Origin of the sequence: Nitratireductor aquibiodomus NL21 = JCM 21793 (genome assembly GCF_000615975.1) — a bacterium.
In the GTDB taxonomy this organism is placed as follows: Bacteria; Pseudomonadota; Alphaproteobacteria; order Rhizobiales; family Rhizobiaceae; genus Nitratireductor; species Nitratireductor aquibiodomus.
Genome location: NZ_BAMP01000025.1, coordinates 1 through 47,811 on the forward strand (window position 1 = coordinate 1; position 47,811 = coordinate 47,811).

Annotated in this window: 39 protein-coding genes and 9 pseudogenes; 33 read left to right on the top strand and 15 right to left on the bottom strand. The window is 60.9% G+C overall.

The genetic code is table 11. The features are described from left to right. Positions 1 to 103: 103 nt before the first annotated feature. Positions 104 to 2,204: pseudogene (locus JCM21793_RS25015) on the bottom strand (molybdopterin-containing oxidoreductase family protein). Between the two features lie 84 nt (positions 2,205 to 2,288). Here JCM21793_RS25015 and JCM21793_RS25020 point away from each other — a divergent pair. From JCM21793_RS25020 to JCM21793_RS09210, 3 genes and pseudogenes are all read left to right on the top strand, one after another. Then, a pseudogene (locus JCM21793_RS25020) lies at positions 2,289 to 3,136 on the top strand (23S rRNA (adenine(2030)-N(6))-methyltransferase RlmJ). A 79-nt stretch (positions 3,137 to 3,215) separates the two neighbouring features. Then, a complete protein-coding gene (locus tag JCM21793_RS09205) occupies positions 3,216 to 3,641 on the top strand; it encodes a hypothetical protein (protein ID WP_025030183.1) in 426 nt (141 codons plus the stop codon). A gap of 23 nt (positions 3,642 to 3,664) precedes the next feature. Next, the gene (locus JCM21793_RS09210) at positions 3,665 to 4,333 is read left to right on the top strand and encodes a ribonuclease T2 family protein (RefSeq protein WP_025030184.1); all 669 of its coding nucleotides are present in this window, start codon (positions 3,665 to 3,667) and stop codon (positions 4,331 to 4,333) included. A gap of 52 nt (positions 4,334 to 4,385) precedes the next feature. On the opposite strand, the pseudogene JCM21793_RS25025 reads toward JCM21793_RS09210, so the two are convergent. After that, a pseudogene (locus JCM21793_RS25025) lies at positions 4,386 to 5,056 on the bottom strand (outer membrane protein). A 302-nt stretch (positions 5,057 to 5,358) separates the two neighbouring features. Between JCM21793_RS25025 and JCM21793_RS09220 the strand changes: the two are divergent. The 7 genes from JCM21793_RS09220 to JCM21793_RS09250 all read left to right on the top strand — a co-directional run bounded on the left by JCM21793_RS09220 (position 5,359) and on the right by JCM21793_RS09250 (position 13,054). Continuing rightward, positions 5,359 to 6,300 (top strand): calcium/sodium antiporter, encoded by a 942-nt coding sequence (locus JCM21793_RS09220; protein WP_025030185.1) that lies wholly within the window; start codon positions 5,359 to 5,361, stop codon positions 6,298 to 6,300. A gap of 166 nt (positions 6,301 to 6,466) precedes the next feature. Further along, on the top strand, positions 6,467 to 7,231 hold the full coding sequence (locus tag JCM21793_RS09225) for an SDR family oxidoreductase (RefSeq protein ID WP_025030186.1): 765 nt from the start codon (positions 6,467 to 6,469) through the stop codon (positions 7,229 to 7,231). 14 nt (positions 7,232 to 7,245) lie between these two features. Further along, the gene (uvrC, locus tag JCM21793_RS09230) at positions 7,246 to 9,195 is read left to right on the top strand and encodes an excinuclease ABC subunit UvrC (protein ID WP_370671636.1); all 1,950 of its coding nucleotides are present in this window, start codon (positions 7,246 to 7,248) and stop codon (positions 9,193 to 9,195) included. Between the two features lie 169 nt (positions 9,196 to 9,364). After that, on the top strand, positions 9,365 to 9,964 hold the full coding sequence (gene pgsA, locus JCM21793_RS09235) for a CDP-diacylglycerol--glycerol-3-phosphate 3-phosphatidyltransferase (RefSeq protein ID WP_007007669.1): 600 nt from the start codon (positions 9,365 to 9,367) through the stop codon (positions 9,962 to 9,964). Next, complete coding sequence (gene moaD, locus JCM21793_RS09240) at positions 9,961 to 10,218, top strand: molybdopterin converting factor subunit 1 (protein ID WP_036540019.1); 258 nt, start codon at positions 9,961 to 9,963, stop codon at positions 10,216 to 10,218. The genes pgsA and moaD overlap by 4 nt, the downstream gene beginning before the upstream one ends. Positions 10,219 to 10,220: 2 nt before the next feature. Then, on the top strand, positions 10,221 to 10,691 hold the full coding sequence (locus JCM21793_RS09245; protein WP_025030189.1) for a molybdenum cofactor biosynthesis protein MoaE: 471 nt from the start codon (positions 10,221 to 10,223) through the stop codon (positions 10,689 to 10,691). Between the two features lie 113 nt (positions 10,692 to 10,804). After that, positions 10,805 to 13,054, top strand: a complete 2,250-nt coding sequence (locus tag JCM21793_RS09250) for a putative bifunctional diguanylate cyclase/phosphodiesterase (protein ID WP_025030190.1) — start codon at positions 10,805 to 10,807, stop codon at positions 13,052 to 13,054. A gap of 57 nt (positions 13,055 to 13,111) precedes the next feature. On the opposite strand, the gene ndk is transcribed toward JCM21793_RS09250, so the two are convergent. Together ndk and JCM21793_RS09260 are read right to left on the bottom strand one after the other, a co-directional pair. Beyond that, positions 13,112 to 13,534 carry a nucleoside-diphosphate kinase gene (gene ndk, locus JCM21793_RS09255; RefSeq protein WP_025030191.1) on the bottom strand — a complete coding sequence of 141 codons (423 nt, stop codon included), beginning with the start codon at positions 13,532 to 13,534 and terminating at the stop codon, positions 13,112 to 13,114. Positions 13,535 to 13,632: 98 nt separating this feature from the next. Continuing rightward, positions 13,633 to 14,325, bottom strand: a complete 693-nt coding sequence (locus JCM21793_RS09260) for a glutathione S-transferase family protein (protein WP_025030192.1) — start codon at positions 14,323 to 14,325, stop codon at positions 13,633 to 13,635. A 116-nt stretch (positions 14,326 to 14,441) separates the two neighbouring features. Between JCM21793_RS09260 and JCM21793_RS09265 the strand changes: the two genes are divergently transcribed. The 5 genes from JCM21793_RS09265 to JCM21793_RS09285 all read left to right on the top strand — a co-directional run bounded on the left by JCM21793_RS09265 (position 14,442) and on the right by JCM21793_RS09285 (position 19,749). Beyond that, positions 14,442 to 14,954, top strand: a complete 513-nt coding sequence (locus JCM21793_RS09265; protein ID WP_025030193.1) for a DinB family protein — start codon at positions 14,442 to 14,444, stop codon at positions 14,952 to 14,954. A 175-nt stretch (positions 14,955 to 15,129) separates the two neighbouring features. Then, on the top strand, positions 15,130 to 15,819 hold the full coding sequence (locus JCM21793_RS09270; protein ID WP_036540032.1) for a hypothetical protein: 690 nt from the start codon (positions 15,130 to 15,132) through the stop codon (positions 15,817 to 15,819). Between the two features lie 470 nt (positions 15,820 to 16,289). Then, on the top strand, positions 16,290 to 17,030 hold the full coding sequence (locus JCM21793_RS09275; RefSeq protein WP_244439706.1) for a hypothetical protein: 741 nt from the start codon (positions 16,290 to 16,292) through the stop codon (positions 17,028 to 17,030). 146 nt (positions 17,031 to 17,176) lie between these two features. Then, entirely contained in the window at positions 17,177 to 19,051 is a 1,875-nt protein-coding gene (locus JCM21793_RS09280) for an ABC-F family ATP-binding cassette domain-containing protein (protein WP_025030196.1), read from the top strand. Then, positions 19,051 to 19,749 carry an HAD family hydrolase gene (locus tag JCM21793_RS09285; protein ID WP_036540025.1) on the top strand — a complete coding sequence of 233 codons (699 nt, stop codon included), beginning with the start codon at positions 19,051 to 19,053 and terminating at the stop codon, positions 19,747 to 19,749. Before JCM21793_RS09280 ends, JCM21793_RS09285 begins: the two co-directional genes overlap by 1 nt. Before the next feature lie 106 nt (positions 19,750 to 19,855). Here JCM21793_RS09285 and JCM21793_RS09290 read toward each other — a convergent pair whose 3' ends face one another. After that, complete coding sequence (locus JCM21793_RS09290; protein WP_007007679.1) at positions 19,856 to 20,302, bottom strand: DNA polymerase III subunit chi; 447 nt, start codon at positions 20,300 to 20,302, stop codon at positions 19,856 to 19,858. Positions 20,303 to 20,306: 4 nt separating this feature from the next. Continuing rightward, positions 20,307 to 21,797, bottom strand: a complete 1,491-nt coding sequence (locus tag JCM21793_RS09295; protein WP_025030198.1) for a leucyl aminopeptidase — start codon at positions 21,795 to 21,797, stop codon at positions 20,307 to 20,309. A 328-nt stretch (positions 21,798 to 22,125) separates the two neighbouring features. On the opposite strand from JCM21793_RS09295, the pseudogene JCM21793_RS09300 reads away from it, so the two are divergent. The 6 genes and pseudogenes from JCM21793_RS09300 to rsmA all read left to right on the top strand — a co-directional run bounded on the left by JCM21793_RS09300 (position 22,126) and on the right by rsmA (position 29,829). Continuing rightward, positions 22,126 to 23,330 (top strand): annotated as a pseudogene (locus JCM21793_RS09300) (LptF/LptG family permease). Next, positions 23,327 to 24,412: an LPS export ABC transporter permease LptG gene (gene lptG / locus JCM21793_RS09305; RefSeq protein ID WP_025030200.1), complete on the top strand. Its 1,086-nt coding sequence runs from the start codon at positions 23,327 to 23,329 to the stop codon at positions 24,410 to 24,412. Before JCM21793_RS09300 ends, lptG begins: the two are co-directional and overlap by 4 nt. A gap of 26 nt (positions 24,413 to 24,438) precedes the next feature. Next, positions 24,439 to 26,799 carry an LPS-assembly protein LptD gene (locus JCM21793_RS09310; RefSeq protein ID WP_244439707.1) on the top strand — a complete coding sequence of 787 codons (2,361 nt, stop codon included), beginning with the start codon at positions 24,439 to 24,441 and terminating at the stop codon, positions 26,797 to 26,799. A gap of 188 nt (positions 26,800 to 26,987) precedes the next feature. Further along, positions 26,988 to 27,923 (top strand): peptidylprolyl isomerase, encoded by a 936-nt coding sequence (locus tag JCM21793_RS09315; RefSeq protein ID WP_007007684.1) that lies wholly within the window; start codon positions 26,988 to 26,990, stop codon positions 27,921 to 27,923. A gap of 69 nt (positions 27,924 to 27,992) precedes the next feature. Beyond that, positions 27,993 to 29,002 (top strand): annotated as a pseudogene (pdxA, locus tag JCM21793_RS25030) (4-hydroxythreonine-4-phosphate dehydrogenase PdxA). Then, positions 28,999 to 29,829: a 16S rRNA (adenine(1518)-N(6)/adenine(1519)-N(6))-dimethyltransferase RsmA gene (rsmA, locus tag JCM21793_RS09325; protein ID WP_025030202.1), complete on the top strand. Its 831-nt coding sequence runs from the start codon at positions 28,999 to 29,001 to the stop codon at positions 29,827 to 29,829. The pseudogene pdxA and the gene rsmA overlap by 4 nt, the downstream one beginning before the upstream one ends. A 3-nt stretch (positions 29,830 to 29,832) precedes the next feature. Here the strand turns inward: rsmA and gmk are convergent, their stop codons facing one another. The 8 genes and pseudogenes from gmk to fabD form a co-directional block, all read right to left on the bottom strand. Next, positions 29,833 to 30,498, bottom strand: coding sequence for a guanylate kinase (gene gmk, locus JCM21793_RS09330; protein WP_025030203.1), 666 nt, complete (start codon positions 30,496 to 30,498; stop codon positions 29,833 to 29,835). Positions 30,499 to 30,501: 3 nt separating this feature from the next. Next, positions 30,502 to 31,392 (bottom strand): YicC/YloC family endoribonuclease, encoded by an 891-nt coding sequence (locus JCM21793_RS09335; RefSeq protein ID WP_025030204.1) that lies wholly within the window; start codon positions 31,390 to 31,392, stop codon positions 30,502 to 30,504. A 40-nt stretch (positions 31,393 to 31,432) separates the two neighbouring features. After that, positions 31,433 to 32,598: pseudogene (gene mltG, locus JCM21793_RS25035) on the bottom strand (endolytic transglycosylase MltG). A gap of 188 nt (positions 32,599 to 32,786) precedes the next feature. After that, a pseudogene (fabF, locus tag JCM21793_RS25040) lies at positions 32,787 to 34,041 on the bottom strand (beta-ketoacyl-ACP synthase II). Positions 34,042 to 34,092: 51 nt separating this feature from the next. Then, on the bottom strand, positions 34,093 to 34,329 hold the full coding sequence (locus JCM21793_RS09350; RefSeq protein ID WP_007007691.1) for an acyl carrier protein: 237 nt from the start codon (positions 34,327 to 34,329) through the stop codon (positions 34,093 to 34,095). Between the two features lie 233 nt (positions 34,330 to 34,562). After that, positions 34,563 to 35,117, bottom strand: a complete 555-nt coding sequence (locus JCM21793_RS09355) for a GNAT family N-acetyltransferase (protein ID WP_025030205.1) — start codon at positions 35,115 to 35,117, stop codon at positions 34,563 to 34,565. Between the two features lie 23 nt (positions 35,118 to 35,140). Further along, positions 35,141 to 35,878: a 3-oxoacyl-[acyl-carrier-protein] reductase gene (gene fabG / locus JCM21793_RS09360; protein ID WP_007007693.1), complete on the bottom strand. Its 738-nt coding sequence runs from the start codon at positions 35,876 to 35,878 to the stop codon at positions 35,141 to 35,143. A 49-nt stretch (positions 35,879 to 35,927) separates the two neighbouring features. Beyond that, a complete protein-coding gene (fabD, locus tag JCM21793_RS09365; RefSeq protein WP_025030206.1) occupies positions 35,928 to 36,869 on the bottom strand; it encodes an ACP S-malonyltransferase in 942 nt (313 codons plus the stop codon). 179 nt (positions 36,870 to 37,048) lie between these two features. Here fabD and JCM21793_RS09370 point away from each other — a divergent pair, with 179 nt between their 5' ends. From JCM21793_RS09370 to JCM21793_RS09380, 3 genes are all read left to right on the top strand, one after another. Continuing rightward, positions 37,049 to 37,327 carry a hypothetical protein gene (locus JCM21793_RS09370; RefSeq protein WP_025030207.1) on the top strand — a complete coding sequence of 93 codons (279 nt, stop codon included), beginning with the start codon at positions 37,049 to 37,051 and terminating at the stop codon, positions 37,325 to 37,327. A gap of 133 nt (positions 37,328 to 37,460) precedes the next feature. Further along, positions 37,461 to 38,390, top strand: a complete 930-nt coding sequence (locus tag JCM21793_RS09375; RefSeq protein ID WP_025030208.1) for an ABC transporter ATP-binding protein — start codon at positions 37,461 to 37,463, stop codon at positions 38,388 to 38,390. Then, on the top strand, positions 38,387 to 39,148 hold the full coding sequence (locus JCM21793_RS09380) for an ABC transporter permease (RefSeq protein WP_025030209.1): 762 nt from the start codon (positions 38,387 to 38,389) through the stop codon (positions 39,146 to 39,148). The genes JCM21793_RS09375 and JCM21793_RS09380 overlap by 4 nt, the downstream gene beginning before the upstream one ends. Positions 39,149 to 39,255: 107 nt before the next feature. Here the strand turns inward: JCM21793_RS09380 and JCM21793_RS09385 are convergent, their stop codons facing one another. Further along, positions 39,256 to 39,924: a helix-turn-helix transcriptional regulator gene (locus JCM21793_RS09385; RefSeq protein ID WP_025030210.1), complete on the bottom strand. Its 669-nt coding sequence runs from the start codon at positions 39,922 to 39,924 to the stop codon at positions 39,256 to 39,258. A 106-nt stretch (positions 39,925 to 40,030) separates the two neighbouring features. Between JCM21793_RS09385 and JCM21793_RS09390 the strand changes: the two genes are divergently transcribed. From JCM21793_RS09390 to JCM21793_RS25050, 9 genes and pseudogenes are all read left to right on the top strand, one after another. Further along, positions 40,031 to 40,669 carry a hypothetical protein gene (locus JCM21793_RS09390; RefSeq protein WP_025030211.1) on the top strand — a complete coding sequence of 213 codons (639 nt, stop codon included), beginning with the start codon at positions 40,031 to 40,033 and terminating at the stop codon, positions 40,667 to 40,669. Positions 40,670 to 40,804: 135 nt separating this feature from the next. Then, positions 40,805 to 41,278, top strand: coding sequence for a hypothetical protein (locus JCM21793_RS29180; RefSeq protein ID WP_155983406.1), 474 nt, complete (start codon positions 40,805 to 40,807; stop codon positions 41,276 to 41,278). Between the two features lie 246 nt (positions 41,279 to 41,524). Continuing rightward, the gene (rpsF, locus tag JCM21793_RS09400; protein WP_025030213.1) at positions 41,525 to 41,956 is read left to right on the top strand and encodes a 30S ribosomal protein S6; all 432 of its coding nucleotides are present in this window, start codon (positions 41,525 to 41,527) and stop codon (positions 41,954 to 41,956) included. Continuing rightward, positions 41,956 to 42,204 carry a 30S ribosomal protein S18 gene (rpsR, locus tag JCM21793_RS09405; protein ID WP_002963610.1) on the top strand — a complete coding sequence of 83 codons (249 nt, stop codon included), beginning with the start codon at positions 41,956 to 41,958 and terminating at the stop codon, positions 42,202 to 42,204. The genes rpsF and rpsR overlap by 1 nt, the downstream gene beginning before the upstream one ends. A 203-nt stretch (positions 42,205 to 42,407) precedes the next feature. Next, positions 42,408 to 43,026, top strand: a pseudogene (gene rplI / locus JCM21793_RS25045) (50S ribosomal protein L9). Positions 43,027 to 43,400: 374 nt separating this feature from the next. Then, entirely contained in the window at positions 43,401 to 44,660 is a 1,260-nt protein-coding gene (locus tag JCM21793_RS09415) for a cyclopropane fatty acid synthase (protein WP_007007703.1), read from the top strand. A gap of 232 nt (positions 44,661 to 44,892) precedes the next feature. Continuing rightward, positions 44,893 to 46,386 (top strand): replicative DNA helicase, encoded by a 1,494-nt coding sequence (locus tag JCM21793_RS09420; RefSeq protein WP_007007704.1) that lies wholly within the window; start codon positions 44,893 to 44,895, stop codon positions 46,384 to 46,386. A 27-nt stretch (positions 46,387 to 46,413) separates the two neighbouring features. Then, positions 46,414 to 47,589: an alanine racemase gene (gene alr / locus JCM21793_RS09425; protein WP_025030214.1), complete on the top strand. Its 1,176-nt coding sequence runs from the start codon at positions 46,414 to 46,416 to the stop codon at positions 47,587 to 47,589. Next, positions 47,589 to 47,811: pseudogene (locus tag JCM21793_RS25050) on the top strand (DNA repair protein RadA); the annotation flags it as partial. The gene alr and the pseudogene JCM21793_RS25050, both read left to right, overlap by 1 nt.

Consider the following 47,811-nt stretch of genomic DNA (forward strand, 5'->3'; position numbering starts at 1 on the left):
CCGCGCGGCAACGAAGGTGCCTGTCTTGCAATGCCCCGTCATCCCGGAAGCCGCAGGCTATTCGGAACCCATTAGCAGAATGCGCGAGCGCACGGCCTGGTCCTCACACAGCCCGCACCCACACCTTCGTGTCGTGGAACGCCGCGCCGCCATATGGCGCGATGGAATCTGCACCGGTCAATACATTGATGCCCTCACCGCGCTCATGCGCGCTGTTCGGCCAGATGCCCTCGCAATCACCACGCCGCGCCGCACACCGTCAAAAAGCTTGACGTGCAGCACCACTGCGCCACGCTGATTGCCGATCTCCACGCGATCGCCGGCCTGAAGCCCAAGCTCTGCCGCATCGTCTGGATGCAGCATCAGCTCCGGTCGCCCTTCCCGTTTCACCGAGCCCGGCGTTTCCGTAAAACTCGAATTCAGGAAGGTGCGCGCCGGCGAGGTCGCCAGCCGGTAGGGATGCTCCGGATCCGCCACTTCGATGAAATCCATATGGTCGGGAAACTCCGGCATGCGCGCGTGCGGCCCCTGCAGGCCGATAGAGGCCGGCGGGCGGTTGGGCGCAGGCGTTCCCGTCCAGTCAGGCCGGAACCGATACTTGCCGTCAGGGTGACCGAAACCGTCGACGAAATGCGCAGTGTCGAAATCCGGCTGCACATCGGCCCAGCGATCGGCCTTGAAGCTTTCGAACGTACCAAGCCCGCGCTTCTCCAGCATGAATTCGACATGCTCGCGCGCCGTCAGACCAAAACCGCCCTTGTCGGCAACGCCGAGACGCTCCGCAAGCTCCTCGATCACGAACAGGTTTTCCCGTGCCTCGCCGGGGGCATCCACGAGCTTGGGGCCGAGAATGATGTGCTGGTGGCCGCCACCGCGATAGATGTCGTCATGTTCCAAAAACATCGTCGCCGGCAGAACCACATCGGCAAGCTTCGCCGTGTCGGTCATGAACTGCTCGTGCACGCAGGTGAAAAGGTCCTCGCGCAGAAAACCCTTTTTCACCAGCCGCTGTTCCGGAGCGATGTTGGCCGGATTGGTGTTCTGGATCAGAAGTGCGGTGACGGGTGGCCCCCCATGCAGTGCCTCAGCATCATTGGTCAGAATGCGCCCGATCTGCGCCTGATCCAGCGATCGGATGGACGGATCGCACAGCGCACTGCCCTCGATCTGCGACTTGTCGAGGCGGAAGATGCCGGAATTGGAATGAAACGCCCCTCCGCCCTCATACTGCCAGCAGCCGGTGACGGCCGCGATGGAAAGGGCGGCATGCATGTTCACAACGCCATTGCGATTGCGCGTAAATCCATAGCCCAACCGGAAGAAGGTGCGTTTCGTCTCGCCCACCAGCCTGGCAAAGGTCTCGATTTCGTCAACCGAAAGGCCGGTAATGGCAGACGCCCATTCGGGCGTGCGCGTCTTCAGATGCGCTTCGAGCCCCTGGGATCGTCGGTGTATTTGTCGAGAAATGCCCAGTCAGCCAGACCATCGCGGAAAAGGACATGCATGACCGCGCAGGCAAGGGCAGCATCCGTGCCCGGCTTCAGAACGAGGCCGAGATCGGCCTGTTTCATGGTCGCATTGTCGTAGACGTCGATGACAATGATCTTCGCACCGCGCTCCTTGCGCGCCTTGATCGCATGCGTCATCACATTGACCTGGGTCGCAACGGCGTTGGTGCCCCAGATCACCACGCAGTCGGACTTGGCCATTTCGCGTGGATCGGGCCCGCGCAGATCGCCAGTTCCCATGACAAAGCCGGTCCAGGCCGCATTGGTGCAGACCGTGCCAAAAAAGCCGGAATAGCGTTTGGCGTGTCGCAGGCGGTCTATGGAATCGCGCTGCACCAACCCCATCGTCCCGGCATAGTAATATGGCCAGGCGGTCTCGGTCCCGTATTTTTCCTCCGCCTTCAGGAAGGCTTCGGCCACACGGTCGAGCGCGGCCTCCCAGCTCGCCTCCTTCCACTGCCCCTCGCCCTTGGCGCCGGAACGAACCAGCGGCTTCAGCAGGCGGTCGGGGTGGTGGATGCGTTCGGCATAGCGGGCAACCTTGGCGCAGATCACGCCGGCGGTGTAACTGTTGTCCTTGGCGCCATGGACGCGACCGATGCGCCCGTCCTTCACCTCGACATCGAGCGCACAGGTCGACGGGCAGTCATGCGGACAGGCCGAATGGCCGATATGGATGTTTGCGTGTGTGTTCATGGCGGGAACACTAGCGATTTTCTGTACGGACGCGTAGAGCCAGTGAACAGAAAATCACGTGCAGGCCTCACTGAAGCTGGAAACATGAACTATCGCCACGCCTATCATGCCGGAAACTTCGCCGATGTGGTCAAGCACGCCATTCTGGCGCGCATCGTCGAATATCTGAAGCGCAAGGACAAGGCTTTCCGCGTGATCGACACGCATGCGGGTATCGGCCTCTACGACCTGAGTTCGGAAGAGGCGCAGAAAACCGGCGAATGGCGCGACGGGATCGGCCGACTGGTCGAGGCTTCCCTCGATGAGAAAACATCGAACCTTTTGAATCCCTTGCTGGAAGCGGTTCATAAGGAGAATCAGGGTGCGGGGATCCAGCACTATCCCGCTCGCCGCGCCTCGTGCGCCATCTTCTGCGCAAGCAGGATCGTCTGACCGCCATCGAACTGCACCCACAGGACGCCGCGCGGCTGAAGGAAGTTTTTGCAGGCGATTTCCAGACACGGGTCATCGAACTCGATGGCTGGCTGGCGCTGGGCGCGCATCTGCCGCCGAAGGAAAAGCGCGGACTGGTGCTGATCGACCCGCCCTTCGAGGAAGAAGACGAGTTCGGGCGCATCGTCATGAAACTTGAAAAGGCGCACCGGCGCTGGCCGGGCGGCATCTATGCGGTCTGGTACCCGATCAAGAACCATGACGCGGTTCAGGCTTTCCGCAGACACCTTACCGAAAGCGGCATTGCCGATGTGATCGACATCCGTCTCGAATTGCGCGCGCCCTCCGATGAACCGCGCCTCGACGGGACGGGCATGATCGTGGTCAACCCGCCTTTCGTGCTGCGCGAGGAGATGGAAACGCTGCTTCCTGTTCTTGCCGGCATTCTTGGCGAAGAGGGCAAGGGCCGCTGGGCACTCGAAAGGCTTACGGCAGAATAGCGTGACCATGCTTGACCCAAACCGCTCACTGGCGCAAAACTTCAATCCACCGCACCGCAACAATCCGGGAGACAGACCTATGGCGCGCTTTTTGGCTCTTGCAGCCGGCCTCACCGCATCATTCCTTTCGATGCAGGCGATGGCAGCCGATCCGGTCGGCATTTATGGCGCGGTGGACGATGTCTGCGCGGATGCGCGCGTTCATTCGACCATTCAGAAGCGTTTCCGATATCAGGTCACCCATGTGCCGAACCTGCCCGACGTCGACATCGTCGATTTCTACGGGTCCTACCAGACACGCTACAGCCCGTCCTCCTATGACAGCCCGATCGAGCGGCGCTATTGCCGCGCCACGGCGCGCCTCTCCGATGGGCGCGACCGGACGATCTGGTATCTGATCGAATATGGCCAGGGCTTTGCCGGACTCGGCAACAATGTCGAGTTCTGCGTTTCCGGCTTCGACCGCTGGAACGTCTATGACGGCCACTGCCGCGTGCTGCGATAGACTAGGCGGGCTCGGGGCAAATTATGGGTCTGGCATCGCGGCTTTCCGCCGCTTTTCTGGCATATCTTGCAGCCTCCACGACCCCGGCCATAGCAGGCGAGCGCGGTGCGCCGGCGGGTGAGTTCGATTTCTATGTGCTGTCGCTAAGCTGGTCGCCCAGCTACTGCGCCGCCGAAGGTGCGGAGGCCAACCGGCAGCAATGCGGACGCGAGCGGCCCTATGCCTTCGTGGTCCACGGGCTCTGGCCGCAATATGAGAAAAGTTACCCCGAGTACTGCCGTTCGAAGCGGCCGCAGCGTGTGCCCAATGCGCTGGTTGATCAGTATCGAGACATCATGCCCTCGGCAGGCCTGATGGGCCATCAATGGCGCAAGCACGGCATGTGTACCGGGTTTGCGCAGGAGAACTATTTCGCCCTCTCCCGCAAAGCGCGGGAGCGTGTGGAAACGCCCCCCGAGTTCCGCCGGCTGGCGAAGCCGGAGATGGTTTCGCCGAAACGTGTGGAAGAGGCCTTCCTTGAAGCCAATCCCGGCCTGAAGAAAGACGCCATCGCCGTCACCTGCGACAATCGCTATCTGCGCGAAGTGCGCATTTGCATGACCAGGGATCTGGAGTTCCGGTCCTGCGAGGCCGTGGACCGAAAGGACTGCCGGCGCGAGCGAGTCCTGATGCCGCCGGCGCGGGGCGGATAAAGAAAAAGCCGGGCACAGGGCCCGGCTTTTCCATTTCAGTCTGTCGCTTCGATCAGAACTGCATACCAAGGCCGAACATGACCTTGTTGGAGCTGTCGCTGACTTCCTGCGCACCGCTGCCGGTGTTGAACGCTTCGTCACCGAACTTGGTGTAACGGTATTCGACGCGACCGAAGACCTTGTCGGTCAGCTTGGCATCGACGCCGGCACCGGCCGTCCAGCCGAGCATGGTGTTGGTGTCGGAACCGGCCGCATCGGTGATCTTCAGACGCTGCGCAGCGCCACCGGCCGTGCCGTAGATCAGGATGTTGTCGGTCGCGGCAACGCCGAGACGGGCGCGCAGCGTGCCGTCGACGCCGTGCTTGGATTCGACACCGGCATTGGTGCCCTTCATACCGTTGTAACCGACATCGCTTCAACACCGTAGACAAAGCTGCCCGACTGGAAGTTCCAGCCGGCGAAGCCGTTGCCGACAAAGCCATCGGTATCAATGTCATTGCCTGCGACCGGCTGATTAGCTGCGGTCTCACCGGAGAAGCCATAGCCAAGCGCGATACCGGCATAGCCACCTTCCCAATCGTTGATCGGGGTGGAGATCACCGGCGCGGCAGGCGGTGCGGGTGGCTGCTCCATGACTGCGTCAGCAGCCTGTGCGGCACCAGCCACTGCAACAAAACCGACGGCTGCGGCCGCGGAAAGAATGACGTTCTTATGGGCTTTCATGGTCCATACTCCTTAAGCCACTAGCATTTTCAAAGCTGTGGGCGCCCCTCTTGGCATCATGCCCGTTCAAACGCACCACGCTGGCGAGACCGGTCATCCTGGGAGGAAGCGGGCCGATCTCGCATGAGACCTATCTGGGCGCGAAATGAGGCTGAACGTGCCCGAAAAATAGGTCTTTCAGGGGCGCCAATAAGGCGGAAAATTGACGTTGCAAAAGAGCAACATGCCGGGGCGGACACCTTGGGGGCCAGCATTCGAGCACCTATATTCCGGCGGCTGTTCCGATTCTCACGAGGTTCCTCATGCTTTTCAGCCTGCTCATACTTGCAGCCGGTGTCATCCTTCTGGTGCTGGCCGGTGACATATTCGTCAAGGGCGCTGTGGGACTGGCGGAAAACCTCGGCATTTCTCCACTGATCATCGGTCTGACAGTGGTGGCCTTCGGAACGTCTGCACCCGAACTCTTCACCTCCATCCAGGCGGCCCTTTCGGGAGCGCCCGGTCTGGCGGTCGGCAATGTGGTCGGCTCCAACATCGCCAACATCCTGCTGGTGCTTGGTCTGCCGGCGATCATCTATCCGATCGTATCGGACGGCAAAGGGCTGCGGCGCAATCTGGTGGCCATGCTCGTCTCGACCGTCATATTCATGTGGATGCTCACGGGTGGCATCATCACCCGGATCGAAGGCGCAGTGCTTTTCGCGGGTCTCTGCGCCTTCATCGCGTGGCAGGCGCGCGATGCGGTGAACGGCAAGGCACCGGCCGACCACGACTTCCATGAAGAGATCGGCGAGGCCCCACACGACCGCAAACGGATCTCCACCTACCTGATCGCCGGCGTGATCGGATTGCCAGTCGCAGCCCAGCTGACCGTGGCCGGTGCCGTCAGGATCGCCGAGAGTTTTGGCGTGAGCGATGCCGTCATCGGTCTGACGATCGTTGCCATCGGCACCTCGCTTCCCGAGCTCGCCACGAGCCTGGCGGCTGCATTGAAGCGCCATTCCACCGTTGCGCTGGGCAATATCGTGGGATCGAACATCTTTAACATCGCCTGCATCATGGGCCTGACAGCGTTGATTACGCCAATCGCCGTGGATCCGCGCATTGTCTCCATCGACATGTGGGTGATGCTCGCCGCCGCCTGTGTGCTCGCACTTCTCGGCTTCCTGCGCATTGCGTCAGGCAAGCTCATGGGTAGCGCGATGCTTGCCGGCTTTGCGGGTTACATTGCCACGGTCTTTTGATCCTGCGCGAAAACCCGGTAGCGGAGAAAGCGTGCACCTGTCAGCAGTGAACGGTCGAACGCTCTGCAGGCTTGGACGTCATGGGCATTGGGCTTAAACAAAGTTGTAGAATGCGCTGGCGCATGGCGTCAGGATTCGCAGCTGAGTTGAACAAGATGGGAAAGACATGGCTCAATCGAGGGCAACGGCACTGGTAACCGGAGGTGCGAGGCGCATCGGCGCGGCCATTGCGCGCGATCTGGCAGAGCACGGGTTCGCCGTTGCCATTCACTGCAGCCGTTCCCGCGAGGCAGCCGAAAAGCTTGCCGATGAGATCGTCAGGGATGGTGGTGAAGCCGAAGTGGTGCAGGCCGATCTGCAGGATGGCGCGGCAACCCGCGACCTGATCGAGCAGACCCGCCGCGCGCTCGGCGTGCCATCCATTCTCGTCAACAACGCCTCCGTGTTCGAGGATGACGGCATTGCCGATTTCACGGATGAAAGCTGGGATGCGCATTTCGACCTGCATGTGAAAGCACCGGCTTTGATCGCACAGGCGCTGGTGCACGCGCTTCCGGGCGGGCAGGACGCGCTGATCGTCAACATGATCGACCAGCGCGTGTGGCGCCTCAATCCACGCTTCTTCAGCTACACGCTTTCGAAGTCGGCCCTCTGGACAGCCACGCGAACCATGGCGCAGGCGCTCGGACCGAACATACGCGTCAACGCGATTGGCCCCGGCCCCACCCTGCCGAACCAGCGCCAGCAGCAGGCGGATTTCGACAGGCAGACGGACGCCCTTATTCTGGAGCGTGGCCCCGATCTGGCGGATTTCGGTCGCACCATCCGGTATCTGTGGGAAACACGTTCAATTACCGGTCAGATGATCGCGCTCGACGGCGGACAGCATCTGGCATGGGAAACGCCGGACGTGGCAGGAGTGCCCGAGTGAGCGCCAAAATCACATTGAAAGAGCCGGCGAACCTGGCGCTGGAGTGGGACAGCGGCGAGACGACGGGCGGTGTTGTCGGCATTGAGGTCATCCAGTCGGCCGTCAAGCGCCTGCCAAACGCTCCCGGCGTCTACCGCATGATGAATGCCGAAGGCGATGTCCTTTATGTGGGCAAGGCGCGCAGCCTCAAGAAGCGCGTGACCAACTACGCGCAGGGTCGCGGCCATACAAACCGTATCGGCCGCATGGTGCGCGAGACGGCGTCCATGGAATTCGTGGTTACGCGAACGGAAACCGAAGCGCTGCTTCTGGAAGCGAACCTCATCAAGCGGCTGCGGCCACGCTTCAATGTCCTTTTGCGCGACGACAAGTCGTTCCCCTATATCCTTCTGACCGGCGACCATCCGGCGCCCGGCATCTTCAAGCATCGCGGCGCACGCTCGAAGAAGGGCGATTATTTCGGCCCGTTCGCCTCGGCGGGGGCCGTCGGGCGCACAATCAATTCCCTGCAGCGCGCCTTTCTCCTGCGTACCTGCACCGATTCGGTGTTTGAAAGCCGCACGCGCCCCTGCCTCCTTTTCCAGATCAAGCGCTGTTCCGGGCCCTGCACGGGCGAAATCAGCGAGGACGACTATGCCGAGCTGGTTTCGGAGGCCAAAGCCTTTCTTTCGGGCCGTTCCAGCAAGGTGAAAGCCGAAATCGCCCAGTCGATGCAGGAAGCCTCCGAGGCGCTCGATTTCGAACGCGCCGCGATCTACCGCGACCGGCTTTCCGCCCTGAGCCATGTGCAAAGCCATCAGGGCATCAACCCGCAGGGTGTCGAAGAGGCCGATGTGTTCGCGATCCATCAGGAGGGCGGGCAGAACTGCATACAGGTCTTCTTCTTCCGCACCGGACAGAACTGGGGCAATCGGGCCTATTTTCCGAAGGCCGATCCGAGCCTTGAAGCGCAGGAAGTGCTTGGTGCCTTTCTCGCCCAGTTCTACGACGACAAGCCCTGCCCCCGCATGGTGCTCCTGTCGCACGAGATCGAGGAGCAGGACCTTCTGGCCGATGCACTCGCCACACGGGCCGGCCGGAAGGTGCAGGTCTCCTGCCCGCAGCGCGGCGAAAAGAAGGACCTGACCGACCATGCCCTGCAGAACGCCCGCGAGGCGCTGGGGCGGCGACTGGCCGAGACCTCCTCGCAGGCGCGGCTGATGGAAGGGTTTGCCGAAACATTCGGCCTGGATGGCGCGCCGCGCCGTATCGAGGTCTACGACAACTCGCACATCATGGGGACAAATGCGGTGGGCGGCATGATCGTTGCCGGTGCGGAGGGTTTTGCGAAGAACCAGTACAGGAAGTTCAACATCCGTTCGACCGACATTACACCCGGCGACGACTACGGCATGATGCGCGAAGTGATGCAGCGACGCTTCTCACGGCTGATCAAGGAGAACGGGTTGCCGGGCTCCGCGGATGCACCTGACATCGATACGCAGGAAACGGATGCGGCGGAGATGCCTGCCTGGCCCGATGTCCTTCTCATCGACGGCGGACAGGGGCAACTGGCGGCGGTCACGCAGGTTCTGGAGGAACTTGGAATTGCCGGTCTGGTGACGGCCATCGGTGTCGCCAAGGGTGTTGATCGCGATGCCGGGCGCGAGCGCTTTTTCATGGCAGGCAGAAACCCGTTCAGCCTGCCCGTGCGCGATCCGGTTCTCTATTTCATTCAGCGGCTGCGCGATGAAGCGCACCGGTTTGCCATCGGTTCGCACCGTGCCCGACGCAAGAAGGAGATGGTGAAAAACCCGCTCGACGAGATCGGCGGCATCGGCCCCGGCCGCAAGCGCGCGCTTCTGCACCATTTCGGCACCGCCAAAGCGGTGAGCCGCGCCGGCATCGAAGACCTTACCGCGGTGGATGGCATTTCGGAGGCCATCGCACGCCAGATCTATAACCACTTTCACGAAAACGGCTGAGGCGGCGTTGTTTCGTCGCGCCCGGCATGGTTGGCGCTTGCCGTAGGCGCCGGGTTCTGATTTGACAGGAAGTGATTGGCAGGCGGCCGGTTCAAGCTGGCAGCGTCGAATTCAACAGACTGGGGCGCCTGCGGGTGCTCCGCGGCAGACCGGAGCAGGATTGCGCTTCATGGCCAGACGTAGCACACCGGCATTCAACATTCCGAACCTCCTGACCTATGGCAGAATTCTCGCGGTGCCGGCGATTGTCCTGTGCTTTTTTCTGGAAGGCAGGCTTCAATCAAGCGATTTCGCCCGCTGGTCGGCACTGGCGCTGTTTATCGCCGCCAGCATCACAGACTATCTGGACGGCTATCTGGCCCGCATCTGGGAGCAGACATCGAACATCGGCAAGATGCTCGACCCCATCGCTGACAAGCTGCTCGTTTCCACCTGCCTTCTGCTGCTTGCAGCCGACACGGACCGCACCATCGCCGGGTGGACGCTGTGGGCAGCGATCATCATCCTTTGCCGTGAAATTCTCGTTTCGGGTCTGCGCGAGTATCTTGCTGCCCTCAAGGTCAGCGTTCCCGTCACGCAGCTCGCGAAATGGAAGACCACGATCCAGATGGTGGCGATCGGCTTCCTGCTCGCGGGGCCTGCCGGTGACAAGGTCCTGCCCTACACCACGCAGCTCGGTATCGTGCTGCTCTGGATTTCCGCCATCGTCACGCTTTATACGGGCTATGACTATTTCCGCGCCGGGCTGAAGCACATCGTGGAGGAATGACGATGAAGCTGATTTACTTTGCATGGGTGCGCGAACGCATCGGGCTGCCTGAAGAGACGGTGGACCTGCCTGCCGACGTCAAGACGGTGGCAGACCTGCTCAACTGGCTGAAAGAACGCGGCGAAAACTACGAGACCGCGCTGGAGCGCCCGGAAGTCATTCGCGTCGCCATCAACCAGGAACATGCGGACCATGCGGCCCCTCTCCCCGCCAATGGTGAGATTGCGCTCTTCCCGCCGATGACCGGGGGGTGACCATGACATCCGTCTGCGAACCGCTGGTGCGCGTTCAGGCCGGTGATTTCGACCTTGCCACGGAAGCCCGGCGGCTGAGCGACGGACGGCGCGACGTGGGCGCGATCGTGAGTTTCACCGGGCTCTGCCGCGATGAGGACGGCCGGCTGGAAGCGCTTGAGCTGGAACATTATCCCGGTATGGCCGAGGCGGAGATTGGCCGCATCGCCGACGAGGCGGCGCAGCGCTGGCCGCTTAGCGGTCTGACGGTTATCCACCGTTTCGGCAGGATCGCACCTGGCGAAAACATCGTTCTCGTGGTCGCGGCCTCCGCCCACAGGCGCGCGGCCTTCGAGGCCGCAGACTTCCTCATGGACTATCTTAAATCCCGCGCACCCTTCTGGAAGAAGGAACATGCCGCGGGCGAAACCGGGGCCGGCTGGGTGGAAGCCAAAGACCGTGACCAGGAAGACATGAAGCGCTGGGAGCGCTGAGGCCGGCGGCCTTTACGCCTTGCTAACGATAGCGATCATTTCTCTCAAGACTAGACGTTTCGACAAACCATTCAGGGTTATAGCTTCCTCAAGGTAACGCCGGTGGGAGAGCAATGTCGGAACCTTTCCAGACAATGCTGGTTGCGGGAGCACATCCCGCCTGGTTGATCGCAGCAGCAGGCATTCTGGGATGCCTGGGGCTTGGTTTTCAGTTGTTTCGCGTAAGCCGGCGCTATCGGGGCGCGCGCGACGAGCAGAAGAATCACCAGGAGCTGATCGAGCACCTCTCCGAAGGCATCTACCGGTCAACGCCGGACGGGCGCCAGCTGAGCGCGAACCCGGCGCTTGTGCGCCTGAACGGCTACGGAAGCGAGGCCGAACTCCTTGCCGGCGTCAAGGACATCGCCAAGGAATGGTATGTAGACCCCACCCGACGTGAGGCGTTCAGGGCCGAGCTTGAGACCAAGGGGAAAGTCGAAAACTTCATTTCGGAAGTCTATCGCCACAAGACGCGGGAGCGCATCTGGATCAGCGAATCAGCACGCCTCGTGCGCGACCGGCGCACCGGCAAGGCGCTCTACTATGAAGGCTCCGTGCGCGAAATCACGGAGACGATGAAGCGCCTGAAACTGCAGGACATGTTCGAGAAGCTGACATCGCAGCTGCCAGGCGGGCTTTTCCAGTTGCTGCGGCGGACCGACGGGGAGTTTTCCGTTCTCTATGTGTCAAAAGGCTTCCGCCACCTGCTCGGATACGACGACCGAACCGTGCCAGAAAACCCGAACACCGTTCTTCACATGGTCCACAACGATGACCGTGCGCACTATCTGGAAACGTTGAGGGAATCAGGCACCCGGCTCACACCCTGGGAGTGCGAATTCCGCATCCATGCGGCGGACGGAGCGGAGAAATGGCTGCGCGTCGCGGCCATGCCCGAGACCACCAAGGAAGGCATAGTCTGGCACGGCTATCTTGCCGACGTCTCCCTGCGCAAGAAGAATGAAATGGAGATCGAGCGCCTGGCATTCTACGATCCGCTGACCCGACTTCCCAACCGGCGACGGCTCTTCGACCAGGTGGGCCGGCAGATGACGACGTGCCGCAGGGCCGGTCATCGAGGGGCGATCCTCTTCATCGACCTCGACAACTTCAAAACCCTCAACGACACAATGGGGCACGATGTCGGCGATACCTTTCTCAAACAGGTTGCCAACCGCCTGCAGGCTGCCATCGGGCCTCAGGATACCGTCGGGCGGATCGGCGGGGACGAGTTCGTCATTGTCCTGTCCCTGAGCGACACGACCGCTGCAAGCGCGACCCGCAATGCGATCGTGGCGGCCAACCGGGTGCTTGCGGCGCTGCGGCAGGAATTCGTGCTCGGGCAGATGATCCATCACACTTCGGCTAGTGTCGGCGTGCTCGTTTTCGACGGCCGCGAAAAGGGGCCCGAAGTCCTGATGAAAAATGCCGACATGGCGATGTATCAGGCCAAGAGCCTCGGGCGAAACAATGTCGCCCTGTTCGACCCGAAGGTGCTGCAGAAGGAACGCCAGCGCTTTCGCCTGCTGAACGACATGCGCAGCGCGCTGGTGGACAACAATCTGGAACTGCACTACCAGCCGCAGGTGAATGCAGCCGGCCATGTGGTTGGCGCCGAGGCGCTGCTGCGCTGGAACCACGCTGAACATGGCGCGCTTTCGCCAAGCGATTTCGTGGGGCTGGCCGAACAGCACGGGCTTGCGGAACTGCTCGGACGCGGGGTGATCGAGACCAGCGTGCGCACGCTCTCCCTATGGAACCAGAACCCGCGCCTTGCGGACCTGCGAATGGCGGTCAACATCAGCCTAAAGTCGCTGCGCGACCCCGATTTTCTCGATTTCCTGCACGACCGACTCAACGCGCATGGCCTCGACCCGCAGCGCCTTACGCTGGAGATGACGGAACGGGTGCTGACCAGCGACCAGATGCAGATCACACGGCGGATGAACGAGTTGAAGGCGCTCGGCGTGAGGCTTTCGCTTGACGATTTCGGGACGGGCTACTCGTCCATCGCCTATCTGAAGAAACTGCCATTTGACGAACTCAAGATCGACGGCAGCTTCATCACCGACATCGAAGGCAGCGAAAGCAACCGCGCGCTTGTTCAGACCATGCTTGACATGGCCTCGACACTCGGCCTCTCGGCGGTGGCGGAGCATGTGCAGACACCGCAGCAGGAAGCGCTTCTGAAATCGTCAGGCTGCGCGTATTTTCAGGGCTGGCTCTATGGCCGCGCCATGACGGGCGCAGACTTTTCCAAATTTGTCCTTGAGCGCAATCCCGCCTCGATACTCAAGTTTCCGAACTCGCGGCAGGGTGCATGAAAAAACCGGGGCCGAAGCCCCGGTTCCAAAAAAGCAGCGTTCGATAAACGTTTGCCCTCAGCCGACGATTTCCGTGTCGGAGAACCAGTAGCGGATCTCCTCGGCTGCCGTCTCGGGCGCATCGGAACCGTGAACGGAGTTCTCGCCGATCGAGGTGGCAAACTCCTTACGGATCGTGCCTTCGGCGGCTTCGGCCGGGTTGGTGGCGCCCATGACTTCACGGTTCTTCAGGATGGCGTTCTCGCCCTCGAGAACCTGAACGATGGTCGGGCCGGAGGACATGAACTCGCACAGCTCATCGAAGAACGGACGCTCCTTGTGCACGGCATAGAAACCCTCGGCCTGACGGCGGCTCATCCACACGCGCTTCGATGCCACGACACGCAGGCCGGCATCCTCGAGCTTCTTGGTGATGGCACCGGTCAGATTGCGCTTCGTGGCATCCGGCTTGATCATGGAAAATGTGCGTTCGATCGCCATGGTCTGTCCTTCGATTGTCTGGATTGAGAGCGTGATCTCATTCGTGGAGATGGCGCGCTCTATAGCGGTCCGGAACGCACATGGGAAGGCCCTTCCCTTCAGGCGGCGGCGGGCACAGCCCGGCCGAGACCATCGTGAAGGTCCAAACAGCGCTCGAACCACGCGGCAACCGGATCATCCGGGGCCAGAAGCGGGAATGGCGAGATGACGCGGGCCCACTGAAAAATGCCGGCCACGATATAGTCGGCGAAGAGGGGTCCCTGCCCGCCAATGAACTGCTGATCGGAGAGCATCAGGCGTAGCGGCGCCAGGCTCGCCCGAAATCCCTCAAGGCGTTCCTCGCGGCCCTTCGCCGTTTCCTCCAGAGTGCGCCCGAAACGTTTTTCACGGCTTTCTCGGAAATAGGCCTGATCGGCAGGCTCAAGTGCTGCATGAATTTCGAGAAGCAGGGAGGGGCCGATATAACCGACAAGCGTGGTCTGCGCCCATTTTTCGATGAAACGCGAAAGAGACCTGCCGCCTTCGCCGGCGAAGAGCGAGGGCCGCTCTGGATAGGTTTCCTCCAGATAGAGTGCGATCTGGAAGGAATCGACAAACGCCCGCTCTCCATCCCGGATGACCGGAACGGTCCTGAACTCTCCGGCCTCGATGCCCGCGATCTGGGTGAAGCGCACGGGAACCGACCTGAAATCGAGCCCCTTGTGGGCCAGCGCAAAGGCAGCTTTCCAGCAATGCGGACTGAACGGACGCGTTTCGTCCGCGCCCACGAGATCGTACAATGCAATCGTCACGCTTGGTCCTTTCGGTTACGGATGAGACCTGACAGGGTGCGTACGATTGCACATTCGGCTCGCGTGACAATGCGCCAAATGCAGGATTTCCTGCTCCAGATTCCGGACAAAAAACGATGAAACAGCATTTTGAAATGTTCGCTTCCTACAATTTCTGGGCCAATGCCAGAATCTACGAAGCCGCACAGACCCTCTACGCGGAGGCGCTCAACCGCGACGTGGGTGTCTACTTCAAATCGCTTATGGGGACGCTGAACCACATCCTCGTGGCCGATCCTATCTGGATGAAACGTTTCACAGGCGAAGGGGCAGCCCCCGGCCGTCTCGACACGATCCTGCATTCAGCGCTGCCGGCCCTGCGCATTGCCCGGGAAAGTGAAGACCAGCGGATCATAAACTGGGTCGAAAGCCTTGAAGAAGAAGCTTTTTCCGGCCGCTTCACCTATGTGACCGTTACCGATGTCAGAACCGTTTCCCAACGCCTTGCACCGGCACTGAGCCACTTCTTCAATCATCAAACGCACCATCGGGGGCACGCCCACGCCGCGCTCTCTATCCTGGGAGCGGAAGCACCCTCGATCGACCTGATCTATTTTCAGAGAACAAAAACAGGTTCCCGCTTTGGTTGATATATATCATACATATTTCCAAATATTACATTTTTAAAATATTTTTGTTTTATTATAATTATACCTCTTTTGTTTTCTTACATAAACTCTATTACAAATGTTGGAATTTAATATTTGTGATGCGCCCTACAATAATCATTGTCGAAACCACTCCAGATGAATCAGGAGGACAATGATGAACCTTGTACACAGGAGAATACTTACTGGAACGACGTCCGCAGCCCTTGCACTCAGTCTGGCGCTGCCCGCTGCAGCAATTGACCTTGGCGGTGTGAGCGTCGGCGGTAATGACAATGGTGGCGTCAGCGTTGGCGTAGGCGGCGTCTCCGCTTCAGTCGGCACGAACAATGGTGTGTCGGCCGACGTCAATGCCGATCTGGGATCGACATCAGCCAATGTCGGCGCTTCCGTCGGAGGCGGCAGCATTGCCGGCGTCGATGCAAACGCGAATGTGGGAGGCGCTGCAAGCGCGAGAAGCAGCACCACTGTTGGCGGAGGCGGTGGCAGCCTCTTTGGCTCAAGCACAACAGCATCCATTGGCGGCAGCAACGGGCTGAATGCCGGCGTGGAAGCAAACGTGGGAAGCGGAGGCATCGGGGCTGGCATTAATCTTGGCCTGGGCGCTCGCAACCGCCCTGGACCTGGGACGCCTGGACCCGGAACGCCAGGCACCGGCACCCCCGGTGTGAACGTCCCCGGCAATGGCAATAGTGGAAATCTTGGACGCCGCGCCATTAGCGGCCTCAGCGAGCAGCAGCTCGCCATCTACCGCAAACGCTGCGTGAACATTCTGCGCAGCCCGAGCAGCTGGGATTATGACCTCGTGCAACTGTGCAAGCTTTTGCGCCAGGCAGCTGCCCGGTAAAATGCGCGTATAATCGGTGTGGCCCATCTTGCCTGGGCCACACCTGACCGTGTTCGGCAACACCCAGCCAGCATCCGTGGTCGCGTCGAGTCGACCCTGAAGACCGGGCCCGCAGCGCGGCGGTAGTCCGTCACGCGCCATGTTGACGATTTGAGACCCAGCCACGCCCATAGCAAGTCCGCCCTCCCCAATCGAACAGACGTTACCCCCGGCTGAAACAGGATCCGCCCTGTCGACCGTATCAGCATTGCCTGGACAGCGCTTTTTTCGTGCGCCCTTCGAGGGCCTGCGCCGGATCCAAATGCTCGATCATGTAAACAGAAATAATTAATATAAAAAATCAACACACTTTGTATATTAATTCTAATATTCATTCAATAAACCATACAGACAATAAAACTATTACACACATACAACAAACAATAGCATCCTCCTCGCTTTAAATATTTCGATCCGAAAGGAGGATGAAAATGAATATTATACGAAAGAATATGCTCATCATCATGGCGAGCGGGGCGATTGCACTCGCGATGGCGCTGCCGGCTGCGGCAATCGACATTGGCGGCGTCAGCGTTGGCGGGAATGACAATGGCGGGGTCAGCGCCAGTGTCGGTGGGGTCTCCGCATCGGTTGGAACCAGCGACGGCGTATCGGCCAACGTAGGTGCAGACCTCGGATCGACCTCGACCAGTGTCGGCGCTTCAGTCGGCGGAGGCGGCAGCCTGGCTGACGTCAACGCAGATGCAAATGTCGGAGGTGCTGTCAGCGCCACGAGCAACACAACGGTCGGCGGCGCTGGCGGCCTCCTCGGCTCAAGCACCTCCGCATCCATTAATGGCGGCAGCGGTCTGAATGCCAATGTCGGCGCAAACATTGGAAGCGGCGGCGTGAATGCTGGCGTTGGTGCGAATGTCGGAACCGGCAGCCTTGGCGCGCTTTTCCGGTTCGGTCTCGGCAGGCGCAACAACTCCGACGACAAGGGTTCGGATGCAGGCAATCCTGGAGGACACAACCCGGGCAATGGCGGCGGCATCTCTACAGGCGGCAATCGCGGCAGCAAGAACTTTGGACGCCGCTCCCTCAGCGGCCTCAGCGATCAGCAGATCGCCGTCTACCGCAAACGCTGTGTGAACATTCTGCGCAATCCGAACGCGTGGGACTACGATCTCGTGCAGTTGTGCAAGTTCCTGCGCCAGGCAGCAGCCCGGTGAGGAGCGCGAACAACAGCGGTGTGGCCCATTTTGACTGGGCCACACCTGTCTGCTTTCGGCAACACCAGGCATTTTCCGACACGGCCCGGCATCAGCTTTGACGGTCACGGCTTGCCAGGCTGGCGGCGAGCCGTCAAAACGCCGTCATGTTGACGATTTCAAACCTATCGCTGCGCATCGCCGGACGACTTCTGATCGATCAGGCATCGCTTACCCTCCCCGCTGGAACCAAGGCTGGCCTTGTGGGCCGCAACGGCACCGGCAAGACCACGCTTTTTCGCGCCATCACCGGGGACCTCGTCTCAGAGACCGGTACCGTCAGCGTGCCGAAAGGAACCCGAATAGGCCAGGTCGCACAGGAAGCACCGGGCACGGACGAACCGCTCATCGACATCGTGCTGCGGGCGGACACCGAACGCGAAGCGCTGCTGAATGAAGCCAAGACGGCAACAGACGCTCACAGAATTGCGGAAATCCAGACGCGATTAACCGATATCGACGCCCATTCGGCAGAGGCCCGGGCAGCATCCATCCTGTCCGGCCTTGGTTTCGACGCGGACGCGCAGAAGCGCCCCGCTTCTTCGTTTTCCGGTGGCTGGCGCATGCGCGTGGCGCTGGCAGCGGTGCTCTTTACCCAGCCCGACCTCTTGCTGCTCGACGAACCGACGAACTATCTGGATCTCGAAGGTACGCTCTGGCTCGAGAACTATCTGTCGCGCTATCCGCACACGGTTCTTCTCATCAGCCACGATCGCGATCTTCTCAACCGGGCCGTTTCGTCCATCGTGCATCTGGAGCGCAAGAAACTGACCTTCTGGCGCGGCGGGTACGACCAGTTCGCCCGGCAATATGCCGAGAAGGCGGAGCTTCAGGAAAAGATGCGCGTGAAACAGGACGCGCAGCGCAAGCACATGCAGTCCTTTGTCGACCGCTTTCGCTACAAGGCGTCCAAGGCTCGCCAGGCGCAGTCACGCCTGAAGGCGCTGGAACGCATGTCGCCCATGGCCGCGGTGGTGAACGAGACGGTGCTGCCGTTCCGCTTTCCAAACCCGGAAAAGGCGGTCGCCTCCCCGATCATCGCGCTCGATGGCGGCGCCGTCGGCTATACGCCCGGCAAGCCCGTTCTGCGCGGGCTTTCGCTGCGCATCGACAATGACGACCGGATCGCGCTTCTTGGCGCGAACGGCAACGGCAAGTCGACATTCGCAAAGCTGATTGCCGACCGGCTGACGCTGGAAAAGGGCTCGAAGACCGTTGCACCCGGACTGAAAGTCTCGATCTTCGCCCAGCATCAGCTTGACGACCTGCGCCCGGACGAGGACGCCTACCAGCACCTGAGACGGCTGATGCCCGACGCGCCAGAAGCGAAAGTGCGGGCACGGGTGGCGCAGTTCGGCCTGACCACCGAAAAGATGTCGACGCCTGCCCGCGACCTGTCAGGCGGCGAGAAGGCACGCCTTCTGATGGGGCTCGCCACATTCGAGGCCCCGCATCTGCTCATCCTTGACGAGCCGACGAACCACCTCGACATCGACAGCCGCGAGGCGCTTGTCGAGGCGCTGAACATGTTCGACGGGGCGGTGATCCTCATCAGCCACGACCGCCACCTGATCGAGGCGACCGCGGACCGGCTGTGGATCGTCGGTGACGGGACCGTCTCGTCCTATGAAGGTGATATGGACGATTACCGCGCCCGTATGACGGGCGGCGCCAGCCGCAACCGGGAGAAGCGGGAAACGGACAAGGCCTCCAAGGCGGACAAGCGCAAGGAGGCAGCCCGCAAGCGCGCAGCCCTCGAGCCGCTTGCCAAGGAAATCAAGGCAACCGAGGGGTTGATCGATCGGACACGCAAGCGGATCGATGCCATCGAGGCGCGGCTTGCCGATACGAGCCTTTACGACAAGGAGCCGAAAAAGGTTTCGGAACTGGCCAAGGAGCGCTCCGATCTTGCCACCATGCTGGCAAGGCACGAAGATCGGTGGCTGACGCTTTCCAGCGAGTATGAGGAAGGAATGGCCTGATGGCACCGCCGCTCACCATCGGCTTCGACGCGGACGACACGCTCTGGCACAATGAGCGCTTCTACCGCCTGACCGAGGCCCGTTTTGCCGAGCTTCTCGCCGATTTCGCCGACGCCGGGCATCTGACCGAGCGGCTTCTTCAGGCCGAGAAGCGCAATCTCGGCAAATACGGCTTTGGCATCAAGGGGTTTACCCTCTCCATGATCGAGACCGCTGTCGAGGTGACGGACGGGCGTGTGCCCGCCGCGACGATCCGCGACATTCTCGACGCAGGCCGCGAAATGCTCGATCATCCCGTCGAGACGCTGCCTCATGCAAAGGAAGCGCTGGAAGCGCTTTCCGGGCGCCATCGGCTGGTGCTGATCACCAAGGGCGACCTTTTCGATCAGGAACGCAAGCTGGCGGCTTCGGGTCTTGGCGATTACTTCGACGCCGTCGAGATCGTCAGCGACAAGTCGCGCGGGACCTATCAGCGGATTTTCGCGGCGCATGGCGACGGGCCGGACCATGCGATGATGATCGGCAACTCCCTCAAATCCGATGTGATCCCGGCAATCGAGGCAGGCGCCTGGGGGGTGTTCGTGCCGCACGACCTGACCTGGTCGCACGAGCACGCGGACGAACCGGACGCCGCACCCCGCTTCCGAAAGATCGTACATCTGGGTGAAATCGAAGCAGTTCTGGCGGAAATCGGTTAGCGATTTCGGTGGATTGGTGGTGCCGGGCGCCCTCGCCCTCCGACAAGCTCAGAGTGAGGGCTTTTGCAAGGCAGCGCGCGCCACGGGCCGAAAGCGAATCGGCCGCCTACGCCTTCTTCTGCCAGCGTCTGTCCGGCCCCTGCTGCCAATAGGTGACCGCGTGACCGGCTGATTTGAGCGATTTCCAGTGTCCGCGCGCTGCATCGAGCTGGGCCGCATCGTGGCCGTCGAACATCACGACGGCACGTTCATATCCGTCCACACCGGTCGGATCGGCTCCGTCAACGAAAAAGCGAATCTGCGCGCCATTCGGATTGGATGCGGCATCGGTCAAAAGCACCGGCTGATGCCCGGGATGCGCGTCACGGTCCGTGCCATGGGCGAGGAAAGCTTCCTCGCGCCATGTCCACAGCCAGTTATCGAGCGCGTCGCAACGCTCGCGAGTGCCTGTCTGGACCACCACCCTCCACCCCCGCTCGAGGCTTTTCTCCACCAGAGGTGGCAGCGCCTCCTCCAGGGTCGATTCGGTCAGGTGGTAGAAGAGAACATCCATCGGCCTATTCGTAGCTGTCGGCCACCAGGCGATCGAGAAGGCGCACGCCGAAGCCCGAACCCCAGGACCGGTTGATCTCATCGAGCGGCGCGCCCATGGCCGTGCCGGCGACATCCAGATGCGCCCAGGCACCGTCCTTGACAAAGCGCTTCAGAAACTGGGCCGCGGTGATCGACCCGGCCATGCGACCAGCGGAGTTTTTCATGTCCGCATTCTTCGAATCGATCTGCTTGTCATAGTCCTCGCCAAGCGGCAGGCGCCAGACCTTCTCGCCCGTTGCCTCGCCGGCAGAGAAAAGCCGCTCGGCAAGCGTGTCGTCGTTGGAAAACAGACCCGCCCGATGATGACCAAGCGCCACCATGACCGCGCCGGTGAGTGTGGCGAGATCGACCATGAACTGCGGCTTGTAGCGGTCGTTGCAGTACCAGAGCACATCAGCCAGGACGAGGCGCCCCTCCGCATCGGTGTTGATGACCTCAATGGTCTGGCCGGACATGGACGTGACGATGTCGCCGGGGCGCTGGGCATTGCCATCAGGCATGTTTTCGACAAGGCCGATCAAGCCGACGGCATTGACCTTTGCCTTGCGGGCGGTGAGCGCGTGCATGACGCCGACGACGGCGGCGGCACCGCCCATGTCGCCCTTCATGTCTTCCATACCGCCAGCCGGCTTGATGGAAATGCCGCCCGTGTCGAAGACAACGCCCTTGCCAACGAAGGCGACCGGTTTTTCCCTGGCCTTGCCGCCGTTCCACTCAATGATCGCCAGACGCGGGGGGCGCACCGAGCCCTGGGCAACACCCAGAAGCGCGCCCATGCCGAGCTTCTTCATCTCCTTCTCGGTCAGGATCTCGACCTTTGCGCCTAGCTTTTCCAGTTCCTTCGCCTTCGCGGCGAACTCGACCGGGCCCAGAACATTGGCTGGTTCGTTAACGAGGTCACGCGCAAGCACGACGCCATTTGCGACAGCCTCGGCGCGTGCAAAAGCCTTTTTCGCCGCCGATGGATCGGCGCACTGGATGGAAATCTTCAGCTTCTTGGCCGGCTTGTCGTTGCCATTGTCGCGGTTCGTGGTCTTGTATTTGTCGAAGCTGTAGGCGCGCAGAAGCATGCCGAGCGCGATGCCGGCTGCTGCCCCGGCGTCGATTTCGGCGCCGTCAACATCCGCCACGACGGTGACCTCGGAAGCGGACTTGCCGGCGGCCAGCGCCGCACCGCCGATTTTCAAAAGCGCCTCTTCCGCAAGCTCATCGGGCTTGCCGACGCCAATGGCCGTCAGCCGGTCGAGCTGCGAACCGGAGGGCGCCAGAACTTCAACGCTCTTTGCAAGTTTGCCCGAAAATCCCGACACCTCGAAGGCCCTGGCGAGCACGCCCTCCGGATCGCAGGCCTTCGCGTTTTTTCCCAGACCGCCGCCTTCGGACGCCAGAACGATGACGGTGCCCTTGCCGGGCATTGCGAATTTGGCGAAGGAGACGCTCGGTCTGTCGGTCATGATATTTCCCAGATTTCCGTGATTGGTCGATAGAAGGCGCCGGCGATCTTGGAGGTTTTATGCGAATTGGCAAGGCCCGCACGCGGGGGCTTTCGGATTTTTCACCGGTGCGTGCACCCTGCACGGCTCGATTATTGTTCCATAAGCAAGCTGTTAACCGCGTTTGTTTCGCATTTTCTAACCAATCCCACCCACAGTCTCGCAAGGGATAAGAAATGGTGGGCCGCCCTTCAAAGCCGGCAGTTGCGCATTGTGCGCGCGCGTCAGGACCGTTAGGTTCGCGCGCGCCATTAAAGGGCTGTTCCAACGAAACGGATTGTCGATATCCATGCGGGTGATCGAACTTTACATCATGCGTCGCACCTTCGCGCTTTTCGCGGCGGCGTTGCTGTGGGTGCTCGCATTGGTGTGGACGACGCAGGTCCTGAACCGGATCGACCTCGTGACCGACAGTGGCCAGTCCGCCGGCACGTTCTTTTTCGTTGCCGCCCTGGTTCTGCCGTCCGTGATCCCCATCGTGATTCCCTTTGCACTCGGGATCGCCATCGCCCAGACGCTGGCGACGATGAATTCCGATTCCGAGCTGGTGGTCATCAACGCGTCGGGCGCGCCGCGCGCCACCATCATTCGCCCGATCCTCATCATCGCCATCGGTGCCAGCGTTGCCTCCTTCCTGATCAACAACACGCTTGAGCCAGCCTCGCGCCAGGCGTTCCGTTCGGTGCTCGCCAACGCGCGTGCAGATCTCATCACCACTGTGCTGCAGGAGGGGTCTTTCCAGAAGGTGGATGACGGGCTTTTCGTGCAGGTTTCGGAGCGCCTGCCGAACGGGCTGCTCGGCGGCATTTTCGTGGCCGATTCTCGCGATGAGAACACCAAACTCGTCTATCACGCACGAACCGGCGCTGCCGTGGAGCGCGAAGGCGGTTCCATTCTCGTGATGCAGGACGGCATGGTGCAGAGGCAGTCGGCCAATGGTGACGTGTCGACTATCCGTTTCGATTCTTACGCGTTCGATCTTTCGCAGTTCTCAAGCGGGGGTGGTGGAGAACCCACCCTGCATCCCAAGGACCGATCCCTCGCGTTCCTGATGAACCCGGATGTGAACGACAGTTTCTACAAGAAGTCGCCGCAGATCATCCGCGCAGAACTGCATATGCGCCTTTCCGAATGGCTCTACCCGCTCGTTTTCGCCATGGTGGCGCTGGCGGTCGCGGGCGATGCGCGGTCGTTCCGTGAAGCGCGGCTGCACCCGATCGTCACCACGATGGCGATTGCGCTGATCGTGCGATGGATCGGCTTCTACTCGGGCACGGAAGCGGAAAGCTCTCCACTGTTCTCCTTCGTGCTTTATGCCGCTCCCCTTTTGATGATTGGACTATGCGCAGTGTTCATCGCCACCAATCGCGTGATGGAACTGCCAACGCACTGGTCGAGAAGCTGAACGCGCGCATGCAACGACTGACCGACGGCATGACGCACTGGCGCGTCCGGCTCGCAAACAGGCGGACACCGGCCGGGAGGCGTGGATGATCGGCCTGACCCTTGGCGGCTATTTCTTCCGCCGCTACGCATCCATTGCGGCCTGGAATTTCTTCGGTATCGGCCTGTTGATCTTCATCGTGACGTTCGCAGAAGTGTCGAGCCGTTCGGCCGGATTGCCCGGCTATACGGCACAATGGGCTTTTTCACTCGCCGCGCTGCAGACCCCGATCATCCTGCTCCAGGCGATTCCCTTTATCGGGCTCATCGCGGCAATGGCGACGCTGATCAGCCTGAACCGCAAATACGAACTGGTGGTGGCCCGGGCCGCCGGCGTTTCGGCCTGGCAATTCCTGACGCCGATCGCGTTCGGGTCCTTCCTGTTCGGCGTCCTTGCCGTGGCAGCGCTCAACCCGCTGGCGGCCAATGGCTTCGCACAGGCACAGAGCGTCGAAGCCGAAGTGCGCGGGGCCAAGAGCAGCACCAATTCCGAAGCTGAGCAGTGGCTCAAACAGCGCTCGGGCGACGAGGAAACCATTATTGGATCGAGTGCCGTTCTGAACGGCGGCCAGGTGCTGGTGCGCCCGACTTTCTTCCGAATCGATGCCGAGGGCCGGATATTCGAGCGTCTCGACGCCGAGCGGGCCTTCCTGCGCGACGGATACTGGGACCTGCAGGCCGTGGCACGTCGACGCGGTACCGCTGCGGCAGAAAAAATCGAGAGCATCCAGATCGAGACCAACCTGCAGCCGGAGTTCGTCGGCGAGCAACTCGCCCGGCCGGAAGCGACATCGATTTACGCACTGCCCGGGAAGATTGAAGTTGCCCGCTCCTTCGGGCTTAAAGCGAACGCGTTTGCCACGCATTTTCATTCACTTGTGGTGTTGCCCCTGCTCTTGGTCGCCATGACCCTGATTGCCGCTACGGTATCGATGAGATTTACCAGAATGGGACAGTCAGCAACGGTGATTCTGGGTGGAATCCTCGCCGGGTTTCTGCTTTATGTGGTTTCGGTCCTGGTCAAGGCGTTCGGCAGCGCCGGAGTTGTTCCTCCGGTTGTGGCTGCTTGGACGCCTGTGGTCGTGGCGATGTTCTACGGGGTGACTTTCCTATTGTACAAGGAGGACGGTTAGTGGGGGTTGCGGCAAACAGAGCCGGCATGTCCGCACGGTTAGCGCATTTGATGGGCGCGACCGCGCTGGCAACCTTGTGCACCTATACATTGCTCCCGCAGGCCCCTGCCCTGGCGCAGACGGGCGGTCTGGACGTTGCCGACCTGCCGCAGGACGCCCAGATGCTCCTGACGGCCGACAATCTCATTTACGATAACGATCTCAACACGATCACCGCCGCAGGCGGCGTGCAGATCGAGTATGCAGGCAACAGCCTTGTGGCTGACCGTGTCGTCTATGACCGCAGGACGTCGCGCGTGGTGGCGCGCGGGCGCGTGCAGATCGTCGAACAAGACGGCAACAAGATCTTTGCCGACGAAATCGACGTGACCGACGACTTCCGCGATGGATTCGTCAACGCCCTGCGAATCGAGACCGTCGACAAAACCTATTTCGCCGCCGAGAGCGCAGAGCGTTCAGGCGGGCGTCTGACGACCTTCAACAATGGCGTCTACACGGCGTGTGAGCCGTGCCGCGAAAAGCCGGGCAAACCTCCGATCTGGCAGATCAAGGCACAGAAGATCATCTGGAACGGCGAATCGAAAACCGTCCGGTTTGAAGGCTCACGCTTCGAATTCTTCGGCATGCCGATCGCCTACCTGCCTTTCTTCGAAGTCGCGGACCCGACGGTGAAGCGGAAGTCCGGCTTCCTCATTCCCGGCGCTTCCTACAAGAAAGAAATGGGGGTTGGCGTCAGCGTCCCCTACTATTTCGCATTCTCCCCTACCTACGACCTGACCGTCACCGGAACCTACTACACCAGGCAGGGCTTTCTGGGCGAGGCCGAGTGGCGCCAGCGCTTCGACAACGGCCAGTACAGCATCAAGATCGCGGGCATCAAACAGCAGGAACCAGAGGCCTGGGGCGCAAACAGCGTCAATGGCAGCGAAACCGGCCGCGGCATGATCGGTTCGAAAGGGCAGTTCCGCATCAATCCGCGCTGGTCATTCGGCTGGGATGTTCTGGCGCAGACCGACAAGAATTTTTCGCGCACCTATGGCATCGATGGTTTTTCCGACACGGTTCAGACATCGCAGCTCTACCTGACAGGCCTCGACGACCGGAATTTCTTCGACCTCAGAGCCTATCATTTCGACATTCAGGAAGATGTTCTGGATACCTCGCCCAACGCGCGGAACGACAAGCAGCCCTGGGTGCTGCCGAGCTTCGATTATTCCTACACACCGGATGAGGCCGTTGCCGGCGGCGAGCTGAATTTCGATGTGAACGTGCAGAACGTCTATCGGGACAGCCTTAGCCAATCGATCGTCAACGCGGATTCCACCAGGATCGACGGCGTCGAGGGTCTGGCCAGCCGTATGACGGCCGAGGCCGAGTGGAAACGTTCCTTCGTCAGCGCGGGCGGTCTGGTGGTGACACCGATTCTGCAGGCACGTGGCGATGCGATCTACACCGACTACGATGCAACGACCGTCAACGGCGTCACGAGTTTCGAGCTGAACGGAACCGCCGTCGGCAGCGACGTGCGCTCTTCCTATTACCGCTACATGGCGACGGCCGGCCTCGAAGCTCGCTGGCCGATCCTCTTCTCCACCTCGAGCGCCAGCCATGTTCTGGAGCCGATGGCGCAGGTTTTCCTGCGCCCGGACGCCCCCTATCAGGACAGGCTCGGCATTCCGAACGAAGACGCCCAGTCGCTTGTCTTCGACGCAACGACGCTGTTCGAGCGCGACAAATTCTCCGGTTATGACCGGATCGAAGGCGGCACGCGCGCCAATGTCGGCATCCGCTATTCCGGCAGCTTCGCCAATGGATGGACCACACAGGGGCTGTTCGGCCAGTCGTATCATCTGGCCGGCGCCAACCCGTATGCGCAGACTGATCTTGTGCACGCCGGCGCCTATTCCGGCCTGGAGACCGATGTCTCCGATTTTGTCGGCATGATCGGCATTGCCAGCCCGAACGGATTCGCGTTCTCCGCCGGTGCACGGTTTGATGAGAAAACATTCGACATTCGCCGCACCGACCTGAAAACGGCAGCCACTTTCGGACAGCTCACAACATCGCTGCAATATGCATATATCGAAGCGCAGCCGCTTTACGGCTTCGAAGATGACCGTCAGGAAGTCACCGGTGTGGCCAAGGTTCGCTTTGACGAAAACTGGAGCGGCTTTGCTTCGGGCACATATGACGTCGAAAGCCAGACCCTGGTGAAAAATGACTACGGGTTCTCCTACGGGGATGAGTGCTTCATCTATTCGATGACCTATTCGCGCAGCAAGAACCGCGACACGCAGGAAGTCAGCCAGTCCTTCGGCTTCCGTATATCACTGCGCACGATCGGCGACTTCGGAACGAGCAGCGGCGATATGAACACCAGCTTCTAGTTTTTTTCTGAAAGGCCCCGTTTGATCGACGGGGCCGCCTTCATGAGCGTCTATGGCCTGCCGCAGCGTCAAAGGTCATGTTTTTGCCCCACGCGCTGTCGATAAAAACAGCCTAAGGGACTGTAGCTCCCGTGCATTTGCTGTTATCTCAGTCGCAATTGCGGGGTGCAAAGATGAGAAAAATGACGATGTTTAGCAATTGCAGACGCTTCCTGCGCACAGGCGTTCTGACGCTGGCCATGGCGGCGGCAATGCCTCTGTTCAATGGAGCTGGCGCACTGGCGACGGAAATTCGCTACGTGGTGAACAACGTTCCGATTACGAGCTACGATATCGACCGCCGCGTGGCGTTTCTAAAGCTTCAGCGTGAAGGCGGCAATCTGCGCCAGAAGGCCACGGATCAGATGATCGAGCAGACGTTGAAGCTGCAGGAAATGCAGCGCCGCAATGTCAACATTCCGGACGAGATGGTGAATCAGGCCTATGCCCGCTTCGCCAACGGCAACCGGATGTCGACAAGCCAGCTGAACACTGTGCTTGCACAAAGCGGTGTGACTTCCGATCACTTCAAGGAGTTCATTCGCTCCCAGATCGGCTGGGGCCGTGTCATGCAGGCCCGCACCAGCTCGACCGGCCGCATGAGCGAACAGGATGTCGTCGCCAAGATGCTCGAGCAGGGCGGCAGCAAGCCCAGCGCGACCGAATACATGCTCCAGCAGGTGATTTTTGTCGTTCCATCAGGCGAACGTTCGAGCCTGCTTGGCAAGCGCAAGCGTGAGGCGCAGGCAATGCGCGACCGGTTCCAGGGTTGCGACAGCACGCGCCAATTTGCCAAGGGGCTGATCGACGTGACGGTGCGCGACCTGGGGCGTGTTCTTGAGCCGGAACTTCCCACGGACTGGAAAGACCAAATCAAGAAGACCTCCCCCGGCAATGCGACGGGTGTGCGCGAGACAGATCGGGGTGTCGAGTTCATCGGCGTGTGCAGCACGCGCGAGGTCTCCGACGACCGGGTTGCGCAGATGGTGTTCCAGAACGAAAATTCCGGGAACGACGCCATGGAAAAGGAAGCGCAGGCGTATCTCGCCGAGCTGCGCAAGAACGCACGTATCAGCCAGCGCTGATCGGTCAAGGGCCCGGACTGACCGGGCCCCTTTCTTTCACCCAGGTGTTTCTCCAAGAGGAGATGGCTCGTGCTCCCGCTCGCGCTCAGCATCGGCGATCCCTCCGGGATAGGCCCCGAGATCATCCTTCAGGCCTGGCTTGAGAGGAACAGGCTCGGGTTGCCCCGGTTCTATGTACTGGGCGATCCTGGCCTGCTCGCAGCGCGTGCACGCCGCCTGGACCTCGACGTTCCGCTCTCAGAAGCCGATCCGGAGGCGGCGTCCGCCGTCTTTTCCGAGCGTCTGCCCGTGTCGCCGCTCCAGAACAGGCTGGCAGATAATCCCGGGCATCCCGAAACGGTGAATGCTGCGGGCGTGATCGAGGCGATATCGCGCGCCGTTGACGACACGATGCAGAAGCGCGCGGCGGCTGTTATCACCGCGCCCATCGCCAAGAAGCCGCTCTATGATGCCGGTTTCCGTTTTCCCGGCCATACCGAGTATCTCGGCCATCTCGCAGAGGAGGTCACCGGACGCGCGGCCACGCCCGTGATGATGCTTGCCGGGCCAGAACTGCGCACCGTGCCTGTGACCGTGCACGAGGCGCTGGCAAGCGTTCCCACGACCCTTACGCAATCGCTGGTGGAAGAGACGGCCCGGATTGCGGCGCGTGACCTCAGGGAACGGTTCGGCATTTCCGCACCCCGCCTCGCCATTGCCGGTCTCAACCCGCATGCGGGAGAAGGCGGAGCGATGGGAACGGAAGACCGCGATGTCATCGCGCCGGCAATCCACGCATTGCAGGCGGAGGGCATCAACGCGTTCGGTCCCCTGCCCGCCGACACGATGTTCCACGCGCGCGCCCGCCAGGCTACGACGCGGCACTGTGCATGTATCACGATCAGGCACTGATCCCGGTGAAAACCATCGCCTTCGACGAGACGGTGAACGTCACGCTCGGTCTTCCCTTCATCCGCACCTCTCCCGACCATGGCACGGCCTTCGACATTGCCGGGAAGGGCATCGCGCGGGCCGACAGCATGATTGCGGCGATCAGGCTCGCGCGTGAGCTGGCGGACAATGCCGGTGGCGCGCGATGAGCGCGGACGGGCTTCCGCCGCTGCGCGAGGTTATCTCCCGCTATGGCCTTGCGGCAAAGAAATCGCTCGGCCAGAATTTTCTACTCGATCTCAATCTGACGGCCAAAGTGGCGCGTGCTGCCGGCGATCTCGAAGGCGCGACTGTGATCGAGGTCGGGCCCGGCCCCGGAGGGCTGACGCGTGCATTGCTGATGGCGGGCGCGGAGCGGGTTATCGCCGTGGAGCGAGACGAGCGCTGCCTTGACGCGCTGGCAGAGGTCGCCGCGCACTATCCGGGACAGCTCGACGTTGTGAGTGGCGATGCCATGGAGACGGATTTTGCCGCTCTGGCCACGAACGCGCAGGGCGAGGTGCGAATCGTGGCGAACCTGCCCTATAACATCGGCACCGAGCTTCTGGTGCGCTGGCTTACGCCCGGGGGATGGCCCCCCTTCTATGCGTCGATGACACTGATGTTCCAGCGCGAAGTCGCGCAACGCATCGTTGCCAGTGCCGGCGACAAGGCCTATGGCCGGCTTGGGGTTCTGGCCGGGTGGCGCACGGAGGCGAAGATTGCTTTCGACCTGCCGCCACAGGCCTTCACCCCGCCGCCCAAGGTAACCTCTTCGGTGGTGCACATCGTCCCGCGCGCGGCGCCGCTGGCCGTCGAGCCGGCGAAACTGGCGAAGATCACCGAAGCGGCCTTCGGGCAGCGCCGCAAAATGCTGCGCCAGAGCCTGAAATCGCTCGGTGGGGAGGCGCTTCTGGCGCGGGCGGGCATCGATGCCACGCGCCGGGCAGAGACGCTTTCGGTGGCGGAATTCGTGGCGCTTGCAAACAACGCCTGAGCGTCAGTTTGGCTCTTCTGCGAGAAGCCCTGCCACGAAATCAAACAGGCCGGGACGCCGGTCGCGGCGCAGACGCTCCGCCTCGACAATGGAGCGGACGGCCGAAAAGGCCGGGTCGAGCTGTTCGTTGATGACCACGTAGTCGTAATCGATCCACTTCTCGATCTCGGTGCGCGCGTTCCTGAGACGCGTCTGGATGATCTCCGGCGTATCCTCGGCCCGGCGTGTGAGGCGACCGAGAAGCTCCTTCATGGTCGGCGGCAGGATGAAGATGGACACGACATCTCCGCGCATTTTCTCGCGCAACTGCTCAGCGCCCTGCCAGTCGATGTCGAACAGCATGTCGCGGCCCTCGGTCAGCGCCTTTTCAACCGGCGCCCGGGGCGTGCCGTAAAAATTGCCGTGAACCTCTGCCCATTCGAGCAATTCGTCATTGTCGCGCATGATCTCGAATTCGCGCTGCGACTTGAAATGATAATGCACGCCCTCGATCTCGCTGCCGCGGCGCGCGCGGGTCGTCACGCTGACAGAAAGCTCGAAACCGGGAACCTGCGCCAGAAGCGTGCGCGCGATGGTGGATTTTCCGGCACCCGAGGGCGAGGACAACACCAGCATCAGGCCGCGGCGCGCGACGTCGGTCAAAGCGGCAGGAGATATTTCCGAGGACATGGTCTACTCCAGATTTTGCACCTGCTCGCGAAACTGATCAACCACGGCCTTCAACTCCAGGCCGATGGCCGTCACCGTTGCCGCGTTGGATTTTGAGCAAAGCGTGTTGGATTCGCGATTGAATTCCTGGCCCATAAAATCAAGCTTTCGGCCGATGGGACCGCCGGACGCGATCAGGGCCCGCGCGGCTGCAATGTGCGTGCGCAAGCGATCGATCTCCTCGCGGATGTCGGCCTTGGCGGCAAGGATGGCGGCTTCCGCATGCAGTCGGTCCGCATCGAAGCCGGTGGTCGCATCCATGAGACGGGCCACCTGCTCCCGCAGACGCTCCCGGATGGCCTCCGGCGAGCGCGACGGGTCGGCCTCGACCTGATCGGTCAGCGCTTCGATGCGCGACACCTGATCGAGCAATATGGCTTCCAGTGCCCCACCTTCCGCACGGCGGGCTTCTTCAAGCCCCCGGAGAGCATCGTCAAGGGCGGCAAGGATCGCCTCGTCGAGGGAGGCGCGCAGGTCTTCGTCAGCCACGGGATCGGCAAAATCGAGGACCCCGCGCAGGGCAAGGAGCCCGTCGGCTGTCGCCGGAGCCGTGCCGAACTGCTCCTGAAGCCGGCCGGCAAGTGCTGCAACCTCTTTCAGAAAATCCTCGTCCACGACCGGACGGCGCAGGGCATCGCTCTGCGTAAAGGTCAGGGAAGCCTGTACATTTCCACGGGCAAAGCACTTTTGCAGGCGCTGGCGGGCCATCGGCTCGATACGCTCGAACCCCGGCGGCAGGCGAAAACGGGCTTCAAGGCTCCGCCCATTGACCGACTTGATCTCCCAGACGATACCGCCGGCATCATGATCACGCGCGGCGCGGGCAAAACCCGTCATGCTCTGCAGCCTGCTCATGCGTCCCCTCGTGCAGTCGTTCCCTGCGCGCATGTCCGGCTCAGTTCGAACCGTTCTCGCCCGCGTTTTCTTCCTCTGCCCGACGCTCACGCTCAATCTTGCGCCAGCGTGCGACATTCTCATTGTGCTCTTTGAGCGTTTTGGCGAAAACGTGCCCGCCCGTTCCGTCAGCGACGAAATAGAGTTCGTCGGTCTGGGACGGATTGGCCACCGCCTCCAGCGCTGCCCGGCCGGGATTGGCAATGGGTGTGGGCGGAAGACCGTCGATCAGATAGGTGTTGTAGGGCGTTTTCTTGTCGAGATCGGAGCGATAGATCGGCCGATCGGATGGTTTTCCCTGCCCGCCAAACAGCCCATAGATGATGGTGGGATCCGACTGCAGCCGCATGCCCTTGCGCAGACGGTTGATAAACACGGCCGCGACGCGCGGACGCTCGTCGGCAATGCCGGTTTCCTTTTCAACGATCGAGCCAGCGTCACGAACTCGTTCTTGTCCTTGACGGGCAGGTCCTCGTCGCGGCGCGCCCAGATGCTGTCCACCAGCTCCTGCTGGTCCTCAAGCAGTTTTTCAACAACGGCGCCACGGTCCATACCGCGTGTAAAGCGCAGCGTATCGGCGGCGAGACTGCCCTCTGCCGGCATCTCCTCGGGCAGCGTGCCGGAAAGCTCTTCGGTTTCGCGGATCCGCTCGAACACCTGGAATACGGTCTGCCCCTCGGGAATGGTGAGCGAATAGAGAACGCTCTTGCCGCTCTTCAGGAGTTCCATGATCTCGTGCATCGATGCACCGGCATCAATGGCGTATTCACCCGCTTTCAGTTCAGAATCCGCCCCATAGGCACGAACGCCGAGCGAAAAGATGCGGGCATCGGAAATGACGCCTTCCCGCTCAAGCAGGCTCGCGATCTGGCGCACACCGGTGTTCGGTTTGATCATCACTGTATCGGCCGTGCGAGACGGACCGGGCTGATGAAACTCACGCTTGCCAAAATAGAAGGCGAAACCGGCAAGAATGACCAGGAAGACTATGGAGGAGAAGACGAAGTTCAGGAAAACCACGAACTGACTGCGCGCGCGCCTGGAGCGCCGCGGCGGCGGTGTGCCGGCCTCCGGCCGCAAAGTCTGGTTGGCCGATTTGAACGTGCGACCACGTTCCTCGCCTGCCTGACGGCCGAAGCCGGAATTGTCGCCGGAAGTCCCTGTCATGCCTCTTGGACCGCTCCCTTCAGAACGGCGCCAATGGTCGCCGGTCCTGTCCTAAATATTCGTGCGTTGAACGTTCACGCAGGCTTCGGAAAAAAACATTTCCCGGGCCTGGCGTCCGCCATTTCGATTCGTGTCCGTCAGACTGAATTGCGAAAATGGCAAAACTGCAAGCCCGTTAGTGGAAAGCTTCAGGCGTCATAACGCCTGAAAACGAGAGACGCGTTGGTACCGCCGAAGCCGAACGAGTTGGACAACGCCACGTCAATCTGCCGCTCACGCGGTTTGTTGGGCACCAGATCGATGGGCGTTTCCGCCTGTGGATTGTCGAGATTGATGGTCGGCGGAGCGATGTTGTCGCGGATAGCCAGAACGGAGAAGATGGCTTCTGCCGCACCGGCTGCACCCAATAGATGACCGATCGACGACTTGGTGGACGACATCGACACCTTGCTCGCGGCATCGCCCAGAAGACGCTCCACGGCACCAAGTTCGATCGTGTCCGCCATGGTCGATGTGCCATGCGCGTTGATGTAGTCGAGATCGGCCGCGGTCAGGCCGGCGCGGTTCAGCGCTGCCTTCATGCAGCGATAGGCACCGTCACCATCCTCGGCTGGAGCGGTGATGTGATAGGCGTCGCCCGTGAGGCCGTAGCCAACCACTTCCGCATAAATCTTTGCGCCACGCGCCTTTGCGTGCTCCAACTCTTCCAGAACGACAACGCCGGCACCCTCGCCCATGACAAAACCGTCACGGTCGCGGTCATAGGGCCGGGAAGCCTTTTCAGGCGTGTCGTTGAAGCTGGTGGAAAGCGCCTTGCAGGCCGAAAAGCCGGCAATGGAGAGGCGGGTGATCGGTGCTTCTGCACCACCCGCCAGCATAACGTCTGCGTCGCCGAGCATGATGAGACGGGCTGCGTCACCGATGGCATGCGCGCCTGTGGAACAGGCGGTCACCACCGCGTGGTTCGGTCCCTTCAACGTGGCGAATCGACACCTGGCCCGAAACCAGGTTGATGATGTTGCCGGGGATGAAGAAGGGGCTGATGCGGCGCGGGCCGCGCTCAGCAAGCGTCAAGGCGTTTTCAGCAATGCCCTCGATGCCGCCGATCCCCGAGCCGATGAGCACGCCGGTGGCGTATTTCTCATCGTCGGTTTCCGGTTTCCAGCCCGAATCCTCAAGCGCCTGGTCTGCCGCAGCAATGCCGTAGGTGATGAACTCACCGATCTTGCGCTGCTCGCGCGGCTCCAGAAAGGCATCGGGGTCGAATGCCCCATCGCCTTCGCGCGGGATCGAATTGGCGATCTTGCAGGCCAGGTCATCGACCTCAAAACGATCGATGCGGCTGGCCGCACTCTTGCCCGAAAGCAGGCTGTTCCACCCATGTTCAACACCGAGGCCGAAAGGTGAAAGAAGCCCCATACCGGTGACGACAACGCGTCTCATATGCTGATTATCCGCCTTGACTACGTTTCGTAGCGAAAACGCCGGACGGCGTCAGGCGGTCGCCTTGTCGATGTACTTCACAGCGTCGCCGACGGTGAGGATCGTCTCGGCTGCATCGTCCGGGATTTCAACGCCGAACTCTTCTTCGAACGCCATGACCAGCTCGACCGTGTCGAGGCTGTCAGCGCCAAGATCATCAATGAAGCTTGCACCTTCGGTCACCTTGTCGCCTTCGACGCCCAGATGTTCGACAACGATTTTCTTAACGCGTTCTGCAGTATCGCTCATGAGAGAACCCTCGACTTTCTGAATTTCCGATCTTCGTTAGCCGCACGAATGCCGCTAATCAAGCGAAATGACGACTAAAGCGCCGATACGATCGACGCCCAGTCTGTTATGCTCCGATGACGATGCACAGCGTGCATGCGGCGTGCGGAACGGCTTCGAGCGGGCGCTTATCACGATTTTGGCGCGCGCGCCAAGCGTTATTCCACGTCCCGCCACTCCTGCGACCAGTCGCATCAGACACCAGGCCCGGAGCGCCAGTCACGGCGCAGGAAACGCCAAATGACAGGCTCTCCCGGGACCTCGACCCCTTTGTTTCCCTGTCGTACAGGTCTTTCGAGACGAGCGCCAAGAAAGGAAGCAAGTCTTGCCGCCTGATGGTTTTCTGCGGTGGTTTCACCAAATATCTCGCAGAGGGCGAGTGTGGAGAAACCGAAGTCGAGCAGGCCGCGCGTGATCTCGGCGGCACTGCCGTAGCGCCCCCACATATCCGGCGAAAGCTCTATACCCAACTCACCACTGCCCTGTGGACAATTTGCCGTGCGAACACCGGCGCAACCGACGAGCCGGCCGGTTTTGCGCTCAATGACGGCAAACTGGTAGTTCCGGCGCGGGTGCTCCTGCGCCCATTTGCGAAAGAGCGCCACGAGTTCGGCGGGATCGCCCGCTTCCTGCCCGGCCTTTTTGCGGGCGGAAACGAAGCGCGGGTCGGACTGGTAGGCGGCCAGTGCCGTAACGTCGGCGGGCTCGAAGTCGCGCAGCACAAAGCGCCGTGTGGCACGCCCGTCCATCGTTCCTCCTGCCCGAACCGCGTTCAGATCATCGCCATGCCGCCATTGACGTGCACGGTCTGGCCCGTGACGTAGGAGGCCTCATTGGATGCCAGATATGCGACGGCGGATGCGATTTCATCACCGCTGCCCATGCGCTTCATGGGAATGGCACCCATGATCGCGTCGCGCTGCTTGTCGTTGAGCTTGTCGGTCATGGCCGATTCGATAAAGCCGGGGGCAACGCAGTTGACGGTGATCGACCGGCTGGCGATTTCCTGGGCGAGCGACTTGGAAAAGCCGATCAGACCTGCCTTGGAGGCACAGTAATTTGCCTGACCGGGATTGCCGGTGACGCCCACAACGGAAGTGATGTTGATGATGCGGCCGAATCGACGGCGCATCATCGGGTGCGTCAGTTCGCGGGTGAGCCGAAAAACAGAGCCGAGATTGATCTCCAGCACCTGATCCCAGTCATCGTCGCTCATACGCACAAAAAGGCCGTCGCGAGTGATGCCGGCATTGTTGACGAGGATATCGACACCCTCAAGTTCCGATTCCGCCTTCTCGGCCAACTGTTTGACTTCATTGCGGTCAGACAGGTTGGCGGGGAACAGCCTGACGCGATCGCCAAGATCGGCAGCCAGCGTTTCCAGCTTTTCAACCCGCGTGCCGTGCAGGCCGACAATGGCGCCCTGGGAGTGCAGAATGCGTGCGATGGCCTCGCCGATGCCGCCGGACGCCCCCGTCACCAGTGCCTTGCGGCCGCTCAGATCAAACATGGCCTTGTCCTTTTCAATCACCTGAATTCCTGCTTTTGATTTGGCGGGCTCAGCCGAGCGCCGCCATTGCCGCTTCTATATCTGCCGGTGTGTTGACCGGGACTGCGGCAAGATCGCGGTTGATGCGACGGGCGAGACCGGACAGCACCTTGCCGGAGCCGATCTCATAGAGTGTGTCCACATCATTCTCGCCGAACCAGCCGACGGTTTCGCGCCAGCGCACCCGGCCCGTGACCTGCTCGACCAGCCGTTCGGCGATCTCTTCGGGATCACTCAAAGGCGAGACGGTGACATTGGCGATCACAGGCACGACCGGGGCCTGCTTCTTCACGTCGGCCAGCGCCTCGCGCATCGCCTCGGCCGCCGGCTGCATGAGCGCGGAATGGAAGGGGGCGGAAACCGGCAGCATGATCGCGCGCTTGGCGCCCTTTTCGGAGGCGAGCTTCGCGGCTTCTTCCACGGCGCTTTTGGCACCGGAGATCACGAGTTGTCCGCCGCCGTTGTCATTGGCGATCTGGCAGACGCCCTCCTTGCCGGCAGCGGAGCAGACCGCTTCCACGTCTGCCGCCTCGAGGCCAATGATCGCGGCCATAGCCCCCTCGCCCACCGGCACGGCAGCCTGCATGGCGTTGCCACGAATGCGCAGCAGCCGAGCTGTATCGGCCAGGGAAAATGTGCCGGCAGCGCAGAGCGCGGAATATTCGCCAAGCGAGTGACCGGCCACGTAGGACACCTTGTCCTTGAGTGAGAGACCGCCCTTTTCCATCACCCGCATCGCGGCGATGGAAACGGCCATGAGCGCAGGCTGCGCATTGGCCGTGAGTGTCAGTTCGTTCTCCGGGCCTTCCCACATGATCCTGGAAAGTTTCTGCTCCAGCGCGTCATCGACCTCCTGGAACACGTCGCGCGCTTCTGGAAACGCATCGGCCAGATCGCGCCCCATGCCGACAGCCTGACTTCCCTGACCTGGAAAGGTGAAAGCGATGCTCATCGCCAAATCTCCGGTATTCGTCTTTATCGGGCGCATCTGGTGACGCAACACAACCGGCGCGTCAAGCTTTTTGGGCGTTTTCGGCATCCGACGCCCGATGACATGAAAACTCCATAATTGAAGAGAGATGTATCGCTGCTCCGCCCCATTTCCGGTGGCGTGTATGGGTATTTTCAGACATGTCTTTTGAATCAGAAGAGCCGCGACCGCAGGAAATTGCGCCTCGTCGCAGGCTGACGCTTGCGCAGGCGGTCGGCTTTGTTTCCGTAACCCTCTTTATTTCCACGGAAGTGGCCGCCGCTTCCGCCGCGGGCATCTGGGGTCTCTCCGGACTGCTGCACCTTCAGCCCCTCGGCGAGGTCATTCTGACGGCGATCGTCGGCATTCCGGCGCTCTTTGCGATGGTGCGCTGCGGCCAACTCGCCTTCGCAGCGGAGACCGACCCGGAAAACAACTGACCCGGCCACGGGAAACGAAAACGTCCGGCGTGTCAGGAAATGTCAGCGAGCGAGCGAGCGCGCTGGCAAGCGGGCTGCATATTGCCTATATGTGCGCGGCCTGCCAAAGCCCCCGACATGACGGAATTTTCCCATGACGACAGCTCTTTCCATCAAAGACCTTTCAAAGACCTATGACACCGGCCTGACCGCCCTGAATTCAGTCGATCTCGACATCAATCGCGGGGAGATACTCGCCCTGCTCGGCCCAAACGGGGCCGGTAAAACGACGATGATCTCCATCATCTGCGGCCTGGTGAAACCCACCACCGGCACGGTGACGGTGGAGGGCAACGATATTGTTCAGAACTACCGCCAGGCCCGCCAACTCATCGGTCTCGTGCCGCAGGAACTGCACACCGAAACCTTCGAGACGGTCTGGGCGACGGTGAGCTACAGCCGCGGCCTTTTCGGCAAGAAGCCGGCGCCGGCGCTGGTCGAGCAGATCCTGCGCGACCTCTCGCTCTATGACAAGAAAGACAGCCAGATCATGGCGCTCTCGGGCGGCATGAAACGGCGCGTGATGATCGCCAAGGCTCTCGCACATGAGCCGCGCATCCTGTTCCTCGACGAGCCGACGGCAGGCGTCGACGTGGAACTGCGCAAGGATATGTGGCGGCTGGTCAAACGCCTGCGCGACACCGGCGTCACCATCATCCTGACCACGCATTATATCGAAGAGGCGGAAGAGATCGCCGACCGCGTGGGCGTCATCAACAGGGGCCGGCTGCTTCTGGTCGAGGAAAAGGCCGAGTTGATGCGCAAACTCGGACAGAAGCAGCTCACGCTCGACCTGCAGAAGCCGCTGGAGCATCTGCCGGACCAGCTTTCCGAATATGACCTGGAGCTCGCCGATGGCGGCGAGCGGGTCATTTATCACTATGACACACAGGCGAAGCGAACGGGCATTGCGTCCCTGCTTTCAGCGCTGAGCGAAGCCGGGATCATCGTCAAGGATCTCGACACGGAACAACGCTCGCTCGAAGACATTTTCGTGAGCCTCGTGGTGGAGGAAAACCAGTGAATTTCGAAGCCGTCAAATCCATCTATCTCTTCGAGATAGCGCGCATGAAACGCACGCTTCTGCAAAGCGTGATTTCGCCCGTGCTCTCCACCTCGCTTTATTTCATTGTCTTCGGCGCGGCCATCGGCTCGCGCATCGAGGAGATCGACGGCGTCCAGTATGGCGCCTTCATCGTTCCCGGGCTGATGATGCTGACACTGTTGCAGAATTCCATCTCCAACGCATCGTTCGGCATCTATTTTCCAAAGTTCATCGGCACGATTTACGAGGTGCTTTCGGCACCGATCTCCTTTTTCGAGATTGTGCTTGGCTATGTGGGGGCAGCGGCGACCAAGTCGCTGATCCTCGGCCTGATCATCCTGGCAACGGCGCATCTCTTCGTCCCCATAGAGATAAGACATCCTTTCTGGATGCTGTTCTTCCTAGTGATGACGGCGGTCACCTTCAGCCTGTTCGGCTTCATCATCGGCATCTGGGCCGACAATTTTGAAAAGCTTCAGCTGATACCGCTGCTGGTGATCACACCGCTCGTCTTCCTTGGCGGCTCGTTCTACTCCATCGAGATGCTGCCGGAATTCTGGCAGAAGGTGACGCTTGCCAACCCGGTGCTCTACCTCATCAGCGGCTTCCGCTGGAGCTTCTATGAGACTGCGGATGTGGGGATCGGCGTGAGCATCGCCATGATCACCTTCTTCCTTGTCCTATGCCTCAGCGCCATCTGGTGGATTTTCAAGACCGGTTACAAGCTCAAGACGTGAACGCTAAAGCGCGTCGCGATCTTTCAGATTCGCTCTGTGCGCTTTAGGTTCTTGATTTGACGCATGTCTTTGTCCCGAAACCGGTGCCCACTTTCGGGAGACATGCGTTAACGCAGGGTCTTCAGGTAATCCTTGAATTCCCTGCCAGCCTCTGGCGCAAAGCGGTCGCCGGTTTCGGCGACCGTCACCAGCCGATCGATGCGAAAGTTGCGAAAGTCGTCGCGCTCCTCGCACCAGGCCGTCAAAAGCCAGACATTGTCGAATGCGGTCAGTCCCAACGGGCGAACCCTGCGCGTGCTCTGCCTCTTCTTCAGGTCGAGATAGACGATTTCAAGACGCCGGCGCCCACGTACCGCACGGCGAAGAGCAGCGAGATGGCGCTGTGCATCCGACGCCCTTGAATATGCGATCATGTCCCCTTGCTGCACACGCCCATGCTGGCCGTCGGGTGCTATTGCATCAACCTTTGCGGCCACGCGGGCGGCGGCCTGCTTCAGATCGCCATCGCCGCGCGCTGAAATCAACTGCATGCCAAGTGTGATCGCGTCGAGTTCATCGGCGTCGAAGTGCAGGGGAGGAAGGAAGTAGCCGCGCTCGATCTGATAGCCAACACCGCCCTCGCCCCGGATGGGAGCCCCCATGGACTGAAGCGTGGCGATGTCGCGGTAGACAGTGCGGACCGAAACGCCCAGCGTTTCTGCCAGTTGGGCAGCGCTGACCGGCTGGCGGTGCATTCGCAACTGTTCAAGCAATCCGAAAAGTCGTGATGCGCGCATGCTCCACCCTGACAGAAACTGTCAATCCTTCGGGATAGCTACGTCACGTCGGCCTGTTCGGCAAGCCCGACCGCAGCCGCTGCCCCTATCAAGAGGAAAACAGTCAATGTTGAGAAAATCCGAAGGCCCTGTGAGGGTGATGGGCTTTGCCCGATACAACAAGCGCGCGGACGTGGAAACGGCCCGCCTGATCGAAGCCGCCCTTGCCTGGCAGGAAACCTTTCTGCGCCCGATGGACGGCATCCTCTTTCATGCGTTTCTCGGCAATCTGAACGGCGGTTTTGCCGACATCATTCTGGCCCGTGACGACCAGAGCTTTGAGGGGATGCTCAAAGCCTATGACGACGCAGAAAGCGCGAAGGCGTTCATGGCATTGCTGGAGCCCGGCACCGTCCGGCTGTCGCGCAACCAGATACTCAAGCAGATCGCATCCCCACCAGACGCGTTTTCCTGCGTTGAGTTCGGGACCTTCAAGGTCGCTGACGGCAGCAATGCGAGTGAGCAGGACGTGCTTGCGATTTCGGATCGGATCGAAAGCGAATATCTCGGCCAATCCGACAATACGAGGCTTCATTACATCGGGCGAGATGCGGAAAACCGCTTTTGCGAGGTCACTTTCGGACGTTCGCTGGGCGAAACAAAACGCATGTGCGAAGGCTATGTCGGGCATCGGGTCTGCCAGCCGCTACTCGATCTGTGCGCCCCCACCAGCCTGGACCTTGATTTCTGGTACCTGCTCGCCTGAAAACCTCCTCCTGCGGGCCATCCGTCGAGGTTTCCGAAACTCTCCAACCTGGAGAAAATAAATCTATGGGAGAACTATTCATTTTCACAACCCATAGTAATTGATAGTTTCCCCTCTTATTGTATCCGCCATGGCGTGCGACTTCATACGCCATGGTTTTTCCATAACCCTGATTTCGACACCAACACCGCATTGGCAATTTTTAGCGGTCATTTGAACGAGATATTTGAAATGCCCACGTCACCATCTTCCCGCGGCGGTACGCTTGTGCAAATCGCGACAGGCTCCGGCCATGGCGAGACCTGCGCTCTCGTGACATTTTTGGAGGGATATGGCCTCCATCCCGTTGTATTGGGTTTCCAAATTTGCTCGGTCCTATGGAGTCACACGACGGCGTTTGGCGGCATGCCAATCTGTGTTCCTTCTCAGGAAGCAAACACCGCCATCGACCTGTTGCGCAGCATCACAGCCGAAGACGACACTTCCACAGAAGATCACGTGCGCAGCAGCTTCTGGGTCATCTGGCATGTCGTGGCCATGTGTCTCTTTTTTGTGCCTCCCCCTCCGCGAGGGGTGATCTATCCTGATCGTATGATCTTCCGGTCCTAGTGTCCCTTGCATCCTTCGGAAAACCCTGTATAAGCGCGCGATCTGCCGGTCTCAGCTGGGGGCTGAACGGAGGGCCGTGCGCTTTTCCCGATATCGGGAAGTGTGCGTTGTGAAGACAGGTTCTTCCGCCTCCCGTGTCTCCGCTCTCGACCGTCCAACGCGCTTTTCTTCGGCCCCTCGGGGACAAGACTAGTCGCAGAGGCTTAGCCGCTGGGCCGGTGGATGGAAACGAAGAAAGGCAAGACAATGGCACTTTACGAACACGTGTTCCTTGCCCGGCAGGATCTCTCGCAGCAGCAGATCGATGCCCTTGTTGAACAGTACAAGGGTGTGATCGAAGCTGGCGGCGGCTCCGTTGGCCGGGTTGAAAACTGGGGACAGAAGTCCCTCGCCTACCGGATCAAGAAGAACCGCAAGGCCTATTTCACGCTCATGGACATCGACGCTCCGGCTGCGGCCGTGAAGGAAGTCGAGCGCCAGATGGGCCTGTCGGAAGACGTTCTGCGCTTCATGACGGTTCGCGTCGACGCGCATGAGGAAGGCCCTTCCGCGATGATGCAGCGCCGCGACGACCGTGGCCCGCGCCGTGACGACCGTGGCCCGCGTGGCCCGCGCCGTGACGATCGTGGCCCGCGCCGCGACCATGACCGCGACAGCAACAAGGAAGGCTCCGAATAATGGTCGACATCAATCAGATCCCGACGCGGCGTCCTTTCCACCGTCGCCGCAAGACCTGCCCGTTCTCCGGCGCCAATGCACCGAAGATCGACTACAAGGACGTGAAGCTCCTGCAGCGCTATATTTCCGAACGCGGCAAGATCGTCCCCTCCCGCATCACGGCGGTAAGCCAGAAGAAGCAGCGCGAGCTGGCCAAGGCCATCAAGCGCGCCCGTTTCCTGGGCCTTCTGCCCTACGTGGTGAAGTAAGACTTTCGGCGCGGGCGGTTTTCCGCCCGCTCCCTCCCCGCGGCGGGCGCGGATGAGGCTTTTCAAATCCCGAGTTGGGGCGGATGCCCCTAACTGCCGCCATGGGCAGGACAGCGACTTTCATGCCGCACCTCGGCATTTCCGTTTCTGACCTGCCTTTATGAAATTCCGGCGCAGGGCGCCGATGACAAAGGACAGAAACGATGGACGTTATTCTCCTTGAGCGTATCACCAAGCTCGGCCAGATGGGCGACGTGGTGAAGGTCAAAGACGGCTACGCACGCAACTTCCTCCTGCCCAAGGGCAAGGCTCTGCGCGCGAACGAAGCCAACCGCAAGAAGTTCGAGAGCCAGCGTGTCGAACTTGAAGCACGCAATCTGGAACAGAAGAAGGAAGCCGAGGCTGTTGCAGAGAAGCTCGACGGTAAGTCCTTCGTCGTCGTTCGCTCCGCCGCCGAGACCGGTCAGCTCTACGGTTCGGTCGCCACGCGCGATATTGTTGAGATTCTGGCCGATGAAGCTTCAAGATCGGCCGCAGCCAGGTCGAGCTCAACCAGCCGATCAAGACCATTGGCCTGATCAATGTCGCCATCGCGCTTCACCCGGAAGTCGAGGTCACCGTGACGCTCAACGTTGCGCGTTCGAGCGACGAGGCCGAGCGCCAGGCGCGCGGCGAGACGCTGGATTCGGCGGAAGCATTTACGGTGAGGACATCAACGACAGCGCGCGTCCGGACGAGTTCTTCGATCCGGAAGCCGAGTACGAGGATGTCGAAGCAGCCTCCGACGAGACGGCTGCCGAAGAGACCGACGAGAACGCGTAATTCACGCGCAACCTGGTTCCGACCGCCTCAGCGCTTCAAGGAACCGCTGAGGCGGTCCGGAACCAGCCATCTGTTTTCAAGCAGTTCCGAAGGGAAATCCGGTTTCCACTCTTCCTGGAATTGCTCTCAAAGCCGGGCGCGCGCCCGGCTTTTTTGTTGCCAGCGATTGCGCCATCAATTGTTTTGATGGTGACTTTTATACTTTGAATATCTTGGACGAAGAGCCCGGATTTCCACGCTTCCGCGAGATCACAATGGCAAGAAGCGGCAAGAGTATTCATCCGGCTAACGGCCAATGAAGGTCTGGCCCCTTTTCAACCATCGCAGAATTGTTTCATACTTACAGCCTCCCGAGACTTTTTGGGGGTTATGCGATGAACTGGTTGCTCGAAAGATTCGTTTCTCGCCTCGTCCGCAAAGGGAAGCTTTCCATCACCAATGCGGCAGGGAAACTGCGTGTTTTCGGCGATGGGAGCGGCGATCCGGTCCATATTGTCATTCACACGGCGGCTGCAGAACGCGCCATCGCGATCGACCCGATGCTGGCGGTGCCGGAGCGCTACATGGATGGCGAGATCGACATCGTGGAAGGAGACCTTCTCTCCTTCCTTCAGCTCGTGTACTCCAACATGGACGAAACAGGCTCGCAGCTCTTTCTCGTCAAGCTGGGAGAGGCGCTGCGCCATCCCTTCCGCCGTCTGCAGCAATGGAACACGGCTGCGCGCGCCAAGCGAAACGTCCACCGTCACTACGATCTCTCGGAAGAGCTTTATCGTCTCTTCCTCGATGAGGACATGCAGTATTCCTGTGCCTATTTCGAAACACCCGAGGTCTCGCTCGAGGAAGCACAGAGGGCCAAGAAGCGCCATATCATGGCGAAGCTGGCGCTGGAGCGGGGACAGAAGGTGCTGGACATCGGCTGCGGCTGGGGCGGACTGGGCCTCGATATTGCACGCCAGTTCGACGCCGATGTGCTCGGGGTCACGCTGTCCGAAGAACAGCACCGGGTGGCCAGCAGCCGCGCGCGTGAACAGAAGCTCTCAAACAGGGCGCGGTTCGAAATTGTCGACTATCGCTCGCTCAAGGGGCCGTTTGACCGAATCGTGTCGGTCGGCATGTTCGAGCATGTGGGCATCAACCACTATCGCACCTTCTTCGACCAGAGCGCCCGTCTTCTCGCAGATGACGGCGTGATGCTTTTGCACACGATCGGGCGCTCCGCGCCGCCTGCGGCAACGAACGCGTTCATTCGCAAATACATCTTCCCCGGCGGCTATATTCCGGCGCTGTCGGAGGTGATGCCGGCGATCGAACGGTCCGGTCTGATCGTTACCGATGTGGAAATCCTCCGCCTGCACTATGCCGAAACCCTGAAGCACTGGCAGGCACGGTTTCAGAAGAACCGCGCCAGGGCGGTGGAGATCTACGACGAGCGTTTCGCCCGCATGTGGGAGTTCTACCTGGCCGGCTCGGAAGCATCGTTCCGATGGCAGGAGATGGTGGTCTTCCAGATTCAGCTCACCAAGAAGCGTGAAACCCTGCCCGTGACCCGAACCTATATCGGCGAAACCGAGAAGCAGCTCGCCGATGCGGATGGCAAGGGCTCCGGAAAATTCACGCAGGCGGCCGAATAGACGTATAATCGTTCCCCAATGCGATTCGACCGCTGCGGCTTAGCAATCACGGTCAAGCTTATCCTGAGAGTTGCCCACAACTGCGGCACGCGACTGTGAATCGCGGTCACATACCATCTCCGCACTTTCACCTTTTCCGAAGAGAAGGTACGAAAGTAGCTGGGGGTGCCGGGACGTTCATGTCTTTCGTTTGTCCGGGCGCGAATGACAGAGAAACACCGGAACAAAAATGATGGCAGAGGCGGCAGTCCGCAAACTTGAAACGGCGGAAACCCAGCTTTATCGGGAAGCACCAAACAATATCGAAGCAGAGCAGGCGCTGCTCGGCGCCATTCTGGTGAACAACGACGCGCTTTACCGCGTGTCCGATTTCCTGAAGCCAGTTCATTTTTACGAGCCCCTGCACCGCAAGATTTTTGAAGTTGCGGGCGAGCTCATCCGCATGGGCAAAACAGCCAACCCCGTCACGATCAAGACGTTTCTGCCCGCCGAAGAAAAGGTCGGCGAACTGACTGTTGCGCAATATCTGGCGCGCCTTGCGGCTGAAGCGGTCACCATCATCAATGCCGCCGACTATGGCCGTGCGATCTACGATCTTGCTATCCGCCGCGCACTGATCACGGTCGGCGAGGACATGGTCAACATCGCCTATGACGCGCCAGTGGACATGGCCCCGAACAAGCAGATCGAGGACGCGGAGCGGCGTCTTTTCGAACTGGCGGAAACCGGGCGCTATGATGGCGGGTTCGAGAGTTTTGGCGATGCCACCAAGATTGCCGTCGACATGGCGAATGCCGCCTTCATGCGCGACGGGCATCTCTCGGGAATTTCCACGGGCCTGCGCGACCTCGATGGGCGCATGGGCGGGCTCCAGTCCTCCGACCTGATCATCCTTGCCGGCCGCCCGGCCATGGGCAAGACCTCGCTCGTTACCAACATCGCTTTCAACATTGCAGCCGCCTATGAGCCGGCACAGCAGGCAGACGGCTCCTTTGCGGCCGCGAATGGCGGAGTGGTCGGCTTCTTTTCGCTGGAAATGTCGTCGGAGCAGCTCGCCACCCGTATCATTTCCGAGCAGACCGAAATCCCTTCCTCCAAGATCCGCCGCGGTGAGATCACGGAAACCGATTTCGAAAAGCTGGTGGCCTGTGCGCAGACGATGCAGAAGATTCCGCTCTTCATCGACCAGACAGGCGGCATCTCTATCGCCCAGCTTGCCGCCCGTGCCCGCCGCCTGAAGCGCCAGCGCGGCCTCGATGTCATCATCATCGACTACGTACAGCTCATGCAGGGCTCGTCCGCCAAGTCTGCGCAGAACCGCGTGCAGGAGATCACCGAGATCACCACCGGCCTCAAGGCGCTCGCCAAAGAACTTTCGGTGCCGATCATCGCACTGTCGCAGCTCTCGCGCCAGGTGGAGTCACGCGACGACAAGCGCCCGCAGCTTGCCGACCTGCGCGAATCGGGTTCCATCGAGCAGGACGCCGACGTTGTGCTTTTCGTCTATCGTGACGAGTACTATCTGAAGAACAAGGAGCCGAAACCCGGTACCGAGGAGTATCTTCAGTGGGAAGCCGAGATGAACGAAGTGCGCGGCAAGGCCGAAGTGATCATTGCCAAGCAGCGTCACGGCCCGACAGGCACCGTACAGCTTGCCTTCCAGGGCGAATTCACACGCTTCTCGGACCTTGCCGAAGAGGACCGTATGCCCGAGCGTTTCGAGTAACAGCACCTCTGCACAGGGATTAGCGCCATGACCCGTAACAACCCGCATTTGCGCGGCGCCGATCCCCGCGTGGCCGGGGGACGGCTGACGGTCGACCTCGACGCGGTGGCTGCCAATTACAGGTTCCTTGCCGAACAATCGACACCGGCCGAAGCCGCCGCCGTGGTGAAAGCCGACGCTTATGGGCTCGGCACCGGTCCGGTTGTCGAGGCGCTGGTTGCCGAAGGATGCCGCAAATTCTTCGTTGCCCTCCCCGAAGAGGGGCTTGCCGTTCGCAGGGCCGCTCCCGAAGCCGACATCTACGTCTTCAATGGTCTTTTCAGCTCTGAGGCGACCTCCTTCTACCGCGAAGGGCGCCTTCTGCCGGTTTTGAACTCGCAATCGGACCTCGCCATCTGGGAAGCCCATGGCTGGGACGACGAAGACACGCCACGCCCATGCGCGCTGCATCTCGAAACCGGCATGAACCGGCTCGGGCTCAGCCCCGAACGCGCCCGCATCCTGGCGCAGGAGAACGCGCTGACCGGGGCTCTGTCGCCGAGGCTGATCCTCAGCCATCTGGCCTGCGCCGACACGCCCGAGCATCCGATGAACCGGCAACAACTCGAATCATTTCAGGAACTTTGCGAGCTTTTTCCAGATGCTGAATCAAGTCTGGCGAACTCCGCAGGCATCTTCCTGGGTGGCGAGTTCCTGTGCGATGTGACGCGCCCCGGCGTGGCGCTTTACGGTAGCAATCCCGTAAACGGCACCGATAACCCCATGCGCCCTGTGGCAAGCGTGCATTCGCGCATCGCGCAACTGCGCCATGTGCCGGCCGGCGGCACCGTCAGCTATGGGGCGACCCCGCTCGACCGGGACACACTCGTTGCCGTAACCGCCACGGGCTATGCAGACGGTTACCATCGCTCCGGCTCCGGTGCCGGCGTGCCGCTGCGCGCTGCCGTGCCTGAAGGCGCATTCGGTTTCATCGAGGGACAGCGCGTGCCCGTGCTCGGCCGCGTCACCATGGACCTGACGCTTTTCGATGTGACCGACCTTGGACCAGACGCCCTGCAGGTGGGCGATTTCATCGAGCTCATGGGCCCCAACCTCCCGGTGGACGAGCTGGCTGCAGCCTGCGGCACGATCTCCTACGAGCTTCTGACCGCGCTGGGGCATCGTTTCGAGCGCCATTATGTGCGCGGCGGGGACCGCATCTGATGGCCCGCGCGCGCGTTCAGTTCATCTGTCAGAACTGCGGCACGGTGCACGCGCGCTGGGCCGGCAAGTGCGATGGCTGCGGCGCCTGGAACACGCTGGTGGAGGAAGGCACCTCCAGCGGGATCGGTTCCGGGCCCCAGGCGGCCTCGCGCAAGGCCCGCAAGGGGCGTGCGGTGGCGCTGACCACGCTTTCGGGTGACATCGAGGACGCGCCGCGAATCA

Excerpts from the sequence above, each read along its gene's own strand:
- JCM21793_RS09375 (WP_025030208.1), top strand. The coding sequence starts at position 37,461 with ATGACGACAGCTCTTTCCATCAAAGACCTTTCAAAGACCTATGACACC.
- JCM21793_RS09315 (WP_007007684.1), top strand. The coding sequence starts at position 26,988 with ATGTTTAGCAATTGCAGACGCTTCCTGCGCACAGGCGTTCTGACGCTG.
- JCM21793_RS09275 (WP_244439706.1), top strand. The coding sequence starts at position 16,290 with ATGAATATTATACGAAAGAATATGCTCATCATCATGGCGAGCGGGGCG.
- JCM21793_RS09310 (WP_244439707.1), top strand. The coding sequence starts at position 24,439 with ATGTCCGCACGGTTAGCGCATTTGATGGGCGCGACCGCGCTGGCAACC.
- JCM21793_RS09280 (WP_025030196.1), top strand. The coding sequence starts at position 17,177 with ATGTTGACGATTTCAAACCTATCGCTGCGCATCGCCGGACGACTTCTG.
- rpsF (WP_025030213.1), top strand. The coding sequence starts at position 41,525 with ATGGCACTTTACGAACACGTGTTCCTTGCCCGGCAGGATCTCTCGCAG.
- JCM21793_RS09385 (WP_025030210.1), bottom strand. The coding sequence starts at position 39,924 with ATGCGCGCATCACGACTTTTCGGATTGCTTGAACAGTTGCGAATGCAC.
- JCM21793_RS09205 (WP_025030183.1), top strand. The coding sequence starts at position 3,216 with ATGGCGCGCTTTTTGGCTCTTGCAGCCGGCCTCACCGCATCATTCCTT.
- rpsR (WP_002963610.1), top strand. The coding sequence starts at position 41,956 with ATGGTCGACATCAATCAGATCCCGACGCGGCGTCCTTTCCACCGTCGC.
- JCM21793_RS09350 (WP_007007691.1), bottom strand. The coding sequence starts at position 34,329 with ATGAGCGATACTGCAGAACGCGTTAAGAAAATCGTTGTCGAACATCTG.
- JCM21793_RS09250 (WP_025030190.1), top strand. The coding sequence starts at position 10,805 with ATGTCGGAACCTTTCCAGACAATGCTGGTTGCGGGAGCACATCCCGCC.
- JCM21793_RS09390 (WP_025030211.1), top strand. The coding sequence starts at position 40,031 with ATGTTGAGAAAATCCGAAGGCCCTGTGAGGGTGATGGGCTTTGCCCGA.
- JCM21793_RS09265 (WP_025030193.1), top strand. The coding sequence starts at position 14,442 with ATGAAACAGCATTTTGAAATGTTCGCTTCCTACAATTTCTGGGCCAAT.
- JCM21793_RS09270 (WP_036540032.1), top strand. The coding sequence starts at position 15,130 with ATGAACCTTGTACACAGGAGAATACTTACTGGAACGACGTCCGCAGCC.
- moaD (WP_036540019.1), top strand. The coding sequence starts at position 9,961 with ATGACGATGAAGCTGATTTACTTTGCATGGGTGCGCGAACGCATCGGG.
- ndk (WP_025030191.1), bottom strand. The coding sequence starts at position 13,534 with ATGGCGATCGAACGCACATTTTCCATGATCAAGCCGGATGCCACGAAG.
- JCM21793_RS09220 (WP_025030185.1), top strand. The coding sequence starts at position 5,359 with ATGCTTTTCAGCCTGCTCATACTTGCAGCCGGTGTCATCCTTCTGGTG.
- JCM21793_RS09290 (WP_007007679.1), bottom strand. The coding sequence starts at position 20,302 with ATGGATGTTCTCTTCTACCACCTGACCGAATCGACCCTGGAGGAGGCG.
- JCM21793_RS09415 (WP_007007703.1), top strand. The coding sequence starts at position 43,401 with ATGAACTGGTTGCTCGAAAGATTCGTTTCTCGCCTCGTCCGCAAAGGG.
- fabD (WP_025030206.1), bottom strand. The coding sequence starts at position 36,869 with ATGAGCATCGCTTTCACCTTTCCAGGTCAGGGAAGTCAGGCTGTCGGC.
- JCM21793_RS09370 (WP_025030207.1), top strand. The coding sequence starts at position 37,049 with ATGTCTTTTGAATCAGAAGAGCCGCGACCGCAGGAAATTGCGCCTCGT.
- JCM21793_RS09335 (WP_025030204.1), bottom strand. The coding sequence starts at position 31,392 with ATGAGCAGGCTGCAGAGCATGACGGGTTTTGCCCGCGCCGCGCGTGAT.
- JCM21793_RS09285 (WP_036540025.1), top strand. The coding sequence starts at position 19,051 with ATGGCACCGCCGCTCACCATCGGCTTCGACGCGGACGACACGCTCTGG.
- fabG (WP_007007693.1), bottom strand. The coding sequence starts at position 35,878 with ATGTTTGATCTGAGCGGCCGCAAGGCACTGGTGACGGGGGCGTCCGGC.
- gmk (WP_025030203.1), bottom strand. The coding sequence starts at position 30,498 with ATGTCCTCGGAAATATCTCCTGCCGCTTTGACCGACGTCGCGCGCCGC.
- JCM21793_RS09295 (WP_025030198.1), bottom strand. The coding sequence starts at position 21,797 with ATGACCGACAGACCGAGCGTCTCCTTCGCCAAATTCGCAATGCCCGGC.
- JCM21793_RS09420 (WP_007007704.1), top strand. The coding sequence starts at position 44,893 with ATGGCAGAGGCGGCAGTCCGCAAACTTGAAACGGCGGAAACCCAGCTT.
- lptG (WP_025030200.1), top strand. The coding sequence starts at position 23,327 with ATGATCGGCCTGACCCTTGGCGGCTATTTCTTCCGCCGCTACGCATCC.
- JCM21793_RS09225 (WP_025030186.1), top strand. The coding sequence starts at position 6,467 with ATGGCTCAATCGAGGGCAACGGCACTGGTAACCGGAGGTGCGAGGCGC.
- JCM21793_RS09210 (WP_025030184.1), top strand. The coding sequence starts at position 3,665 with ATGGGTCTGGCATCGCGGCTTTCCGCCGCTTTTCTGGCATATCTTGCA.
- JCM21793_RS09245 (WP_025030189.1), top strand. The coding sequence starts at position 10,221 with ATGACATCCGTCTGCGAACCGCTGGTGCGCGTTCAGGCCGGTGATTTC.
- pgsA (WP_007007669.1), top strand. The coding sequence starts at position 9,365 with ATGGCCAGACGTAGCACACCGGCATTCAACATTCCGAACCTCCTGACC.
- rsmA (WP_025030202.1), top strand. The coding sequence starts at position 28,999 with ATGAGCGCGGACGGGCTTCCGCCGCTGCGCGAGGTTATCTCCCGCTAT.
- JCM21793_RS09355 (WP_025030205.1), bottom strand. The coding sequence starts at position 35,117 with ATGGACGGGCGTGCCACACGGCGCTTTGTGCTGCGCGACTTCGAGCCC.
- alr (WP_025030214.1), top strand. The coding sequence starts at position 46,414 with ATGACCCGTAACAACCCGCATTTGCGCGGCGCCGATCCCCGCGTGGCC.